The sequence below is a fragment of the Ignavibacteriales bacterium genome (assembly GCA_026390815.1).
In the GTDB taxonomy this organism is placed as follows: domain Bacteria; phylum Bacteroidota; class Ignavibacteria; order Ignavibacteriales; family SURF-24; genus JAPLFH01.
Window position 1 is genome coordinate 57,672 of sequence record JAPLFH010000041.1, and the last position, 57,671, is coordinate 115,342.

At 33.5% G+C, this 57,671-nt stretch carries 42 protein-coding genes and 1 tRNA gene (2 of these 43 cut by a window edge); 26 read left to right on the plus strand and 17 right to left on the minus strand.

Annotated features, from left to right (window positions below):
• From NTX22_12955 to NTX22_12980, 6 genes are all read right to left on the minus strand, one after another.
• A protein-coding gene (locus NTX22_12955; GenBank protein MCX6151433.1) for an RES family NAD+ phosphorylase crosses the window boundary here: on the minus strand, window positions 1–213 show its 5' end (the start). The gene continues 378 nt to the left of window position 1, outside the view; the window shows 213 of its 591 coding nt (coding positions 1–213); it begins with the start codon at window positions 211–213; the stop codon falls past the left edge of the window.
• 413 nt (window positions 214–626) lie between these two features.
• Window positions 627–1,097 carry a M23 family metallopeptidase gene (locus tag NTX22_12960; GenBank protein MCX6151434.1) on the minus strand — a complete coding sequence of 157 codons (471 nt, stop codon included), beginning with the start codon at window positions 1,095–1,097 and terminating at the stop codon, window positions 627–629.
• A gap of 599 nt (window positions 1,098–1,696) precedes the next feature.
• The gene (locus NTX22_12965) at window positions 1,697–3,721 is read right to left on the minus strand and encodes a glycosyl hydrolase family 2 (protein MCX6151435.1); all 2,025 of its coding nucleotides are present in this window, start codon (window positions 3,719–3,721) and stop codon (window positions 1,697–1,699) included.
• Window positions 3,722–4,099: 378 nt separating this feature from the next.
• Window positions 4,100–6,667 (minus strand): hypothetical protein, encoded by a 2,568-nt coding sequence (locus NTX22_12970; GenBank protein MCX6151436.1) that lies wholly within the window; start codon window positions 6,665–6,667, stop codon window positions 4,100–4,102.
• 750 nt (window positions 6,668–7,417) lie between these two features.
• A tRNA-Asp gene (locus NTX22_12975) sits at window positions 7,418–7,491 on the minus strand.
• 247 nt (window positions 7,492–7,738) lie between these two features.
• Complete coding sequence (locus NTX22_12980; GenBank protein MCX6151437.1) at window positions 7,739–8,845, minus strand: ATP-dependent 6-phosphofructokinase; 1,107 nt, start codon at window positions 8,843–8,845, stop codon at window positions 7,739–7,741.
• A 194-nt stretch (window positions 8,846–9,039) separates the two neighbouring features.
• Between NTX22_12980 and secD the strand changes: the two genes are divergently transcribed.
• Together secD and secF are read left to right on the plus strand one after the other, a co-directional pair.
• A complete protein-coding gene (secD, locus tag NTX22_12985; protein MCX6151438.1) occupies window positions 9,040–10,980 on the plus strand; it encodes a protein translocase subunit SecD in 1,941 nt (646 codons plus the stop codon).
• 32 nt (window positions 10,981–11,012) lie between these two features.
• Window positions 11,013–12,152, plus strand: a complete 1,140-nt coding sequence (secF, locus tag NTX22_12990; protein MCX6151439.1) for a protein translocase subunit SecF — start codon at window positions 11,013–11,015, stop codon at window positions 12,150–12,152.
• Window positions 12,153–12,233: 81 nt separating this feature from the next.
• On the opposite strand, the gene NTX22_12995 is transcribed toward secF, so the two are convergent.
• A complete protein-coding gene (locus tag NTX22_12995) occupies window positions 12,234–13,394 on the minus strand; it encodes a tetratricopeptide repeat protein (protein ID MCX6151440.1) in 1,161 nt (386 codons plus the stop codon).
• Between the two features lie 886 nt (window positions 13,395–14,280).
• Here NTX22_12995 and NTX22_13000 point away from each other — a divergent pair.
• The 6 genes from NTX22_13000 (at window position 14,281) to NTX22_13025 (ending at window position 21,887) form a co-directional block, all read left to right on the plus strand.
• Complete coding sequence (locus NTX22_13000; protein MCX6151441.1) at window positions 14,281–16,002, plus strand: ABC transporter substrate-binding protein; 1,722 nt, start codon at window positions 14,281–14,283, stop codon at window positions 16,000–16,002.
• Window positions 15,986–17,824 (plus strand): ATP-binding protein, encoded by a 1,839-nt coding sequence (locus tag NTX22_13005; GenBank protein ID MCX6151442.1) that lies wholly within the window; start codon window positions 15,986–15,988, stop codon window positions 17,822–17,824. The genes NTX22_13000 and NTX22_13005 overlap by 17 nt, the downstream gene beginning before the upstream one ends.
• Before the next feature lie 57 nt (window positions 17,825–17,881).
• Window positions 17,882–19,279, plus strand: a complete 1,398-nt coding sequence (locus NTX22_13010; protein MCX6151443.1) for a sigma-54 dependent transcriptional regulator — start codon at window positions 17,882–17,884, stop codon at window positions 19,277–19,279.
• A gap of 258 nt (window positions 19,280–19,537) precedes the next feature.
• Window positions 19,538–19,945, plus strand: coding sequence for a response regulator (locus tag NTX22_13015; GenBank protein ID MCX6151444.1), 408 nt, complete (start codon window positions 19,538–19,540; stop codon window positions 19,943–19,945).
• An 8-nt stretch (window positions 19,946–19,953) separates the two neighbouring features.
• Window positions 19,954–20,598 carry a hypothetical protein gene (locus NTX22_13020; GenBank protein ID MCX6151445.1) on the plus strand — a complete coding sequence of 215 codons (645 nt, stop codon included), beginning with the start codon at window positions 19,954–19,956 and terminating at the stop codon, window positions 20,596–20,598.
• 41 nt (window positions 20,599–20,639) lie between these two features.
• The gene (locus tag NTX22_13025) at window positions 20,640–21,887 is read left to right on the plus strand and encodes a T9SS type A sorting domain-containing protein (protein ID MCX6151446.1); all 1,248 of its coding nucleotides are present in this window, start codon (window positions 20,640–20,642) and stop codon (window positions 21,885–21,887) included.
• Between the two features lie 107 nt (window positions 21,888–21,994).
• Here the strand turns inward: NTX22_13025 and NTX22_13030 are convergent, their stop codons facing one another.
• The 7 genes from NTX22_13030 to NTX22_13060 all read right to left on the minus strand — a co-directional run bounded on the left by NTX22_13030 (window position 21,995) and on the right by NTX22_13060 (window position 31,302).
• The gene (locus tag NTX22_13030; protein MCX6151447.1) at window positions 21,995–24,547 is read right to left on the minus strand and encodes a SpoIIE family protein phosphatase; all 2,553 of its coding nucleotides are present in this window, start codon (window positions 24,545–24,547) and stop codon (window positions 21,995–21,997) included.
• 3 nt (window positions 24,548–24,550) lie between these two features.
• Window positions 24,551–26,233: a SpoIIE family protein phosphatase gene (locus NTX22_13035; protein MCX6151448.1), complete on the minus strand. Its 1,683-nt coding sequence runs from the start codon at window positions 26,231–26,233 to the stop codon at window positions 24,551–24,553.
• Between the two features lie 9 nt (window positions 26,234–26,242).
• Window positions 26,243–26,677, minus strand: a complete 435-nt coding sequence (locus NTX22_13040; GenBank protein MCX6151449.1) for an ATP-binding protein — start codon at window positions 26,675–26,677, stop codon at window positions 26,243–26,245.
• Window positions 26,678–26,679: 2 nt separating this feature from the next.
• A complete protein-coding gene (locus tag NTX22_13045) occupies window positions 26,680–27,033 on the minus strand; it encodes an STAS domain-containing protein (protein ID MCX6151450.1) in 354 nt (117 codons plus the stop codon).
• A complete protein-coding gene (locus NTX22_13050; protein ID MCX6151451.1) occupies window positions 27,033–29,105 on the minus strand; it encodes a SpoIIE family protein phosphatase in 2,073 nt (690 codons plus the stop codon). Before NTX22_13050 ends, NTX22_13045 begins: the two co-directional genes overlap by 1 nt.
• Window positions 29,106–29,143: 38 nt before the next feature.
• On the minus strand, window positions 29,144–30,430 hold the full coding sequence (locus NTX22_13055; GenBank protein ID MCX6151452.1) for a hypothetical protein: 1,287 nt from the start codon (window positions 30,428–30,430) through the stop codon (window positions 29,144–29,146).
• A gap of 272 nt (window positions 30,431–30,702) precedes the next feature.
• Window positions 30,703–31,302, minus strand: coding sequence for a sigma-70 family RNA polymerase sigma factor (locus tag NTX22_13060; protein MCX6151453.1), 600 nt, complete (start codon window positions 31,300–31,302; stop codon window positions 30,703–30,705).
• Window positions 31,303–31,538: 236 nt separating this feature from the next.
• Here NTX22_13060 and NTX22_13065 point away from each other — a divergent pair, with 236 nt between their 5' ends.
• From NTX22_13065 to NTX22_13075, 3 genes are all read left to right on the plus strand, one after another.
• Window positions 31,539–31,877, plus strand: a complete 339-nt coding sequence (locus tag NTX22_13065; GenBank protein MCX6151454.1) for an STAS domain-containing protein — start codon at window positions 31,539–31,541, stop codon at window positions 31,875–31,877.
• A gap of 120 nt (window positions 31,878–31,997) precedes the next feature.
• A complete protein-coding gene (locus NTX22_13070; protein ID MCX6151455.1) occupies window positions 31,998–33,269 on the plus strand; it encodes an adenylosuccinate synthase in 1,272 nt (423 codons plus the stop codon).
• A 171-nt stretch (window positions 33,270–33,440) separates the two neighbouring features.
• Entirely contained in the window at window positions 33,441–34,646 is a 1,206-nt protein-coding gene (locus NTX22_13075; GenBank protein ID MCX6151456.1) for a HAMP domain-containing sensor histidine kinase, read from the plus strand.
• A 63-nt stretch (window positions 34,647–34,709) separates the two neighbouring features.
• Here the strand turns inward: NTX22_13075 and nadA are convergent, their stop codons facing one another.
• The 3 genes from nadA to NTX22_13090 all read right to left on the minus strand — a co-directional run bounded on the left by nadA (window position 34,710) and on the right by NTX22_13090 (window position 39,966).
• The gene (gene nadA, locus NTX22_13080; GenBank protein ID MCX6151457.1) at window positions 34,710–35,654 is read right to left on the minus strand and encodes a quinolinate synthase NadA; all 945 of its coding nucleotides are present in this window, start codon (window positions 35,652–35,654) and stop codon (window positions 34,710–34,712) included.
• A gap of 339 nt (window positions 35,655–35,993) precedes the next feature.
• On the minus strand, window positions 35,994–38,009 hold the full coding sequence (locus NTX22_13085) for a T9SS type A sorting domain-containing protein (protein ID MCX6151458.1): 2,016 nt from the start codon (window positions 38,007–38,009) through the stop codon (window positions 35,994–35,996).
• A gap of 304 nt (window positions 38,010–38,313) precedes the next feature.
• Window positions 38,314–39,966: an amidohydrolase gene (locus tag NTX22_13090; protein ID MCX6151459.1), complete on the minus strand. Its 1,653-nt coding sequence runs from the start codon at window positions 39,964–39,966 to the stop codon at window positions 38,314–38,316.
• A 269-nt stretch (window positions 39,967–40,235) separates the two neighbouring features.
• On the opposite strand from NTX22_13090, the gene NTX22_13095 reads away from it, so the two are divergent.
• From NTX22_13095 to ppdK, 15 genes are all read left to right on the plus strand, one after another.
• The gene (locus NTX22_13095; GenBank protein MCX6151460.1) at window positions 40,236–40,739 is read left to right on the plus strand and encodes a deaminase; all 504 of its coding nucleotides are present in this window, start codon (window positions 40,236–40,238) and stop codon (window positions 40,737–40,739) included.
• A 145-nt stretch (window positions 40,740–40,884) separates the two neighbouring features.
• Entirely contained in the window at window positions 40,885–43,011 is a 2,127-nt protein-coding gene (gene ppk1 / locus NTX22_13100; protein ID MCX6151461.1) for a polyphosphate kinase 1, read from the plus strand.
• Between the two features lie 100 nt (window positions 43,012–43,111).
• The gene (apbC, locus tag NTX22_13105) at window positions 43,112–44,218 is read left to right on the plus strand and encodes an iron-sulfur cluster carrier protein ApbC (GenBank protein MCX6151462.1); all 1,107 of its coding nucleotides are present in this window, start codon (window positions 43,112–43,114) and stop codon (window positions 44,216–44,218) included.
• Between the two features lie 24 nt (window positions 44,219–44,242).
• On the plus strand, window positions 44,243–44,470 hold the full coding sequence (locus NTX22_13110) for a NifU family protein (protein ID MCX6151463.1): 228 nt from the start codon (window positions 44,243–44,245) through the stop codon (window positions 44,468–44,470).
• A 161-nt stretch (window positions 44,471–44,631) separates the two neighbouring features.
• Window positions 44,632–45,387 (plus strand): triose-phosphate isomerase, encoded by a 756-nt coding sequence (tpiA, locus tag NTX22_13115; protein ID MCX6151464.1) that lies wholly within the window; start codon window positions 44,632–44,634, stop codon window positions 45,385–45,387.
• 132 nt (window positions 45,388–45,519) lie between these two features.
• Window positions 45,520–48,102 carry a hypothetical protein gene (locus tag NTX22_13120; GenBank protein ID MCX6151465.1) on the plus strand — a complete coding sequence of 861 codons (2,583 nt, stop codon included), beginning with the start codon at window positions 45,520–45,522 and terminating at the stop codon, window positions 48,100–48,102.
• A 13-nt stretch (window positions 48,103–48,115) separates the two neighbouring features.
• Window positions 48,116–48,259 (plus strand): hypothetical protein, encoded by a 144-nt coding sequence (locus NTX22_13125; GenBank protein MCX6151466.1) that lies wholly within the window; start codon window positions 48,116–48,118, stop codon window positions 48,257–48,259.
• Window positions 48,260–48,261: 2 nt separating this feature from the next.
• Window positions 48,262–51,855 (plus strand): chromosome segregation protein SMC, encoded by a 3,594-nt coding sequence (gene smc / locus NTX22_13130; protein ID MCX6151467.1) that lies wholly within the window; start codon window positions 48,262–48,264, stop codon window positions 51,853–51,855.
• Window positions 51,842–52,405: a T9SS type A sorting domain-containing protein gene (locus NTX22_13135; GenBank protein MCX6151468.1), complete on the plus strand. Its 564-nt coding sequence runs from the start codon at window positions 51,842–51,844 to the stop codon at window positions 52,403–52,405. Before smc ends, NTX22_13135 begins: the two co-directional genes overlap by 14 nt.
• The gene (locus tag NTX22_13140) at window positions 52,386–53,105 is read left to right on the plus strand and encodes an MtnX-like HAD-IB family phosphatase (protein MCX6151469.1); all 720 of its coding nucleotides are present in this window, start codon (window positions 52,386–52,388) and stop codon (window positions 53,103–53,105) included. The genes NTX22_13135 and NTX22_13140 overlap by 20 nt, the downstream gene beginning before the upstream one ends.
• Window positions 53,106–53,157: 52 nt before the next feature.
• Window positions 53,158–53,745 (plus strand): isoprenylcysteine carboxylmethyltransferase family protein, encoded by a 588-nt coding sequence (locus NTX22_13145; protein ID MCX6151470.1) that lies wholly within the window; start codon window positions 53,158–53,160, stop codon window positions 53,743–53,745.
• Window positions 53,742–54,881 carry a lipid-A-disaccharide synthase gene (gene lpxB / locus NTX22_13150; GenBank protein MCX6151471.1) on the plus strand — a complete coding sequence of 380 codons (1,140 nt, stop codon included), beginning with the start codon at window positions 53,742–53,744 and terminating at the stop codon, window positions 54,879–54,881. Before NTX22_13145 ends, lpxB begins: the two co-directional genes overlap by 4 nt.
• A 7-nt stretch (window positions 54,882–54,888) precedes the next feature.
• A complete protein-coding gene (locus NTX22_13155; GenBank protein MCX6151472.1) occupies window positions 54,889–55,545 on the plus strand; it encodes a lysophospholipid acyltransferase family protein in 657 nt (218 codons plus the stop codon).
• Entirely contained in the window at window positions 55,545–56,606 is a 1,062-nt protein-coding gene (gene lpxK / locus NTX22_13160; protein MCX6151473.1) for a tetraacyldisaccharide 4'-kinase, read from the plus strand. The genes NTX22_13155 and lpxK overlap by 1 nt, the downstream gene beginning before the upstream one ends.
• Before the next feature lie 75 nt (window positions 56,607–56,681).
• On the plus strand, window positions 56,682–57,671 hold the beginning of the coding sequence (gene ppdK / locus NTX22_13165) for a pyruvate, phosphate dikinase (protein ID MCX6151474.1). 1,797 nt of this gene lie beyond the right edge of the window; only the first 990 of its 2,787 coding nucleotides appear in the window; it begins with the start codon at window positions 56,682–56,684; its stop codon lies off the right edge, out of view.

Here is a 57,671-nt window from a genome sequence, read left to right on the forward strand (position 1 = left end):
CTTGATGCAAGTATTTACATCCGATGATAAATACAAATATGATATTCCATCAGGATTAGCTCGACCTCTCACGGCTTCCTCTGGCTTTGGATTAAACATTTTATCACTTTGGAACGGAAAATCTTTGTTGTCCTCGTATTTATGTATTCTAGCTCTATAAAAAACACTCCCTTTTATTTTTGTGGTTGAATTTAATTTTATAGCAGCTTTCATTGACTCTACAAATTTTGTATCAACAAAAAATCTATTCTTATATTTAATCTCATCTTCAAACTTGTGATAGTCTTGAAATGCTAAATCATCTATCATTTTACCTACCGTATAACGCCGTGTTTAGTTAAAATACAACACCGTCGAAAAATTTATTTAAAGATCTCCTCTTAATCTTACTTTTGTAAAATTAAAAAATTAATTCAAACTAATTTCTGCAACAACTATAATTACGAATATCTTATCCTCTAATAATCGGGTTATCTCCAGGTATTTTATCCTTCACCTCGTTTTTGATGCAACTTAAAATTTTAATTTACCTTTGTCAAACAAAAATATTTTTCTCTTTTGACTTCTCCGTATTATTGACTTTTTCCTTTTTTAAGCAGTTAGCTGGTGGCTCACTTTGCCAAGATTCAATATGGAAACGCTTTGTATGATACACCTTCTGTTAATCCTATCGGATGCTGTATCGTGTTCTTAAAATCAAAGGGAATCGTCTGGTCGCTTCTGCCGTTGTTGCTATTCGTAACATCAAAATGTAAATGTGGTGGACCTCCGCTCCCTGAATTGCCACTCAAACCGATAGTGTCGCCCAGCATTACTGTCTGACCTATCTTTACAAGAGCTCCATCTGTTGTTAGATGAACATAACGCGCATAAGTCGAGTCCTCATGAATAACTATCACTACGTTTTCATTACCTGCAGTCTGGTCATAATCCGAATAACTCTCAAGAATATATACAACATGACCGTTTCGGGCGGCAGTAATAAGTGTTCCAATTGGCATGGCAAAATCCACAGCATAGCGGAATGTACCATTGTGTGAATATGGGTTGTTGAATCCCAGCAAGCATATATATTCCCGCCCGATTGGATAGGGCAAAACATACTTAGCCTCTACCGACAGGGCTTCATTGATTGCAGGAGACTGATGCTTGCATGATAGAAAAAGAAAAAAAAGCATACAGAACGTAACAATGGATTTCATAGTGTTTTCTCTTTATTAGTTGTTGAATCTGGATCAGTACTAATTACAAGCCTTCCGTGTTTAACATTGTATTAAAGGGAATATGCAATTCACTTACTTGGAGCCAACTACTAACGCCATTGCCGATAAACAGCGCCCAACAGGGAAGCTATGTAAAAAGCAACTTTCCATTATAGATTATCACTATCAACCGACTAAAATTTAATTTTGTAAAAAATAATAAAAATATTCAAACAAAATCTATCATAGTTAAAAATGTATCTCCATTAAATTATGCCGGAAATTAACTTGGCATCAAGGTGTCGCGCTTCTTCTTTATATACGCTCTTTCCACATTTCTTAATAACTCATAAACATCTAATAAGCTTATTAGATGTTTCCGTACCAATGTTGCTACTGTTGAAAATGCTTTCTTTACATTTGCCATTTTCTGTAATACGGTCAATAGTAATTGTGCTATTAGAGTACACCAGACTTGGGTTCTGATCGCATTTTCATTCCTTCCAGTTATCTGTTCTAAATGATGATGCCGGCAAATTCTTCTTATTGAAAAGAGTTGCTTCATCAGTGTTGCTCCATGCGTACCTTGCAGCTAATGGCTTTTTTATTTCTGCTGAACTCAGAATTATTTTATTTCCAACTATTTTAACATTTGCTTTTTTAAATTCCATATTTTCACCGGCAATAAGAAAATTGGAATCACCATTTTTTTCCTTTAACTTTAATCCACCGTCTGCAAAATCGAACGACAAGATTATTTTGTCTTTATTTATTTTAAACGATTTATATAAAGGACCGGAATAAAAAACCTTTTTATAATAATCCTTTGCAAGTGCCCACATAGCAAGCCTTTTCCCTACTTCTTCTTTGTTTCCGGGGTGTACATTTTCAGGGTTACCAATATCCAGGGTTACAACCATTCCAGAATTCTTTGTCGTTTGAGAAAAGAGCTGCGCTTCTCTTAACCTTTGCGATTGTGTCTTATCATCATACTTATATGGTGCAATTTGCACATAGTAAAATGGAAAATTCACCTCCTTCCAATCATCCCTCCAGTTTTTAATCATCTTTGGGAAAAGAACTTTATACATATCTGGCTTATTAGTATTCGATTCCCCCTGGTACCATATTGCACCTTTAATTGAATACGGAATAATCGGTGCAATCATTGCATTGTATAAACTTGTTGGAGTGTAAGCTGAAAGATCAACATCAAGTTTTGGACGAGAAAAATATTTTTCTCCTTTAGCACCAAACACATAAAATTTCATGCTACTGTACTCAGCTACGGGTAAATATTTCCAATTGCCGGCAATTGATATTTCTTTGTCGCCTCCCTTTAAAAATATTTTCATTTTTTCTTTATCACCATAAAATCCACCACCACCTTGATTATCAACTACTCTTACAGCAATTGTAACAATTGTGTCTTTTACTAATTCTTTTGGAATAGTATAAATCCTTTCTGTCTGCCATTGCCCATCTGTTTCATATCCTCCAACCCTCACACCATTTACAAAAGTTACATCCATATCATCAATAGGTCCAAGCCCAATATTTAAATCCTGATTCACAAAGGAATGAGGTATTTCAATTTTCTTTCTGAACCAGACGGCACCATCAAAATTTCCAATCTCGGTTGCTTCCCAACCAACGGGCAAATTCATGTCTTTCCAATTATTATCATCAAATGATGGCAACGAACAAGAATCATCTTTAAAGTCAAGATTCTCCCATTTATGAAGATCATCTTTTGTACTAATATCAATCACCGGATACTGTTCCTGCCATTTACGAAGCTCAATTAATTCTGATTCACTTTCATCTAATTTGCTAAGAAAAGATTTGTATTCTTCAACCTGTCCTAAATATTTTTTACTCATCCACGATTCTACCGCAGTTCCTCCCCAGCTTGCATTAATTAAACCGATAGGAATTTTTAGCTCATTAGCCAACTTTTTACCAAAGAAAAATGCAGTAGCGCTAAACTTTGCTACAACTTCCGGGGAAGATGGCAACCATTCGCCGGTACAATTAAATTCAGGTTGACTTGAATAAGCTCTTACAACAGTAAAAAAATGAATGTTAAGATTTTGTGCATTCTTAATTTCATTTTGCGCTCCAATTATTGTATCTCGAGGGGGCCAGCCTTCCATCGGCATTTCCATATTGGATTGCCCTGAACATAACCAAACTTCGCCAATCAAAACATTTTTAAATACAAAACTTGAATCACCAATTTGAATTTTTATTTTGTATGGACCGCCGGCTTTAGGTGTTTGTATTTTTGCGTTCCAAAAACTATCCGCTTGAACTTTTGTTTTTACAATTTGTCCCCAGCTTGCCTGGATTAAAATATTTTGGTTGGGTGTAGCTTTTCCCCAAAATGGAGCTTTTGATTTTTGCTGAAGAACCATGTTATTAGAAAAAATAGCTGGCATTTCCAAAAACAATTTGTTATCAGTTCCCTTGATATTAATTGCTGAAATTAAAACTAAAGTTAGGATAAGCATTTTCATAATAATTACCTTAGATTTTTGTAAATCATTTTAGTTAGAATAAGTAAGGTCGACTATTCCAATCTTAATTCATTAAATTAAAAAATTTTTAGAAACCCTTCTCCCTTAAGCAGATTATTGAAATAGACACTTACTATTGGATAAAAACAATATTCATTCTACCCGAAAATAAAAACCATCTGTTCGGTTTTCAGTTCTGTTAAATTCTCATAACTATCGCCAACCAACACCTGAATTATACTGCTATCTTTTGCTTGTAGCAAATAAATTTTAATTTCTGTAGTAACCGCCGGCAATGAATCATTGTTGCCCAAAATTAAAAGTAATGTCTAAAAATCTTTAGAAAAAAGTTGGTTTGGACAGAAGCCGTTAAAACAATTAATAACTATCAATCAAACTTATTATTTTTATTTTGCTTTCAAGATTATTAATTACTATTGGCGTTTTTACTTCAATTTTTTTAGGCACACCCGGGAGCAGATCAAAATAATTATCTGTAAAGAATACATCTTCATCATCAACACTCAAATAAACATCCTTTGCAAATTTGTTAGAAGTAACCTCAACTTCATAGCCATTATCTGACTTATCAACTTTAAGTTTTATATCAGCTTTTTCTAATGACAAATCCTTTGGTTGAGTAAAGTATAATAAATTCTCAGCAAGAATTTTAATATCAGATTTGACTGACGTGAAAACTATTGTTCTTGATTCATCATTCTTTCCCAACAATTCTTTCTTGTTAATTTTAAGATAGGATTTACTGTTATTTGCTTCTAAAGTCAAAGGAAAAGTTTTATTGAAAATTTCTATTCCGGAAAAATCCAAAACTTTCACTTGCAGTTCCGCTTGAACTGGTTCAAGTTTATCTGAAACAATATAAAAATCAACCACATCATCCTTAAGGACAGGAGCCACAATAATTTGTTCATAAGCTTTCTTAGAAATATAATGCATTGCCTTCCAGCGTTTGTAATAATCCATACTGCTCCAGGATGCAACAGGCCAACAGTCATCAATCTGCCAGAATAGCGTTCCCATACAATAAGGTCGGCTTCTGCGGTGTGCTTCAATAGCTTGCTTTGTTCCATATGCCTGGAGAACTTGTCCAACATATAAGAATGATTGAAAATCTTTCGGCGTTTTGTAATACATATTCAGGTAATCACGAATTCTCAAATTGCCAATCCCGCTCCGTTGATGCGACGTCATTACGTCTGATTCGATATCCCAGTCTTCCGGTAACGTGTAAGCTTTAATAGTATTAAATTCCGGGAATGACTGGAATCCATATTCACTTACAAACCTTCCAATCTTAAATTGGAAATTCTCAAAGGGTTCTTTTCCATGCCATACACCCCAGTAATGCAAGTCGCCGGATTCCTGTTTGGATGCTCTGCCATAATCAGAGCTTGGTGAAGAAGGCCAGTAGAATCTTGTTCCGTCATATTCTTTTGTAACAGATGGAATGATGTTGAAGAAAAGTTCTTTATAGGTGTCATAGATTTCCTTCTGCTGTTTTTCTGTAAACAGAGGTCTCCATCCCCAATTTGCCCAGGCATCTTCTATTTCATTATTACCAACCCAAAGAGCAATCGATGGATGGTTTCTCAACCTCTTCACATTGTCAATTGCTTCCTGTTTTACATTTTCCAAAAACATTTCATCGCCTGGATACATACTGCACGCAAACATAAAATCCTGCCAGAGTAGAATTCCATATTTGTCGCAAAGATCGTAAAAGATATCATTTTCATAAATGCCGCCTCCCCAAACACGAAGCATATTCATGTTTGCATCAACGGCTGACTTTATAATCTTTTCATATTCAACAGGTGTTACTCGGTTTAGAAAAATATCACTTGGAATGTAATTGGCTCCTTTCATAAAAATTGGGATACCGTTTACCTTAAAGTAGAAACTTCTGCCAATTGAATCCTGATCCTGAACAACTTGAATAGTTCTCAATCCAAATTTTGTATTCATCTCATCAATTGGTTTATCATTTTTTGATAATGAAGTATTGAATTCATAAATGTAGTGTTCGCCCAAACCATTCGGCCACCAGAATTTTGGATTTTCAATTTCGAAGGAAGCAGAAATTTTGTTAATTCCTTTTTTCAGAATTATTGATTTATGAACAAGTTCATTATTATTATTCAAAATTTTTAAGTCAAAGTAATCATCAACATCAGAATTGATTTCCAGGTACGCTGTTAAAGCAGCAACATCTTTAGTTAAACTTTTTTGAACTAACTGAATATCTTTTAAAGAAGCTGAACTCCAAGCCTTTAAAAAGATTGAGCGCCAGATTCCTGATGTAACAAATCTTGGTCCCCAGTCCCAGCCATAATGATACGGCGCCTTGCGAGCGAAAACACTTATTCGCTTACTTCCTAATCCTCCAATTTCACTCTGATCATTAGCCGCAGGTAAATCATAGCCTAATTTTTCAAGCTTAGGCAAATCTCTTTTAATAGGTGAATGAAAATAAATCCTCAACTTATTTTCACCTTCTTTAAGATTTCTTTTACAATCAACTTTCCATTCGCGAAACATATTGTCGGCAATCAGAATTCTTTCTCCATTTAGGAAAACATCGGCATAAGTATCAAGTCCATAAAATTCCAGTACCACATTTTCCTGCTGAATAATATTTTTCCCAAGTTTAAATGTAGACTCATATTCCCAATCGGTTTTATCAATCCATTGCAAATCTTTTTCATTAGTACGGTAGAAAGGATCTTTAATTAAAGAATTGTCGAGCAGATCGGTATGAACACATCCAGGTACCTTTGCGGGATACCATTCATCTTTTCCAACCTGGTGAAATTTCCAATTTTGATTAAGTTCGCGTGTGATTGGTTGAGGTAATAAATTTGTAAAACTGATTACCAACAAAATAAATGCTGAAATAAAAATTTGTTTTATCTTTAAACAGTTCATCTACCCACCGTTAATTTTTCTAAAGAAACATAGCAAACTATTTTTCCAAAATCATTTTTTTTGTTTGAAAAAAATCGCCATATCTTAACTGATAAAAATAGATTCCACTTTATAATTGATAATTGAAAATGAAAAATTATAAAAACCCGGGGCTTTTTCCTCCTTCACTAAAGTAGCTGCTTTACAACCAAGTACATTATAAATTCTTGGGAAACATGGCTGGCATTAGAAAGCTGATAATTGATCATTGTATTTGGATTATCTGATACTGATTTTTTCGACAGCTAATCCTTTACGATAATTTTTTGTAAATGGACCATCCCAGAAAAGAACTGTTTTATTAATTCACTTATGGACTATACGGATGAGGAATTGGTTGTGTGTTATTTCGCGGTTTTCAATTACTTTTAAAGAGAAGTAATGCCTGTCCTCTGTACTCAAATACCAAATACACAAAATATCTTGCTGATTCCATATTTCTATATTATTTCTTTGTTTACATTATACTATGGCACAATGCGATGTAATAATACTTGTGCTTAGAATTCTTAGCGATTTGGGTCTTAATCATACTAATGTAAAATTGGGAACCTGTTACAGGATAATAAAAACCACCAACGCAATCACGTTTTAATCGTATTCTTTATTCGGGAAAATTGTAATATTTTTTCTACTTCAGTTTCTACTTCAGTCAATTTTCTTTAAAATATTAAAGCCTTGTAAATTTTTAAATTACAAGGCTTTAAGAAGCGGGGTCGACGAGACTCGAACTCGCGACCTCCTGCGTGACAGGCAGGCGTTCTAACCAACTGAACTACGACCCCAATTTTTTTATGAACAATTTCTTTCTTCCGAACTCGCGATCTTCCCGTCAAAACGGGACGTTCTAACCAACTGAACTACGACCCCAATTTTTATGAACAATTTCTTTCTTCAGAACTCACGATCTTCCCGCCAATACGGGACGTTCTAACCAACTGAACTACGACCCCAATTTTTATGAACAATTTCTAAAATTCATACGTAAATAACGGAAATATTTTCCTATTTAGCAAGACTCCTTTTGATCTTTCAAAATCCTTCTGTACCAAAACTAACTCCGACTGCTTTAGCTGATAGCAGTGCCTGTGTAGTTGTAGTAACTAATTTCTGTTTTGAAATTGCATCTTCTATTTTCACGCTGGTAACTTCATTTCCCTTCAAAGCAACCATCCTGCCAAATTTTCCTTTGGCTACTAATTCTATTGCGTATGTTCCGAATTTAGTGGAAAGAATTCTATCAAATGGAGTAGGACTTCCGCCTCTTTGAAGATGACCAAGAACCGTTACCCTGGATTCAAGATTTGTATTTTCAGAAATCATCTTTGTAACCAACTCGCCAATGCCACCAAGTTGAATTGGATCAGTTCTTTTAACATCCGTGGCTTTAACAACCATCTGTCCATTTTTTGGTTTTGCTCCTTCAGCAACACAAATAATACTGAATCTTTTCCCCATCATATTTCTTTGAATAACTTTTTGATATACAATATTCCAGGAGAAAGGGAATTCCGGAAGAAGTATTATATCAGCACCACCGGCTAAACCTCCGTTCAATGCAATCCACCCGGCATATCTACCCATTACTTCAACAACAATAACTCTGTGGTGTGAAGAAGCTGTTGTATGTAATCTATCCAACGCTTCAGAAACAACAAATATTGCTGAATCGTGTCCGAAAGTTTGATCGGTAGCTTCAAGATCATTATCAATTGTTTTGGGAACGCCAACTATATTCATTCCCATTGCACTCATTTTATTACAAATGTGCATGGTACCATCACCACCAATAGCCACAAGTGCATCCAAATTCCATCCATGATAAAACTTCAATGCATAATTTGATCGATCAACTATTTTTATTTTTCCATCAACTTCCTCTGGCCAATGAAACGGATCACCTTTATTGGATGAACCTAATATTGTTCCGCCTAAAGATAATATTCCGGAAACATCTTTATTATAAAGTAATCTGGCTCTCCCTTGTACCAATCCTTCAAAACCGTCTTCAATTCCCATAACCTCCATTCCATAATCGTGGGCCGGTTTAGACACACCTCTAATAACAGCATTTAAACCTGGGCAATCTCCACCACCAGTTAAAATTCCAATTCTTTTAATTTTTGTCTTTGTATGCATCACTTCCTCGTAAAAAAAATTTGTTTAAATATAGATTTTTTTGTTATTAAAGTGAACATGTTTATATAAATATGCACGGCATTATTTTAGTCTAAGTATATGGCAGTCATTTTAATTGATTTTCTATACTTAACCGCCTATATTTAGTGACTTAAAAATTGAAAATAACTCATTTATTAACATTTAGAAGTGATATGAAAAAATTCAGATTCAGAATAATAATAATTCTTGGTGCAATTGCGCTAAGTGTTTACCTTCTGCATTACACATATGCAGATTATAGAAACTCCAAATACCTTGAAGAAATAAGACAAAAAACTAAAAAAGAAGTTCTGCAAAAAGATCCGTCAATTGAAAGAAAAAAACTTGATAAACTTGTTGAAGGAAAAATTGACAGCATCCGGATGAGCGATAAATCCTATATTAAGGATAGAGAAAAAAGAATAAAACTTGGGCTCGATTTGCAGGGTGGAATGTACATGGTTATGGAAGTGAACACAGTAAAACTACTGGAAAAATTAGCCCGTGATCCTGATGAAGTTTTTAAACAAGTATTGAAACAAGCGGAGAATGAATCAAAATTAACTGATGCGGATGTTGTATCTCTGTTCACTCAAAAATTAAAGCAAAAAGGAATTCGTCTTAGCCGTTACTTTGGAACTATTAGAGATGATGACGATAAAATTGTTTCTAAGTTGAAAGAACAATCTGAAGACGCTGTAAAACGTGCTCAGGAAATTATTAGAAACAGAGTTGACCAGTATGGTGTTTCCGAGCCGGGCATTACAAGACAAGGATCAAGAAGAATAATTATTGAATTACCGGGTATTGCAAAGGAAGAGGAAGCCAGGCAGTTATTGCAGGGCAGTGCGCTTCTTGAATTCAAACTTGTTAAAGAACCAGAATTCGCAATTTCTATAATGCAAAAAGTTGATGAAGTGCTTGCTGGTAATGTAACTTCTGATTCACTCGCAGCTGATTCGAGCAAATTGGCGAAGGACAAAAAAAATCTTGCTGCAGAAAACTCTAAAGCTAAAACAGATACTTCAAAAAAAGAGTTGTCAAAAGAAGAATTTGCAAAGAAGCATCCTTTCTTTGCAATTGCAATGATAAATCCGCAGGCAAGAACTGCCGAAGCTTATGTAAAAGATGAAGAGCGAGTAAAGCTTGATATGATGTTGAACCGTCCTGAAGTGCTAAAGGTAATGCCGAATAACGTTGAGTTCTTGTATTCTGCAAAACCAATACTCGCTCAAGATGGCTCAAAAATGTATACACTTTTTATGGTAAACAAAACTCCTGAATTAACTGGTGGAGTAATTACAGACGCTCAGGCAAATATCGACCCCCAAACTTCATCACCGATTGTAACGATGCAAATGAATTCTGAAGGTGCAAGAGACTGGGCAAGAATAACCGGTTCAAATATTGGAAAACGAATTGCCATAGTTCTTGATAACGGAGTTTATTCCGCTCCAACAGTTCAGGGTAAAATCCCAAGTGGAAATTCTCAAATTAGCGGTATGCCAAATCTGGAAGAAGCTAAATTAATTGAAATCGTACTTAAAGCAGGCGCTCTTCCCGCACCTGTAAATATTATTGAAGAGCGTACAGTTGGACCATCCTTAGGTGAAGATTCCATTTCTCAGGGATTTAATTCTGCTGTTATTGGTTTCTTAATGGTTGCTTTATTTATGTTTATAATTTACACGAGGGTTGGAATAATAGCTGACATTGCACTTTTCTTTGCAATACTTTTCATCTTCGGATTCCTTGCAGGGTTTAATGCAACTTTAACTTTGCCTGGTATTGCTGGTATTGTATTAACTATGGGTATGGCAGTAGATGCAAACGTATTGATTTATGAAAGAATAAGAGAAGAGCTGGCAGTAGGTAAAACTATGAAAGCCGCCATCGATAGCGGATTTAAGTTTTCATTTGCTACAGTAATCGATTCGCACGTTACAACATTGATTACGGGTATTATCCTTTATCAATTTGGAACCGGACCTGTTCAAGGATTTGCACTCACTCTTATCATTGGAATTTTTACAAGTCTTTTTGGCGCTCTGGTAATTTCCAGAGTTATATTAGATTTTATGGTTGAAAAAGGTTATAAAATAAGTTTAGGATAAATAACACTTTCTTTTAAGGAGAAATTACTTAAATGCGAATATTTGAAGATTTACATGTTGATTTTTTAGGAAAAAGAAAATTTTTCTATATGCTTTCCGGCGGCTTACTTTTGCTGGGATTAATTAATATTATATTCCGTGGTCTTAGCTTCGGCATCGATTTTAAGGGCGGAACTGAAATAGCACTACAATTTGAAAAACCGGTAGACATCAGCCAGTTGCGTAATTTAATTGATAAATTGGAATTGGGTGAGGTTGAAATAAAATCTTTTGGAAGCGATAGAGGAATATTAATTAGAACCGAACTACAGGAAATTCCTAAAAACATATATCCAAAGATTTTAAATAATTTGGAAAGAGTTGTTGACCAAAAATATCCTGGTCTGCCAAGAAAAATAGTTGATTCAACTATTAATTCAATTGTGTATCAGTTTCCTGGCAAGGATACTACTACTGCAATAATAGATGAATTATTTAAAGCTGGATTTCAAACCGGTAAAGTGTCTGAAGATATTACTGGTACTCATATGATTGTCCGTTTTGGTATTTCTGATTGGATTAAAGTGAACCTGAAAGAAAAGTTACCTGATAATTCTTTCCAGGTTCTTAAAGAAGACAAAGTGGGACCAAAAGTTGGAAAGGAATTGAAAACGAATTCTGTAATTGCAGTATTTTTATCTTTACTTGGAATACTTGTTTATCTTGCATTCAGGTTTAAATTCATATTCGCCTTTGGAGCTGTTGTTGCACTTTTCCATGACGTTCTTCTAACTTTAGGTTTATATGCAATATTGTATGGTTTAATTCCCGGACTTAACCTTGATATTACCATAACTGTTATTTCTGCTTTTCTTACTTTGATCGGTTACTCAGTTATGGATACAGTAGTTGTATTTGATAGAGTAAGAGAGTATTTAAAGATCTATAAAACACTTCCTATGGAAGAAGCAATGAACAGGGCAGTAAATAGAACAATGAGCCGTACAATTTTAACTGGCGGAACAACGTTAGTTTCTTGTATTGTACTTTTAATTTTTGGTGGTGAAGTTCTTAGAGCTTTCGCCTTCACTCTAACCTTTGGTATTATTACAGGAACTTATTCTTCGGTATTTGTTGCAAGTGCAATAGTATTGGATTACACAAGAAAGACTGGAAGAAAAATAGAATTTTAATCTTAAAGAATTCAATAAAAAAGCCGTGGCATAAAAATGCTCGCGGCTTTTTTTATATGAGGGAGTAAAGTAAATAAAATATTATTTTGGTTTTGCACCCTTTTCTTTTGCTTTAATAAAATCTATTTGAGATTGGCAAGCTTTTTTGTAGGTAGCATCAGTTAAACCTGCAGTAAAAAATTCCACAGCTTTCTTGTTATCACCCTTATTAAAATAAATCAAGCCCTTATAATAATTTATTGCTCCATCAGTAATCATTTTTTTATAAACAACAACACTGTCTAATGATTTCAACGCATTTTCATATTGTTTCTTTTCAATAAAAGATTTGGCTAATCCCAGATACGCACTTTCTGAACTTCCGTTAGCAATTGATTTATTAAAGTCTTCAATTGATTTATCATATTTCTTCGCTTTATAATCAGCGTTTCCAACCACAATATAAGTTCTTCCAATACCTTCTTTAGCGGCAGCTTTTAAATTTTCATTTTTAGAAACTTCAATTACTTTTTCATAACTTTTAACTGCATTATCATAAGCACCTTTTTTAGTTTGAAGACCAGCAAGAGCAATGTAAGCAAGGTCGAATGAATTATCTGTTTCAGTTGCTTTCTTTAGTACGCTTTCTGCTTCATCTTCTTTATTCATCTTTGATAAAGTTAAACCTTTTTGATAATATGTTCTTGCGTCCTTATCGTTAATTGAAAGAGCCATATTATAATTTTTTATTGCTTCATCAAATTTATTTTCTTTGGATAGTTCGTTTCCTTTATTGAAAAATTCAATCGCTTTAGTATTCTTAACAAAGGCTATTGATTCCTGTGCCTTTTTTTTCATCTCTGCGTTTTGAGACATCTGTAAAACTTTTTCGTAAGTAGCAATTGCATCATCATATTCTTTTAATAATAACTGAGAATTTGCAAGTCTATTATAAGCAGCTTCATTTTTGTTTAACATCAGGCTTGCATTAAAAGCGTCCTTTGCTTCAGCATATTTATTAAGTTTAATCAATGCATCACCTTTTAACATGTAGGTTTTGTAATCTTTAGCAATCTGAAGACTGGAATCAGCATAGGCAACAACTACTTCATATTTTTGATTTTGCAAATTCTGCACGGCATTATTAAAATATGTGGCAGCCTTAGGATCCATTGTTGGAGTGTTTGAAGTATCTTGCTGTGCTATTACAGATGTAATCAGAATCAGCAGAAAAATATTGGCTGTTAAAATTAACTTTTTCATATATTCCTTTTATTATTAGTTGAATAAATTTCTATTGTTAAAATCAAAACTTAGGATTCTATCTTCTAAACGATTTTATTTTTTAGTTAAAAGAATATCCTCCCTCTAAAACTATACTACGAAAGAAATAAAATCAACATTTAAATTGTAGTGATAGTAAAAATTTTATATTTGAATGACTTTAAGAAAATCCCAAAAATCATCAAAATATTTCATTTCCATTCCTTGATGGAAATTTTTAGAAAATAACTCACATTAATTTCCAAAGTCTTCTGAATACTTGTGATTAACCACCGCTCCGAATTATATATTTTTGACTTGTCTTACTTACAGATGAACCTTCATTGCTTTGCTGTGACAAACTCATAAAAATTTCGCTTGTGGCATTATAGTGATGTTTAATCATTTCACCATATTTCATCAAATTCAACTGCTATTTGAATTTTTCAGTTCCTGTATTCTACCTTTAACTCAATATTGCAATAATTGGTTCCACCTGCGGTAGTTTCTTGCTATCAATCAATCTACACTTGCAATTCTTTTATAAATTATCATTCATGTTCTTACTTAATCCTCAGCTAATAGGAAATAATCTAAACATTGTTGTTTCTTGCCCTTCTCGAATTATCAGAAATTTTATACCAATTAACGAGTGCAGGTTCGATAATTAAATCCCAGAAAACATTATTGCCATCAGGCAAACAATATTTTAGCTGCTAACAATCAATAAATTATGGTATGAATTTATTGGGTCATAATTCTATTAAATTTTCTTCAAATAGAAATAAAACGCTCCCAAACTATTCTAAAGGCAAAAGAGATAATTTTGTTTTAATATTCAAATAATTATATTACAAACAAAAATTGATCTACGTGGAGTAATTACTTGAGAATTTTAATTGAATATAGAGTTATTGCCGCTAAATTAAATTTACAGAATTATTCACCGATTCACTCCCCAACCAACTTTCCTTACATCACTTTTCTCTTAGCATTATTTTTTTCATTAGTTATGATGGCTTGCAAGAGCAACCAAAATGAAACTAAAACACTTTTACATTCAGGTGGTACATTTAAGCTATTGTTAAGCGATCCGGTAGAAAGATTGGACCCAATTAACATAATGTATGATTCCGATTGGCATATCTCTGCATTGATTTATGAAGGATTGGTGACATATGGAGAAAAATCAGGTGATATAAAACCGTTGATCGCAGAATCGTGGCAGATATTAAATGAAGGTAAAAGATATATATTTAAAATCCGAAGTGGCATCAAATTTCACAACGATCCATGTTTTATAAATGGAAAAGGAAGAGAATTAAAAATTGAAGATATCATTAAAAATTTTGAGAGGATAGCAGACCCAAAATCTGATAACATTAGCTGGGCACTTTTCCGGGGAAAAATCGAAGGCATCAATGATTTCCATTTAGCTAAAACCAAAACCATAAGTGGAATAAAAATTATTGATGGGGAAAATCTTGAAATAAATTTGACAAAACCTTACGTATCATTTTTATTATGCCTCGCGTCCCCTTCTGCATTTATAGTACCACCAGAAGCAATTGAATATTATGGAAGCGACTTTGAAAAACATCCGGTTGGAACTGGACCTTTCCGGTTAGCATTATGGAAACCGCTTGAAGAAATGCTCTTGGTAAAAAATGAAATTTACTGGGATAAATCAAAAGATGGTCAGCAACTTCCTTTACTTGATGAAATATACGTAAGGTTTTTAGCTAATTCATCAATTGCTCTATCTGATTTTCTTAAGGAAGAAAACTTTTTATACTTAGTGAATGAGAATGTTTTTCAAAAACTAAAATCAGAAAAATATTTTTTTGACAAGTACAATTATGAAAAAATAGATTATGGTTTTAGTCTTCGTTTTTTTGGTTTCTCTCTGGATAAAGGCTCACCACTGGTAAAGGATGTTAACTTTAGAAGAGCATTAGCTGTAAATATTAAATTAGAATCGATAACTATTGATTCGCTAAATAATTTTGTAATAGCCAGAAGCCTGGTTCCTCCAAAAATGTTTGGTGATTCAACTCTTACTTTTGGAAAACACAACTTCAAGTCTTTGGAAGATAGCTCAATTTTTATAGATCAAATTAAAAAATATAAAATAGATATTTTGAGTACAATTTATTCAAAAGAAATTAAATGCCTTGAAAATTCACTTGCTGAATTAGGAGTAAAATATTCAACCAACATTCAAACTTTGAAATATTACGAACAGATTGAAAAAGATCGACCTGATATTTTTCGTGTAGGCATGCTTCCATCTTACCCGGACCCGGAAGAGTACTACAATTTATTTCACTCAAAAAACATCAACAGTGTTAACTTAACGCATTATAATAATCCTGAATATGATAGAGTACTTGAAAAGGCAATGTTCGAACAAAACAAAACAGTAAGGCTGAAATATTTTTTACAATTAGAAGAAATTCTTAAAGAAGATGTTCCTGCTATTTATATATCACACGAAGGACCAAGATATTATCTTTATCCAAAATTTGTTCGCGGATTAAAAATCCAGTATATGATCCCAAATTACAAATGTGTGTGGCTGGAAAGAAAGGATGCCAAAACAAACTAAATTAAAGCACAAAATAATTCTTCTTTTTACAGTTTTTACTTTTACTATTCTTAGTATTGTAATAATTTATTTTTATTTCACAAATAAAAAATACATTCAAGAACAATCCCAATTTGAAATCAAGTCATATTCGAACCAATGTTTTGATGCTATTCAAAAAGAAATTGAATATTCACAATTTGAATTAAACGATTTAACATCACAATTAGAATTTATTGTTAGCGAATCCGGAGGGTTATATAATGATGAAGTTACCAATGTTTTCCAAAAGTTTATTGATTCTTTTCCCTTCAAATATTCTAAGGTTATAGTCTTCAACCAAAATCGTAAGGAATGTATAATTGGGATTCCTACAAGGGTTTTCAGCGGAGAAATTTTAGCGGACATCTCTCAGGCAGATAGTTCTTTTCAAAGAAAAGAATTGCTAAACCTGAAGGAAATAATGGAGAACAATAAAAGCAAGAATATGGTGTTTAATATTGATAATAAAGAATTGAATTTTTTATTAAAAGATTCACATAAAAACAATTTTGTTCTTCTGGCAAAATCCAATATTGATAATTTTATAGAACAAGCTTTAAGTAAAATTAACTTTCCCAACTCAATTTCTGTATTTCTTGCTTCGTATGATGGAGTAGTACTTTTTGCTACTGATAAAAAACTACAGAACCAGCAGGTAAATAATATTATCCCGAATGGGCAATATTCCATAAATAAGTTTACCGCCAATAATGAAAACTATTTCATTGATAATAACAATAGCACTATTAATTGGAAGAATTTTAAGGCGTTGAACTTATTCCTTCAAATCCAAAATGATTACAGCAATGAGATTAACAATCTGAATACTATTTTATTGCGGGTGGTTGGATTCACCATATTTTTTATAGCTATTGTATTAATAGTAATAAGCTATCTTAGCAACCGTTTATCAAATTCATTAAACAGAGTAACAAATGTAGCCAACCTTGTTGCTGCAGGCGACTTTTCACACAAAATAGAAATTGTAAGAAATGATGAAATAGGAATTCTAATTAATTCTTTTAATGAGATGGTAAATAAACTGAAAATAAGCTATTCAGAATTAAATGAACTTAACATTGAACTGGAAAATAAAATTAACGAACTCATTCAGACAAAAGCCGAACTATCCCAAAAACAAAGATTGGCGTTGGTTGGTGAAACTATTTCGAAAATCTCACACGAAATTCAAAATAAAATTAGCGGGATAAACATTTGGGTCCAGAATCTGGAATTCCAATTAAAGAATGACGAGACTTCAATAATTTATTTGAATGAAATAAAAGAAGCCTTAAAATCTTTTCAGGAAAAACTTGTTAACTTTAAAAAATTCTATAGACAGCCGCAACTTAATAAACAGAAGATTGATTTAAATCCATTTGTAGATAATATTTTAGATGGATATTCGCTGGAAATTTCTTCTAAAGAATTAACCATAAAGAAATGTTTTTGCGAAATGATTCCTTTTATATGCGGAGATAAAGAACAACTTGAAGAAGTATTTATCAATCTACTATTAAATGCCTTGTACTTTTCTCCGCAAAAAGGAATTATAGAAATACAAACATTTAAAAATGAAAAGAACATAAGCGTTTCTATTTCCGATAATGGACCTGGAATTAAACAGGACGACCTTGATAAAATCCTTCAACCTTTTTATACAACAAAATTAAGTGGAAGCGGACTTGGACTTACCATTGCCAATAATATAATTACCGCACATAACGGCGCTCTTAAATTTTTCAACAAAGAAAATGGTGGCGCTTGTTTTGAAATAATTCTTCCTTTTACTGATGAGTAATTAAATATTATGATGATGTATAAAGCAAAATTGTCTTTAGTTATAAGAGGTAGTTAAATGAAAATTCTATTAGTTGATGATGACCGATCAATAAGAAAAGGTATAGAAACATTTTTAATTTCAGAAAACCATGTTGTTTCTTGTTATGAAAATGGAAAAGACGCTCTTGAAAAATGTAAACAGGAAAAGTTTGATTTAATTGTTTCAGACATGATGATGCCTGAAATGACTGGTCTCGATTTTCTTATTAACTTAAAGAATGAATCTGACGAAACACCTTTTATTTTAATAACTGCATATGCATCAATTGAGGATGCTGTAACAGCAATGAAGATTGGGGCTGAGGATTATCTTACCAAACCATTAAACCTGCTTGAGTTAAAACTGAAGATTGATAAAATTAAAAGTAAAAGAATTCTGGTTGAAGAAAATATAGAATTAAAAGAAAAGCTGAAAAAGATGGAATTCCCGGATTTAATTGGAAACAGCAAAACTATGATTGATGTGAAAAATAAAATAATAAAAATTGCGGCTGATCCGGATGTGTCTGTTATGATTTATGGTGAAAGCGGAACCGGGAAAGAAATAGTTGCAAGAAATATTCATTATAAAAGCAAAAGAGTTGATAAACCATTTATGGCAATAAATTGTGCTGCTCTTTCAGATGAAATTTTGGAAAGTGAATTATTTGGACACGTTAAAGGTTCTTTTACAAATGCAATAAAAGATAAGATCGGACTTTTTCAAGCTGCTGATAAGGGAACACTGTTTCTTGATGAGGTTAGTCAAATGAGTCCACGACTACAGGCAAAGCTACTACGAGTTTTGCAGGAAAGGAATTTTCAACAAGTTGGAAGCACTCAAACGATAAGCGTTGATGTGAGAATAATCGGCGCTTCAAACAAGGATTTGAAAAAATTGATTGAAGAAGAAAAATTCAGAGAGGACCTATATTACAGATTAAATGTAATTGAAATCTGCCTTCCGACTTTAAGTGAACGAAGCGATGATATACCTTTGTTAATCAATCATTTTCTACAGAAAGAAAATATTCGTATGCAAAAGCAAATTTTCTTTTCACCAGAATCTGTAGAATTATTACAAAAGTATTCCTGGAAAGGAAATGTGAGGGAATTGGAAAATTTTATCAGGATGATGTTTGTTACAACCGAAAAGCAAACGATTGAACCAACTGATTTACCGGAATCCATTTTTTCTGAAGTGCTAATCTCCTCTTTGAAATGGAAAAATCTTTGGCGGCAAAATAATTTTCAAACTGCATTAAATAGCGCCATTGAAAATTTTGAAAGAGAGTTCCTGACTTATCACATAAAAAATAATTGTGGAAATATCTCCAAGACTGCTGAAGCAATTGGATTATCAAGAGTATCTTTGCATAAAAAAATAAGCCAGTACAAACTTATATCTGATGAGAAAAATGGAGCTAACTTCTAATTCAAAACAATTTTTAAAATATCACTGCTGTAAACTAATTCCCATTTTGTAAATATTAGTTTACACTAATTCGTTTATTCATTTTACTCCCAAATTAAGTCAATCAATCTTTCCAATAAACTTGTCGTAAACTTCAATTAACAATCAGGATATTTTCCATACAGAATTTCCTGCCAAATCAATTCAAATAACAAAAAAATTTGCCTTATGGATTTTGGCAGGACGATTGTATGATAATATTAAATTCATTTAATAATTATGACAACAAATTATTTCAACTCTTCCATAACAAAAGATAAACTTGATTCCCTTTTGATAATTGAAAAGGATGAAATTCAGCGAAAAGGATTAATTGTTGCAATGATGGATTCATTTACTGAAATCCGATTAACCAATAATCCGCACGAGGCGATAGCGATTGCAAAGAAACGCAAATTTTCTGTGATAATTTCCGAAGCTGGATTTGATGTGATAAGCGGAAGTGAACTTATAAAAAACTTGTACGCCTGTAATCCGGATTCACTTATAATTGTTATATCCTCATACTTAAATGAAGAAATAAAAACTGAACTTCAAAATGCTGGTGCGCAGTTAGTATTTGACAAACCTATTGACATTCAAACTTTACTCAAAGAAATATTCATCTTCAAGAATAAAATCAAATAGGAGAAAAAATGAAAAGATCAAAACTATTTTTTTTACTGATTATTTTATTACCTCTTACAATTTTTATAACATTAGAAACAGGTTGCAAAAAAGATGAAAGCAATCCTGCTAATTCAACTAACAACGGTAATAATCAAACTGATGCTAATCAGGTAAGAGGTGAGAATTGGCTGCTTGGAACCTGGGAAGGTATTACGCCGGGTGATGCAACTCCACCACTTAACAATAAAAAAGTAAGGATTATTTTTACTGCCGTTAAATTATCAAGTGAAAATAATCCGCAGAGAACGCAAACAAACAGAATTTATGCTTACACTGGAACGATTACCTGGGATGCCGATGGAAATGGACAGTGGACTATGGCAATTAATGCTAATGATTTTCCAGCTGAAACCGGCGGAGGTACAGTTATTTGGGAATGCACCACCTTTAAACCTTCAAATCAATTTACAGAACATATTTCTCTTGGGGCACACGATACTGCAAACACAGCCATAAGACATGGTGTTAGTTTAAACTGGGGTCCAATGATTTCGACTACATCGGCAAGCTATACTTATCTGGATTTTTATGGAGACATTGAAGTGGACAGTGGTTCGAATGAACGAATAGAATTTTCACCTGACAAAATGCTGCGACTAACTAAAAAGTGAAATTAAATAAAACCAATTAAAATTATTAAGGAGAATTGAAAATGAAAAAGTTTTCTGTGATAATAGCTGTTTTAATAATAACTATTTTCCTGCCGGCTCAACAAAAATTTTCTTCAGATTACTTAAAGCATAAGTTGAATCTGAAACATCAGGAAAATATATTGAGAGAAAACTATAATCCATTTGAAATTAAATTAGATTCCTGGATTCCAACAGATCTGCTATCTCAAATGTGGGATAACAATGATTGGCAGAATATGGCTTATACACAATTCTTTTATGATGCAAATGGAAAATTAACCAGCGATTTGAGTCAAAGTTGGGCAGATGGTGCATGGGTTAATAACTCTCGGACCACCTATACTTACGAGGGTAATCTACAATCAATTATGGAATCTGATAATTGGGAGAATGAAACATGGGTTCCTGCCTACAAAACTCAATGGACCTACAATGAAAACAGGAGAGTAACAAACATTTATAACCAGACATGGGTAAATAGTGAATGGGTAACTAATAGTCAGGATACTTATACTTACGACGGTGACAATTGTACTCAATTATTGATGGAAAATTGGGTAAATGGTGCTTGGGAAACTTCTCATAAAACGACTTATGAATATGATGCTGAGGGAAATAATACTGTTTCCATTTCTGAGACTTGGATATTTGGTTTTACAATCACGGGAAAAGAGATTAACACCTTCGATCAGGGTTTACGAATTACATCTCTTCGTCAAAATCTGGCTGGGACAGATTGGATGGATGCTGGTCGAACAACTTATTCATACAACACAAACAGGCAGCAAACACAATTTGTAGGTGAACAGTGGACAGGCTCTGAATGGGTAAATACAATGAATGGTCTATTTACTTATGATGCAAATGGGAATAATACGGAATCATTAACACAGAACTGGGAGAATGGTGCCTGGGTAAACTTTATGAAATTGACATATAATTATCAGCCGTCAACTGATGTAGAGAATAAAGAAATATCAATTAAAGATTTTAGACTATTAAACAATTATCCAAATCCGTTTAATCCTTCAACCAAAATTGGATTTCTAATTCCTGCCAGTCCGGCAGGTGGGTCGGAATTCGGATTTGTTTCATTAAAAGTATTCGATGTTCTTGGAAATGAAATAACCACATTGGTAAATGAAGTAAAACCATCGGGAAAATATCAGGTGGAATTTAACGCTGCAGATTTGCCAAGCGGTATCTATTTCTATAAACTTCAAGCTGGTAATTTTGTTGAAACTAAAAAAATGTTGATGCTTAAATGACATGGTCATTTAAACTGAAATCCCGATTCTGATCGGGGTTACTCCACAAAAAAAAATTTCATATGTCCTTCAGGGTTCGGGGGGAACCTTGAAGGTACTTTTAATAGCTATAACATCTTCATTAAAACAATGGTTATATCATCATTCTGTTCTCTTCGCCCACGGAATTTTTCTATTGACAACATAACTTCATTCATAATTTCTTTTACAGGTTTCGCTTTGTTCATTTTTATTACTTCAGCAAATTCATCCATTCCATAAAGATCGTTATGCTCATTCATCGCTTCGCTAATTCCATCTGAAAAGAAAGTATAAATTTCATTCGGTTGATATTTTAATTCGATTTGCTCAAGAGATTCTTCAAATATTATCCCTTCCTCCAAGCCCAATCCAATACCTTTTGATTGATAAATTTTAACCGCTCCATTAATTACCAACAATGGCGAATGCCCCGCCCGGCAGAATTTAATTGTTTTAGTTTCAGCATCTATTAAAGCAAGGTTAACAGTAATAAACCAATTTCTTTCAATGCTGTCATAAATTCTCTTATTAATTTCCACCAAAACTTCTTTTGGTGAAATATTGTTTTGACAGTACAATTGCACCATCGTTTGTAGTTTGCTCATATAAAGGGATGCGGATAATCCTTTGCCAGAAACATCACCAACAATTACAAAAAGTTTTGTTGGAGATATTTGAATCAGGTCGTAATAATCTCCGCCAACCTGCATTGCAGGAATCATTTTACCGCATAAATCAATCCCGGTAATTTGAGGAATCTGCTTAGGCAGCAATCCTTCCTGAATTTTTCTGGCATTATCCAAATCTCTTTCCATCGTTAACTTTTTAGCTTCAGATTCATATAGCCGTGCATTCTCCAGAGACAAACCGGCTTGATTTGCAGCAGCACAAAGTAGTTCCAAATCCTTTCCCGCAAATTGAGAACCCGATAGTTTTAAACCGAACAACAATAGACCGATCACTTTGGATTTAATAACCATCGGTACAATTGTGTAAATATTTTCCTGGATTAATTGCTCGTAATTATCCGGAAAAATTTCCCTGAATTGAGATTGCTCAATGTAAGTTCGTCCATTAATTTCCAATTTTTCCTGAATAAAATTTGCAAGCTGATTATTTAAATCAGAAATAGTAAGTTCATTTATTGACAAACCAAGATTTCTTCTCAATTCATATTTCAAAGAATTATTTTCTTTAAGCAAAATACCGAAGCGATTAATTCTAAGTGCGCTAATAAATGTTTCCGTCATAGAATCAAGAATATTTTCCAAACCAACAATGCTAACAACATCATTGCTAAATTTTAGAATAACTCTTTGATATGTAAATTGCTCCGGGTAGAATCTTCGAGTTAAAAGATTTTGAAATTTATCCTTGGTTGATTGAAAGATAAACGCAAATATCACAAACGTGAAAACTGCTATTGCGCTTTGATAAGGTGTTCCGATTGCTGAACCGATACCTTGTCCCAATCCATAAGTAACTAAATAGTAAATGACTGCTATAGTTGCTGTGGCGGTTCCATATACAATTGTATTTTTTACAACTACGCTAACATCCATCAATTGATACTTAAAAATTGAGTAACCAAAGGAGATTGGAATTATAGCAACTAAAACAATCGGCATAAAGTACTCCGGAGAGTTAAAGATTGTATCTGCAATAATATTTGCAACCATAGTTGAATATATTAAAGCTACAACTCCAAGAGTATATGCAGCAAGAATTACAATTAAAGGTTTTTTCTCTTCTTTTGTTTTTAATCTATAAAAATTAATGAATAATGAAATCAATCCAATTAAAAGTCCAAGTCCAAGTAATATATTGGTAATTCGTATTACATAGGCATAAAGTAATTGGTCATTCGGAATAAAGACAAAGAACCATCGATATAAATAAGATAAAAGAAACAGAGTAGCGGATGAAATTATGAATGCCTTTTTTAGCCATTTCTTTTCAACAATCTTAAATGGTTTGGGAAAACTCCAGAAAAAATATACGATCATAAATGGTAAAGCAAACCCTGCCATAGACCAGATAATATCAACTGTAAGAACTATCGGCAGATAGCGTACAATTGGATTATCTCCCCAGGGATTTGTTATAAGAACAATTGACATATAAAGAACAAATCCACAACCAATCCGATAAAACAATCTTTGAACTTTACCATCGGGTTTTGCCATAACAACTATAAATCCAACAACCAGCCAAATAAAACCGAGTAGTCCAATTCCAAGATTTCCAAAATTTATTAATTTTTTAATATAGACTTTAGTTTCTATGATCTTTCCATTTTTCTTTATAGTATAATTAGCATACTCACCTTCTTTATGTTTATTTAAAGTAACCTGAGCGACTAAAGCGTTAGGTAATTTTACATTGTCTATTTTTAAAAGTATATCTCCGTTCCTTACACCAGCATTCCAGGTTACGCCGTTAACTTTAACACTATTAAAGAAAATCGTAATGCTATCCTTAGCCATTTTTTTTGGAATCCACAAGCATTCATCATTAGAAACAACTGTAACAACAAAAACAAAATAAAGATTTGCCAGAGCTACAAAAGCCACAAGCGCAGCTAAAAATATTGTAATGGTTTGCCTGTATTTTAATAATATCGTTTTAAGTTTCTTCATAAGTTATTTTACTTTAATGATCATAAGAGTTATATCATCTGACTGTATTGCACCTTCAGTATGTGTTTGAACATCATTCCTGATTTCTAAAAGAATTTTTGCGGCTTCTTCCTGATAAATTTGTTTGCTTAATTTTTCCAGGCGTTCATCCGTAAACTCTTCCATCATTTTATTCATTGCTTCTGTTACACCATCCGTAAAAAGAATTATTGCATCCCCCGATTGCAAACTAATTGTTTCCATTGCATAAGGCTTAAGAGTTTTTAAAATTCCAAGAATCATTCCCCCTTTTGTAAATTTTGAAATATTTCCATTTCTAATTAAAAGTGGTGGATTGTGTCCGGCGTTTACATATGTTAAAGTTATAGCTTCATCATTAAGAATTCCCCAAAAAAATGTAATAAAATTTTCTCCCATCGTATTTTCAGAAACAAGATCGTTGATCAAGCCGGTTGCATCGCTTAGTTCCATTCCGTGTTTGGCAATTATTTTTAAAAAAGCCTGCAGGTTTGCCATAAGCAGTGAAGCAGGTACCCCTTTACCGGAAACATCAGCAATTGCAAACAGAATATTATTATCATCAAGTCTTAGGACATCATAATAATCTCCGCCAACCTGTTTTGATGAAACATTTACAGCCTGTATTTCAAAGTTCTGTAATTTAGGAAGTGATTTGGGAAAAAGATTTTTCTGAATATTTCGGGCAATCTCAAGATCCTTTTCCATTTTTTGTTTTTCAAGAGTTTCTTTAAATAGACGCGCATTCTCAATCGAAATCATAGCAAGGCTGCCGATGGAATAAATATATTCTGAATCAGATTCTGAATATTCAATGTTGTTAATTCTTTTTCCAAGTAAAATTAATCCTTTAGTCTCGCGCTGGATCTGCATTGGAATTAAAAGCTCTACACCAATATTAACTAATTCGCCATATTCTTCTTTCAATTTTTCTTTTCTTAAAGGAGTAATTATTTCGGCTGGATTACAATTTTGAAGTATCGCAGAAAGTAACGGTTGTGGGAATTTGGAATCCAGTATTGTCATACCGTTAGGTTCGCAAACAATAACAGCATAGTTAGAAATTAATAACTGACCTATAATTGAATAGATAAGAAGTTTTACAACCCGCTGTGTTTCCAGTACACCGCTAAACTCTTTGCTAAGTTCAAACAAGGACGAGAGCATGGATACTTTTGAATCCAGGCTGCGATTAGCGGTTTTCAGTTTCTCAAAAATTATTGAATTCTCAATTGCTGTTGCGGCAATATTAATAATCAGGTCTATAAATTCTTTATCATCAGGTGTGTATTCTTTCTTGCTAAGTTTATCACCAAGAAAAATAATTCCCAAAGTTCCCTGTGATGATTTAATGTGTTGGCAAAACTGTAAATTATATTTTTCTTTGAAGTTTGTTAAAACAGGTTTATTGTTTTCAATATCTTCACGATTGATTGAAGGAAATTGTTTAATAACTTCTGCTGTTAATCCTTTAAATGATTTTACCTTCAACTCACCATAATCATCAAATAAAGCAATTACACCTTTTGTTGTATGAAATTTTCCAAAACAGGTTAGCAAAAGATTATTGAGATTGGATTTAAGATCTAAGCTGGAGTTAATAAATTTACCAAAATCTACAAGAGCAGATAAATTTCTTTGTGCACCATCGGTATCAAATAAACTCATAATACACTTTTATGAAAGATATTTTACCAGAACAACTTGATTTTTATTACCTGTGTTCGGATTATACCGGACTTCATCCATCAGCTTCTTCATCAGGTAAATTCCTAATCCGCCAACTTTATGCTGCTGATAATATTTTTTTATATCTGGAACGGGAATTATGCTGGGATTGAAATCTAAACCATAATCAGTTATAGAAACAATCATTTTATTTTCAGCAACTTTAATATTAATAAGAATATCACCTTCAGGTGAGAATTTATAAGCATGTTTAATGATGTTTGTACAGGCTTCATCAACAGCTAAAGCAATTTTATCAACAACCTCTTCAGTAAAACCGGTTTGAGATGCAATTGACTTTGTAAAGTCTCTAATCATTCCAAGGTTATCTGTTGTGCTTTTAACCTTAATTTCTTTTTCAATTGATTTAATATTGTTATTCAAGACTAACTCTTCTCGCTGAACTTTTGAACTGCTTCCTTTTCGTCGTTATAAAATTCATAAAGTAATGGAAAACCAAGCAGATCAAAGATGTTATAAACTTTTGGTGTCATATTGGTAAATTTAATATCGCCTTTATTATCCCGCATTGTTTCTACGTAAGCCATAAAAACACCTAAACCAGCGCTGCTTATATAATTTAAACTTTCAAAATTTACAACTACTCTGTACTTCTGGCTATCAATTAGTTTAGTGAATATATTCTCCAGCTCTGGTGCTGTGTGTGCATCAAGATAGCCTTGTAAGTTGATTATACTTACCTGATCATCTTCGTGCATTTGCACATTAAAGTCTGCCATTAAATCTCTCCCGAGTTTTTATTTTTTAATTTCCATTTGAAAATAACTAAAGTAATATCATCATGCTGCGGACTTCCTTGCGAAAATGTAGTTACTTCCCTCATAATCTGATTTGCAAGTTCATCCAAACTTACTTTACCATTAGTTAGAATTATTTTTTCAAAACGTTCATCACCAAAATCCTCCAGAGATGCATTCTTGGATTCTGTAATACCGTCTGTGAACAATACTAATATATCATTTTCTTTTAATTTAATCTCAACTTCTTCAATTGTATTAACAAAATTTGAAGTGTGGTCGAGCCCTAAACCCATCCCACCCGGTTTATAATGTACAATTTTACTATCCCGCGATAAAAGTAACGGCATATGACCAGCACGGGCAAAAAACATTTTGGAATTTATTAAATCAAAAACACCATAGATTACAGTAATAAAACTTTTTTTCTCAAGGCTAAATCTTAAAATTTCATTTGCTTTAATTAAAACTTCGCGCGGGCTTTCTATCAGTTTAGAAAGTGATTCAAAAATTCCTTTAATCTCTGCCATAATAAATGCGGCAGTAATTCCTTTACCGGATACATCTGCAATAACAAATCCTAATTTATTATCCGGTAGATGAAAGAAATCATAATAGTCACCACCGACTTCAAAAGCCGGAATAAATACGGCGGAAATATCCAGGCAATCAATTTGCGGAGTTTTATCAGGAAGAATTTTATACTGAATTTCCCTTGCAACATCAAGTTCCTTTTCCAAGCGTTCTTTTTCTAATGATTCTTCTAACAATCTTGAGTTCTCAATAGCCAGGGCAGCATATTCTGCAAATGCTCCAATCGATTTCTGGTCATCCTCATCAAACTGATCTTCCGATTTTCTGGCAGCAATAAGGTAACCATCAATTTTATTATGAACTTTTAAGGGAGCAATTGCTAAACATTTAATTGTCGCATTATTATCCGCGGTTTCTTCACCTCTTAAATTGCTTAGTCTAACCGTTTTAACATTTTTTATATTTCTTAAATCATAGTTTGAGGAAAGCTTGCTTACTATTTTATCCGCTTCAACATAACCTATATTTTTTACAGCGCTAACTGTTAACACTCCTTCTGTTTCTGATACCAACCAGGCTGAGTTTGAATTGCACACTTGAATTGTTATATCAGTTACAGTATCAGCTAATTCCTTAAAATCAAAAACCTGGGTAATTAATTTGCTAAGATTTATTAATGATGATGCTTCCTGAGCTTTTCTATCGAATGCTGACGCTGTTGGGAGGTGGAACAAGGTTGTAAAGAAAATTATTCCAAAGAAGATGGTTCCATAAATCATTAAAAGAATTGTAAACTGATGAAGTGATGGCGAAAACTCCAATAATAATTGATTTGAAACATTGCTGGAAGATGCGAGCGCAATATTAACTCCGAAAAGAATTGAAAGTACAGTTGAAATTATTAATAAATAAATTTTCTCCTTCTTAGTAAGGAAAGCAATCCATGGAATTCGGATAGAGTTAATTGATATAAGAAGAATTGTAACTACCATTAGCGCAGGTTGGATATAATCCATGTCTTTTTTTAGAAGAGCAATATTATTAGAAAGCGAAGTAGCTAATAAAAAAATTGCAAGTGTGTTAAAATAAAATTTTGGACTTTTCTTTTGACGAAGGAAAAACAAAGTTTTAAATACTGAGTATATATATGCCAGCGCAGCAATAAATATGAATGAATAAAATGTTGATCCGATAGAGAACATAAAATTTTCGCGGGTCAACCCATCAAAAATTCCCGAAAGAACCGGAGCGAGGACGGACAGCACAAAAAATATTACTGCATTCAGGATTCCTGCATTTAGTATTATAGAAAGCGGCGTGTACTTTTTTGTGTTAATAAATTCAAGCGAATAAATTGATACAAAATAGAAAGTTAAAATAACAAGCGCTTCATTTGGAATTACCCAAAGTACTGAGTTACTATATGGAAAAATTAGTTTGAATAAAAAAAGTACGACAGAAAGTACCAGAGCATTTTCCAGCTTGTAGGTTCTATCGAATTGGAAGAGTTTAAAATTCATTAATACTTTAATTTTTGTTTTAGATTATGCAGGTAAATTTAATTCACTTTATTTTGCTTTTTCGCTTGTTTCAATTCTTTTTTCAATTGCTCCATTTGTTTCTTAAATGCTTTTTTATCAAAATATTTAGATGAAGAATCCCCCACTTCTGCATGAATTGAATTAACAATTGAATCTATTACTTCTGCTGGAATATTGACATTTTTTAATGCTTCCAGCCCAATGGACATGCTTTGTTGAACAATTTCATTCAAATCTGGTAAATCAATATTCAATTCAAAATCCTGAGGTACTTCAGGTGGATTCACTTCAGTAGACGATTCTGGTTCTGTTATCCTCATATTTTTTGTATGCATTTTGAAGTTAAGTTTTTTTAATTCATTTGTAACTTCATTTAAATCAGCAATAGCCAAGGGTAAATCCGGAATTTTAATTTCCGGTATTTCTACATTTGGAACTTGAATTCTGCAAAAATTAGGATCGATTTGCATTGTAAAGTTTTGTTTGTTTTTTTCGTTCTGTAATTTCATCATTTCTTTTTGGAAAGCGATGCGGACTTTAAAGTCATCCTTCATATCTTTCAATGCATTCTTCTTGTCTGCAATTTCTCTTTTTATATTTTCCTCATCCATTTTATAGACTGAACTGAATATGGAATCCGGCGTAACGAAAAAATAATTGCTATCCCGTGCATCCCTGGCTTCGGAAACAAATTTGTTTAATCCAGGATTGTTATAAAAGTTATGGTATAATGGAACTAACTGATTGAATTTTGCACTGTTTGCTTGTGAAGCAAACATAAAAATATCTGCACGGATTGCCTTGTTGAGATTCCAGAGATTAGAATTAATCGCAATTGTATTCTTATCATTTATTAATACTTGTTTCCTGATTTCGTCCTGGTAAGATTCAAGTAATGAATCCAATTTTTGCTTTTGTACATTATTAAATTCGAATGATTTTACAAATTGGTTAAGATTATTCTTTCGTTCTCCATCGGAATTCTTAACAAATTCAAAATATTTATTGCCTTCGGATTCATCCCCAAGTTTTAAATATTGTTTATTGTTTTTATCAAGTGGCAATTCATTATTCATTGCAAAGTTAAAAACGTCGTCGTTCGTAATTGAAGTTCCAACAAAAAGAGGTTTTAGGTTTTGAGAATAGAATTCAACTAAATTATGCTTCTGTTCATCAACAATTTGACTGATATTTTTATTTTTGAAAAAGAATATTAAGGCAATGGTTAAAATGATTAACCCAGCAACAGGAACCCATTGCTTTGCACTTAGGTTCCATCCTGATTTTGTTTTTTCATTTCCCATTATTTACCCTTTCAGTTTCATTACATTCTATTAAACAACTCCCGAACACTTACAAACACAGATAGGAGAGGCACTTCGTTTTGCTAAATTATTAAATCATTAAGTCACCTTACGCAGCATTTTGAACTCTACCCCAAATCCCCTTCTCTTTGAAAGAGAAGGGGACTAAGGAGATGAGTTTTTTGGCTCAAATATCTAAACGATGCGTAACGTGACTCATTAACACTAAAGTGTTAGCAGGAGGTGCAAAGAACATTTTTTGGAATTAAAGTTTAAGTAAACAATTCCCCTTCAAATGGTTGAAGCAGAATTTTAATTGTTTCTCTTGCTCTAAATATCCTGGACTTAATTGTTCCTACTTCACAAAGAAGTTGATCTGCAATTTCTTTATAACTTAATCCATCCATTTCACGCATAACCAGGGGAATTCTAAGTTTTTCCGGTAACTTTTCAATTGCCGCCTGAACTACTTCTTTAATATCAACAGTATCGCTTGGTTTACTATAAACGCCATAATCTTCATCAGAATCTTTTATAGGAACAAAAATGCTTCTTATTTTTATTTTACGCAGATGATCTTTGCACTTATTAACTGTAATTCTATACAGCCAGGTTGTAAACTGAGATTCAAAACGAAAAAGACTCATCTTACTAAAAACGCTAATAAAAACTTCCTGAGAAATATCATCAACAAGTTCTCGGTTACCAACAGTTAAAAAAACCAGGTTTCTAACTTTATCTTTATGTTTCATAACTAAAGTTCTAAACGTAGTTTCATCACCATCCATAAACCGTCTTATCAAATCAAAATCTTCATCAGTACTTGGTGATTGTTGAGGAATTATTTCGTTTCCGTTTTTATTTATAACCATTTGATTAGACGATAAATTGGATTCTTAGTTCCGTTTATTAAATAGATTGTAGAATTTTTAACCGGATACTGGACAATTAGGTCATTTCTAATATTTTATTGGAATAAAAACATTAAAACTGCTACCGAATTAAAAATATATTTTAACCACTCATAAATTAACAATAAATTCTTTTAATTTGCTTGCAAAAAATGACTCATCTAATTAAATTGCAGTAGAAAAATAAAGGAGCATTCATGAAAGTTAAAACTGAAGAGCACTACAATGCTGTTGTAATTGAGCTTAAAGGCAACGTAATGGGAGGCCCAGAAGCTACTGAGCTTAATGAGTTATTGCACAAACTTATTGATGACAACAAAAAAAATCTTATTATCGACCTGGCAGAAGTAAAATTTATGAACAGCTCTGGATTAGGTATGTTAATCAGCGCTTTCACAACAATGAAGAGCGGCGGCGGTAATCTAAAATTAGCAAACGCTACTGATAAGATTCAAAGCCTTCTTTTAATTACAAAGCTTGTAACAATTTTTGAAAACTTTGATTCTGTTGAACAGGCTGTTAAAAGTTACGCTTAATAACTTTAAGAAAAATTTAGCAAAATATTCTTTATAACTCCGAGTAGTTTACTCGGAGTTTTTTATTTTTACCATCCTTTGGAATTGCAATAATTATATTATACAGGAGAATTAAACAAAATGAGTGTGTCAATATTAGTCGGTAGCCAATGGGGCGACGAAGGAAAAGGGAAAGTTGTTGATATCCTTAGTGAAAAATATGAGATTGTTGCCAGGTACCAGGGTGGCGCAAATGCCGGACACACTGTTCAAATTGGTGATAAGCAATATATTCTTCATTTAATTCCCTCTGGTATTTTACGGGAAAATGTTGTTTGTGTAATTGGTAATGGCGTTGTTATAGATCCCAAAGCATTGCTAGAGGAAATTCATCTTCTGGAAAGTAACGGTATAAAAATCCTTGGCAGGTTGTTTATCAGTCACAATGCACATCTTATTATGCCCTACCATAAACTGCTTGATTTAATAAGCGAAAGCGGAACGAATAAAATAGGTACAACAGGAAGAGGAATTGGTCCCTGCTATATTGATAAGTATGCACGAAAAGGAATTAGGATTGTTGATTTGCTGAATAAGCAAGTGCTGGAACAAAAGATAAGAGAAAATTTGAACGAGAAAAATAATCTCCTTAAAAAAGTTTATGAAAAAGAAGGACTTGATGTTGAGGAAATTATAAAAGAATATACTGAGTTTGATAGAATAATTGATCAATATATTAAGGACGTTCCTGTTTTTCTAAACAATTCAATTTCGGAAGGTAAATCGATTTTGCTTGAAGGCGCCCAGGGTGCTTTACTTGATGTTGATCATGGTACATATCCATTTGTAACTTCTTCCAGTCCGACTTCCGGCGGTGCTTGCACTGGAACCGGCATACCACCAAATAAAATAGATGATGTTATTGGAATTGTAAAAGCTTATACCACACGCGTTGGCAATGGTCCCTTCCCTGCCGAACTATTAGACGCTGAAGGAGAAAAACTACGTAAGCTTGGTGCAGAGTACGGCGCAACTACCGGACGCCCAAGGCGCTGCGGTTGGTTCGATGCCTTCCTGGTAAAATATTCTTGTATGATAAATGGAATTGACACCGTTGCAATTACCAAACTTGATGTATTGGGCAGCTTTGATAAAATTAAAGTTTGTATTGGATATGAACTTGATGGAAAAACTTTAAAATCATTCCCAACTGATGTTAGTCAACTTGAAAAAGTTAATCCAATTTATGAAATACTTAATGGCTGGAATACGGATATTTCAAATGCAAGATCTTTAGATGAATTACCTTCCACAACTAAAGACTACCTTAAATTTATGAGTACTGAATGCGGATTTAAAATCAGGATTATTTCCGTTGGACCGAAACGAGACCAGACAATTATACTTGATTAAAAATTGCAGGGTTTTTCAGAATAGTTATTTCCATATTTGGTTAGTGCATCAGCTAATACTAAACCAAGCTAAAAATGAAAATGAGATTAATTACAATTCGGAATTGCATTTACTTATTTTCGCCAGAATCTTTTTATACCTAAAGATTTCATTTAACAAAGGATATTATAAATGAAAATGTTTGGTGGACCAACTTCAATAAATTTGAAAATACTTTTACTCTTCCTGGCTTTTGGAATTGCCATTGGAACATTCTTTTACACTAATTCTTTGGTTGAAAAACTACAAAAAAAAGACAAGCAAATTGTTGAGCTATATGCAAAAGGATTAGAGTACTTAATTAACGCAGAAGATAATTCTTCTAACCTTACATTTGTTTTTGAAAATGTAATTAAGCCAATTGATTTCCCTATCATTTTAACTGATCGTAAAGATGAAATAAACTTGAAGGATAAAACGAGCTACCGGAATTTAGTTATTGACTCAACTTTGTCACCCCCCGAACAATTAAAAATTTTAAAGACAAAAATTAATGAAATGAACGAGATCAATTCACCGATAGTTGTTTCATACAAAGATTCCATCATCTTTGGTAAAATACATTATGGCGACTCTGACCTGATAAAACAACTGCGCAACTATCCATACCTTCAAATTTTTGCAGCGGCAATGTTCATTTTGGCTGGCTATATAAGTTTTAGCAGCATAAAGAAACGGGAGCAAAGTAATATTTGGGTTGGAATGGCAAAGGAAACTGCTCATCAACTTGGTACTCCAATTTCCAGCTTAATGGGCTGGTCCGAGATTTTAAGCTTGAATTATAAAAATCCCGATAAAGTTTTAGATATAACTGAAGAAATAAAAAACGATTTGATCCGCTTAAATAAAATTGCGCAAAGATTTTCTAAGATCGGCTCTAATCCTGAACTGAAAGAAACAAATCTGCAAGAACAGATAAATAAAACGATTAAATATTTCGAACGAAGACTTCCGCAGATTGGTAAGAATGTTTCTCTAACAATTGAAGGATCCGGGAATGTTTATGTCAAATTAAATCCTGAATTGTTTGAATGGGTATTAGAAAATTTAATTAAGAATGCGCTTGATGCAATTGAAGGGAAAAAAGGAGCAATTACTTTTCAAATATTTGAAAAGAACAGAACAATAGAAATAGAAGTTACAGACACGGGAAAAGGAATCGAATTAAAAAGAAGAAAAGATGTCTTTCGTCCGGGATACAGTACAAAGAGAAGAGGCTGGGGATTGGGACTTAGTTTATCTAAAAGAATAATTGAAGGATATCATAAAGGAAAAATTTTCGTTAAGACTTCATCTCCGGAAGGAACAACCTTCAAAATTGTTTTGAAAAAAGTTTAACAACTGAAGTTTGATTTCTGTAAAAATATTTTGTTAAAAATTTTCAATTTCAACAATCTGGTTTCAACTCATTTCCAGCATTCGTGTAATTGGTGTTAAAGCTTTCACCCAGACAGATTCTTCCATTTCAATTTGTGGATTTTTATTTTTCATGCACAAATAAAGTTTTTCAAGTGTGTTCTTTTTCATAAATGGACAATTATTACATGAACAATTTTTTTCCGGTGGAGCAGGAATAAATGTTTTTCCTTTAGTATGGTTTTCCATTTGATGAATTATTCCAGGCTCAGTTGCAACAATATAAGCGGATGATGAATCAGTCTGGACATAATTCAATAACATACTTGTTGAACCGATAAAATCAGCGTATTTTAGGACGGCTTCTTCACACTCCGGATGTGCAATTATTTTAGCTTGTGGATTTTTTATTTTAAGTGATATAATTTTCTTCTCGCTAAAAGTTTCGTGAACTATGCAAGTTCCATCCCATAATGTCATCTCTCTCCCAGTTTTCTTTTTCAAAAATCCACCAAGATTTCTATCCGGTGAAAATAATATTGGTTTATCTGGAGGAATCTGGTTTATTATTTTTTCTGCATTACTGGATGTGCAAATGATGTCACTCAAGGCTTTAACTGCGGCAGTGCAGTTTATATAAGTTATTGCAACATGATCAGGATGTTTTTCTCTAAAGGATTTGAATAGCGGAGCTGGGCAACTATCTGCTAACGAACAACCAGCTTCTAAATCCGGCAGTAATACTAATTTATTCGGATTTAAAATCTTTGCTGTTTCTGCCATAAAATGAACACCTGCAAAAACAATTACATCAGCATTTGTTGCTTTCGCCTTTCTAGCAAGGTCCAGACTATCTCCAATAAAATCAGCAATATCTTGTATTTCAGATTCCTGGTAATAATGTGCAAGAATTACTGCATTCAATTCTTTTTTAAGCGCAAGTATTTCCCTGGTATAATCTATTTCATTATTCATTATAAAATTAGCCATATAAAAATTCTATGTTTACTACTGTATAAATTTAATCAATAATAAGTCTGGGTTTCAAGGGGAAAAATCGTTTAGTTGCTTTTCCTATCTTTTAGAAAAACTTTTATTCTTTTCTCAAAAACAAAATTTTAATTTTTCTTTACATTGATTCCTGCGGAAATAAAAAGAATTTCTATGGCATTTTGTTTGAGTACGTAGTTCCGCTGCTGTGAAGCAGTTGAAAAACATAGTTTCTCATCCCTCCTTTAAATGACAAACTATCTGCCGTGGTTGTGCCCTCTTCCACGGCAGTTTTATTTTTAAATCATAAAGGAAATAATAGGAGAGATTCAATAATTTTTATTTTGAAAGAATCATCTTTAGAATTTTTAATTTTGATCCAGCTTTCGAATTGAATTCCAATTTGCAGAAATATATACCACTTGGATAATTTTGAGCATTCCATTCAATATTATAATGCCCGGGTTCTTCAATTTGTTCCTTCAATAGAGTTACCTGTTCACCTAGAATATTGAAAATTCCTATTTTCACAATTCCGGTTTCGGATAAATTATATTCAATGTTAGTGGTTGGATTAAACGGATTTGGATAATTTTGTTCTAATATAAAACCATTTGGAAAATTGTTACCAGTAACTTCAACTTGGCTGCTGTATTTATATTTACCGTCATTATCAATTTGTTTTAAGCGATAAATATAATTTCCGCTTGAAACTGTTCTATCAATATAAGAATATTCTTTAGGCGAGTTGCTGTTTCCATTTCCATTTATAAAACCCAAAGTACTCCACTCTTCACTCTTCATTCTTCGTTCTACATTAAACCCATAGTTGTTCACTTCAGTTGCTGTTTTCCAACTCAGTTTTACTTCTTTACCAATTAGGTTTGCTGTAAAGGAAGTAAGCTCAACAGGAAGTAAAGAACCGTCTGATTTTAAATTAGTTGCATAAATATCGTAGGTAGCAATGTTTCTATAATCATTCCAGCAAATAATAGCACCTTCACTTCCATTGCTTATTAAAACCTGATCTGATTGTGATCTAATTGCCCCACATATTAATTTTCCATTTGAAGTCCAACCGGAATGAACAGAACCACCAGCATCCATACGTTGGGCATAAATATCCTGGTCTGAACCACGTTGATCGAGCCAGGAAATAATTGCACCACCAATTCCGTCACTAATTATTTCAGGATTATTTTGGTGCACTAAGGCATTACATACTACATTACCACCTGTTGACCAACCGCTTGGAAAAGTACCGCTTCCGTTAATACGCTGCGCATAAATATCATTATTACTTTCACCCTGAAACCATGTTACAAAAACTCCGCCGCTCCCATCACTTGCAATTTTGGGTAGACACAAATCTTGTATCATTGAAACTGATATTCCTTTAGGCCATCCAGTAACTACTGCACCGCTTCCATCAAAATGCGTAGCAGAAACTGAAACATAACTAACATATGACGAATTTTCCCACGTAAAAAAAGCGCCTCCGCTTCCGTCACTTATTAATTGTGGATGTCTTTCGTTAAATCCATCCGCATCATTACACACAGCAACACCATCGGTTGTCCATAATGTACTGCCGGTTGAATTTATACGCTGTGCATAAACATCATGCTTGGTGCCAGATCTATAATCCTCCCAGCAAATAATAGCGCCTCCGTAACCATCGCTGGTTATTTTGGGATAGATTTGATCTCTAGAAGCTCCGCATATTTGAATGCCAACATTTACACCTAAAGTTAACCATTGGGGAACTCCAGCCCCATCAATTCTTTGAGCATAGATATTGTTAGTCGAAGATTCATCCCGTGAATCATACCATGTTATAATAGCGCCATGATTTCCATCTGTCGTTATAACGGGAGACCAATGTGAACCGATATCACCTACAAAAACTATATTACCGCCTGCTGTCCATTTAATAATTCCATTGGCATCTATCCTTTGCGCATAAATGTCTGTATAACTTCCTCTTCGAAAATCTACCCATGTTACTATTGCGCCACCACTGCCATCACTTACAACAGCAGCCTGAGTTTGAACACCTGTTGCAGTGCAAACAGCAATTCCATTTAATGCCCATTTTACAACACCGCTTGCATCAATTCGTTGTGCATAAATATCCCGTCCAGTAGTGCTTGTATTACGTTCATCAAACCAAACAATAATAACTCCTCCGCTGCCATCGCTGCAAATACAAGGAGGATATCCATTATCTTTACCCCAAGCTCCAACACAAACCGGATTATTTACTAAAGGATCCGGTGACCATTGAGAATAAGTGATAGATAAGAAAGGAATTGATAAAATAAGGAAGACGAACAATATTAGTAGTTTTTTCATAACCGCCTCTGAAGTAACTTATAGAAAAAGAAAAATATATTAAAAAGATATTGTTCGTAATAAAAAGGATATTAAACGGATGTAATTTTATATAAATCGGAGAGTAATGTCAATAATTAAATCGATAGTTTTTAATGCTTGTGATTATCAATACCAGATTGGTTTGGGATTTAAATTTAGGATTATTGTATTCTGTAAAACACTCAGTATTAAGTCCTAAATTTCACATACCTAATTACTAATTTCAAAATTGATAATTGGCATTTGGAAATTGTTTATTATCTGTCCTTTGTATTTTGGAATTTCAATTAAAGATTATTTCTCCATCAAAAACTGTCATTTCAACTTTCACAGTTTTTATCATAACCGGATCGATTGTTAGAATATCTTTATTAAGAATTACGAAATCTGCCAGTTTACCAACTTCAATACTGCCTTTAATTTTTTCTTCGAATGACGCATAAGCATTGTTTATTGTATAGCATTTAATTGCATCTTCAATAGAAATTTTTTGCTCAGGTATCCATCCACCGGGATTTTTATCATCCAAAGTTCTTCTGGTAACGGCAGCATAAATTCCAAGTATTGCATTAAGCGGCGCAACTGACCAATCACTGCCAAAACATAATTTTACTCCGGCATTAAGAAAGGATTTAAACGGATAAATATCTTTCAATCTTTCTTTGCCAATTCTTTTTTCTGCCCAGCAGCCATCATCTATTGCATGGTAAGGTTGAACCGAAGCGATTACCCCAAGTTTTGCAAACCGATCAACATCAGTCCGTATTACATGCTGAGCATGCTCAATTCTAAATCTTCTATCCCAAACTGGATTAATCTTTTCAATTTCTTCAAACATATCAAGCATCAACGAGTTTGCGCTATCACCAATTGCATGAATACAAAGCTGAAGTTTATTCTTATCAGCATTTATGGACCATTTTTTTAAGCTGCCATCTGTAACAATTTCCATCGCTAAACCATTCGTGGTTTTATCCTGAACATATGGCTCAAAAAATAAAGCTGTGCTGGAACCAAGCGAACCATCTGCAAAAGCTTTAAGCGAACCTAATTTTAATTTGTTGCTGCCAAATCCATATTGTATTCCAAGGTTGCTAAGATTTTCATTATCATAAACAGGAAGCCGGGTATAGATGCGGCAGGTTAGTTTGTTTTCACGTTCAAACTTTTGATAAGTTCTCAGATCATTTTGATAAGTAATATCCTGTACCGAAGTGAATCCATTTTTCTTTGCTTCATCAAGCGCTGCAGTTAAAGCTGCTTCGTATTCCTTTTCTGAAGGGGTCGGAACCAAACCATAAACCAGGTTCATTGCATTATCTTTCAGCATACCAGTTGGCTCACCCGTTTTTAAATCTTTTACAATCACTCCACCATCAGGATTCGGAGTATCTTTTGTAATTCCAGCAAGTTTAAGTGCACAGGAATTTGCTAATCCCATATGTCCGTCAAATCGGTTTACAAAGATTGGTGTAGTGGGAGAAAAATCATCAATCCATTCTTTTGCAGGAAGTTCTTTTACTTCCCAGGCTTCGTGGTCCCAATCGCCTCCGGTTATCCATTTGGATTTATTTTTAGAAACGTAATCTTTAAGAATAGCTTTAAACTCTTTTGTTGATTTTGCTTTCCGTAAATCAATCCCCAACAATTGAAATCCACCGCTTAGAAAGTGAACATGGTTATCAATAAAACCCGGAAGCATTAATCTTCCATTAAGATCAGTTACCTGTGTATGTTTATCAATCAGAGTTTTAGCTTCTGCATTGCTGCCAACAAAAATTATTTTATTGCCATCCGTTACAACTGCTTCAGCAATCGGTTGTTGATTATTAACCGTATAAATTTTTCCATTGATGAATGCTTTTTTTGTGGTTTGCGAAGTTAGATTTGTATTCATAACTATTCCAATCAATATTATGATGATTAATGATTTCATTTTTATTCCTGTGGAAATTCTTTTCCGCAAAATACGAAAAGAAATAATTTCTAGTGAGGTGTTTTTCAAAAAGATTTCTAAATCTTTATCTTTGAATCGGAAAAGTAAAGTGTTTTGATCGCTTAATAGGTAATTGAAAATTTGAGGGAAATGAATTGTTTGATTGTTTAATTGCTAAATTACTGTAAAAATTTAACCATAAAACAATTTTTCAGATTCATTAACTATTTTGAAATTGCTTGATTATTAAACAAAGGAATTAAACATAAATGACAAAAGTAAAAGTGCATCGTCCATCGTGGGATAATTATTTTTTAAAACTTGCTATGTTAGTTTCAGAACGTTCAACCTGCCCGCGTATGCACTGCGGTTGCGTGCTTGTAAGAGACAAACAAATTTTATCAACTGGTTACAATGGCTCAATCCCAGGTGATGTTCATTGTGAAGATGAAGGTTGTCTAATCGTTGATAATCACTGTGTTAGAACTATCCACGCAGAAATGAATGCAATCCTTCAATGTTCCACTAATGGAACAAGTACAATTGGTGCAACCGCATACATAACAAATATGCCTTGTACTAATTGCTCTAAAGCTTTAATTGGTGCACAGGTTAGAGAGATAGTGATTTTTTCCGACTATCACGATACCATGGCAGAAGATTTTTTCAGGAAAGCAGGCGTTGCAATTAAACGACTTGAAATGCCTTCAATTACAATAAATTACGATTTGAAAAGTTATTCATCTGCAAAGAAAACGGTTAGGAGTAAGTAGGAAAGTAGAAATGGGAAGGGGAAAGGAGCAAGGTTAGGCAGATTAGGGTTAAAATAAATCCAAAAACAGGATTCTGAATACATTCTTATGGCTCCTTTCTTCTTTTAAAAAGAAAAGTTTTATATTTGTAAAAAAAGTTAGCATAATGCCGTATAAAGAATTATTAAAAAAGTACAATAATCCAAAAAATTTCTTTAACCGGGACCTTAGCTGGTTGGAATTTAACAGAAGAGTTTTGGAAGAAGCGCTTAACCCAGAATTGCCGCTTCTTGATAAGATAAAATTTCTTTCAATCTTTAGCTCCAACCTGGATGAATTTTATATGATCAGAGTTTCTGGTTTAAAAGATCAGGTTGCTGCAAAAGTTAGCGAACCAACTATCGATGGACTTACTCCAAAGGAGTTGCTCAAAAAGATTGAAAAGGAAGTTCAGGAAATGCTTAAAACAGTAATGGACTTCTGGAAGGATGAAATTTTACCTGCCCTTAAAAGGAATAATATTCTTATAGTTGAAGCAGATGAACTTTTAGAAAATGAATTAACTTTATTAGATGAGTATTTTAAGAAAGAAATTTATCCGGTATTAACTCCCTTAGCGTTCGATCCAGGCAGACCATTCCCATATATATCGAACCTTAGTTTAAGTCTTGCAGTATTAGTTAAAAAACCAACAGGTGAAAAACATTTTGCCCGCGTTAAAGTTCCAAGCATATTGCCAAGGTTGATGCCAGTAAATGATATCGTTAATCCCAATAAAAAGAAAAGCAATGGGAATGAAGCAATAAGATTAATTTGGTTGGGAAGCGTGATAAAAAGAAATCTTAACCTGCTTTTTCCGGGAATGGAAATTCTTGAAGCACATCGATTTAGAATTACACGAGATACTGACCTTGAATTGCAGGAAGATGAAGCCGATGATTTATTGCAGGTGATTGAAGAAACAATTAAACAACGCCGGTTCGGTTCTGTCGTTCGTCTTGAAGTTGAAAACGCCATGCCTGAGTTTATGATCGATACTTTGATTGAAAACATGCAAATTACCCGCGATGATGTTGATATTGTTGATGGACCCATTGGGTTAAGTTATGTTTTGATGCTTTATGACCTTCCCTTTCACGATCTTAAAGAAAAAGTACATTACCCAGTTATCCCCCACATTTTTGAGGAAGCAGAAAATATTTTTAGTTTGATTCGTCAACGGGATATTCTTATTCATCATCCGTATCATTCATTTAATCCCGTAATTGATTTTATTAAAGCAGCAACCAAAGATCCTGATGTTATAGCAATTAAACAGACTTTGTATAGAGTTGGATCAAATTCCCCAATTATCGAATCCCTGATTGAAGCAGCAGAATTAGGAAAGCAGGTTGCGGTACTTGTGGAATTGAAAGCAAGATTCGATGAAGAAAATAATATTTATTGGGCAAGAGAACTTGAAAAAGTTGGTGTTCATGTAGTTTATGGTTTACTTGGGTTAAAAACACATGCCAAAATGACTCTGGTAGTTCGCAAGGAATTTGACGGGCTTAAAAGATATGTTCATCTTGGTACAGGAAATTATAACTCTTCAACTGCAAAGATTTATACAGATTTAGGTTTGTTTACAGATGATGAAGATATCTGCTCGGATGTTTCTGAAATTTTCAACTTCCTAACTGGTTATTCCGGACAAAAAGATTTTAAGAAATTAATTGTTGCTCCTATAAATATGAAAGAGAGATTTCTGAAATTAATTTATCGAGAAATTGAAAATGTAAAAGCTGGGGGCAAGGGTCACCTTATATTTAAAATGAATTCACTTGTTGATCCAGAATTAATCTCCGCCATATACGAGGCATCGAATAGTGGTGTTAAAATAGAAATGATTGTTAGAGGAATTTGTTGTTTAATCCCCGGAGTTGAAGGACTAAGTGAAAACATACAAGTGATAAGTATTGTTGGCAGATATTTGGAACACAGCCGCGTTTATTACTTTTACAATAATGGAAGTGAAGATATTTATTTAAGCAGTGCTGATTTAATGCAGCGCAATCTTGAAAGAAGAGTTGAAATTTGTTTCCCGATAGAAGATGAGCATATAAAACATACTATCATCCGTACGTTGTTGAATGCTTCATTTAAAGATAATGTTAAAGCACGTATACTGCTCCCGAATGGAAAGTATGTTCATAAAATTCCTGAGAATGGAGCAAAGAAAATTAACTCTCAGGAGTGGTTGATGAATTATGCGATAAAGGAGAACAGTAAAAAACTAAAACAAAATATTTAGAACCGCAAAATATTGATGTTAAATTTTGTGAACCTCTCTAATTAAATCAATGTTATAAAATCAAATTCAAGTTTTTAGAAATGAAGTTTTTGGAGGAACGATGCCTGAATTGTCAAATGAAAATATTTTGAATTCATTAAGAAAAGTAGATGACCCGGATCTTCGCAAAGATCTGGTAACACTTGGAATGATCAAAGATATTAAAATTAATGGAAATGATGTTTCCTTAACGGTAGAACTTACAACCCCAGCCTGTCCACTTAAAGATAAAATAAAGAGTGATTGCATTGAAGCAATTAAAAATGATATCCCAACCGTTGGCAATATTTCTATTGAAATGTCATCAAATGTGGGAACACACAATGACGATAGAAAATCTGTTATTCTGCCCAATGTTAAAAATACAATTGCTATTGCAAGCGGTAAAGGTGGAGTTGGAAAAAGCACAGTTGCAGTTAATCTTGCCGTAGCACTTGCAAAAGATGGCGCTAAAGTTGGCTTACTGGATGCAGATATTTATGGTCCAAGTATTCCAATAATGCTTGGGATAAATGAAAGACCCAAAGTAATCCAGGAAAATGGAGGTGTTAGAATAATTCCTCTTGAAAAATATGGTTTAAAAATCATGTCAATCGGCTTTCTGATTGATGAGCAAACCCCGGTAATTTGGCGCGGTCCAATGGCAAGTGGCGCAGTAAAACAATTTATGTCCGATGTAGATTGGGGCGAACTTGATTACCTTATTTTCGATTTGCCTCCAGGTACCGGCGATATACAACTTACACTGGTTCAAACTATTCCACTAACCGGTGCAGTTATAGTAACCACACCGCAGGAAGTATCCCTGGTAGATGCACGAAAAGGACTGTTAATGTTCGGAAGAGTTAATGTTCCTGTGTTTGGTATTGTGGAAAATATGAGTTATTTTTTAGCGCCTGATACTGGAATTCGGTATGATATTTTTGGCACCGGTGGCGGTTCAAAACTTGCACTTGAGAATAAAATTGAATTCCTTGGTGGAATTCCAATAGATCCGAGAATTAGAATCGGTGGTGATAAAGGTGTTCCAATTGTATATGATTTACCCGATACTGAGTATTCGCAGATAATTCAAAAAATTTCCAGGGATTTGGCAGCCCAAATTAGTATTAATTTAATCTCACGGGCTTCAAAAAAAGTAGAGATTTTACTTGGTGAAGAGAAATAAGCATTAAATTATCGAGAATCCTTTATGGAAGAAAAAGTATTAAAGGCTTTGGAATCAATACGTCCTTATTTGCAGGCTGATGGCGGAGATGTTGAATTAATCAGAGTAACACCGGAAGGAATAGTTGAAGTTAAATTAACAGGTGCATGCGGGCATTGCCCAATGTCTCAAATGACATTACGGGCTGGAGTTGAACGAGCATTGATCCGCGAAGTGCCTGGTATAAGACGCGTTGAAGCTGTGAACGGTTAGTAATGTTTTCTATTGCAAAATAAGCAATTTAAGTGATGATTTTGTTTGTTTATTATTCAAGAGTTTTACTCTTCATAAATTAAGATCCAGATAAAAACCCACAGCTTAAATTTAGAAAAGAATCAAACAACCTGTAATTATAAATTTTTTAGGTGAACAGAATGCGAAAAAAAATAATCGCCGGAAATTGGAAGATGAACAATGATATTTCGGCAACAAAAAATCTTATTAATGAATTAAAAACAAAATTGCAAAATGAAAATTTACAAACCGGTATAATTATTTGTCCTCCATTCACTTCACTTGAAACAGCAAGTACTTTGGTATATGGCACAAAAATACTGCTTGGTGCGCAAAATATGCACTTTGAAGACAGTGGTGCATTTACTGGTGAGATTTCCGCTAATATGCTAAAAAACGCTGGCTGTACATTTGTAATTCTTGGGCACTCAGAACGCCGTACTATATTTAATGAATCCGATGAACTTATAAATAAGAAAATGAAGAAAGCTTTATCCGCAACATTAAAACCTATATTTTGTGTTGGAGAAACATTACAGCAAAGAGAAGAAGGAATTACCGAAACAATTATAAAAACACAAATTGTTGAAGGTTTGAAAGATATAAAAGAAAATGAATTAGAAAATATTATTATCGCATATGAACCGGTTTGGGCAATTGGAACAGGCAGAAACGCAACTCCACAACAAGCTCAGGAAGTTCATCTTTTCATCAGAACTTTAATAAGCAAACTTTACTCTGATAGTGCTGCTCAAAACATGGTTATCCAATACGGTGGAAGTGTTAAGCCAGATAATGCAAAAGAACTTCTTTCTCAACAGGATGTGGACGGTGCATTAGTAGGTGGAGCTTGTTTAAAAGCCGACTCATTTATTTCTATTATCAAATCCGCATAAATCATTCGTTTTAAGCCTTTTCTTTTTTTTTGAAAAGGCTTAAAAATGCTTTATTTTCCCGCTTTTTATATTGATTTGCCTCCTCAAAAGTAGTATCTTTAGTGTCCTTTTTTTTAACGTTAAACACTAATAATGAAATCAAAATTTATTGTATACATTCTAATCACATTTCTTGCATTAGCCAACCTTAACCTGGGACAAGTTGTAATAAAAGAACTTGGAAGAAAAGACGTTGAGAACATCGATAGCGTTTCTTTTGGTGGCTCCAAACTAAGAAAAACAATCGATCTTAATGGAAGGTGGGATGTATATCTTCCAAATGAATTTGAAAAGAGAAAATCTGTTACAGTTCCATCAAGCTTTACTGGTGAAGAAGTTCTGGTTTACGAGAAAAATTTGAATCTTGACCCCGTAACAATATCAGAAAATCATTTCAGACTTGTTTTCAATGGAATTAATTATTCCGCAGAAATTATGCTGAATTATTTTGTAATCTACAAACATTCTGGCGGAGATTACCCAATCAAAATAGATTTGCCTAAAGACATTTTGAAAACTAAAGGAAAGAATATACTAACGGTTAAAGTATTTCATCAAATTAATTCTGATGAAAGTATACCGGTTGAACAACGTTTACTTTTCCCGGAAAATTTTGGGGGAATTGCACGAAACGTTTTTCTTGAAGTAATGCCAAAAGTATTTTTATCCGGTTGGGAACATTCTTACAATGTTTCCGGCACATCAAGAGCTAACCTAAATATCAATGCAAAATTTATAAATAATAATGGAATTAATAAGAGCGATACTCTTTCCAATTCAAATTCCTTTTCTTGCAGGTTACGGCTCGTTTCACCAACTGGGGAAGAAGTTATTTCCAATTATGTTCAAAGCTTTATCCTTTTGCCAAGAAAGGAAAAAAATCTTTCGATGTCATTCGATTTGAATAATCTTCAACTTTGGTCTCCACAAAATCCAAGGATTTATAAGCTTACAATTCAACTTGTACGGAACGATGTAGTAATTGATGAAATAATAAAACCAATTTCTTTTTATTCACTTCAGGCTCATAAAGATTCCTTAACATTAAACGGACACAGTTTTACATTAAATGGCGTAACTTATTATGCCTCATATGTAAATAATGGTAACCTGGCTTCTTACCAGCAAATGAAAGAAGATGTAAAAATCATTAAGTCTATTGGTTTTAATGCAATCAGGTTTGCAAAGGGAACGCCCGACCCGGTAATGCTAAATCTTTGTGAGGAATTTGGTTTGCTTGCACTGATAGAATTACCGTTGAATAGTATTCCTACCCAGATATGCTGGAATGCAAATTTTAAGGAGCGCGTTAAAAGTTTTTTAATTCCTTTTATTAACAGCTATAAAGAATATGGCGCTGTAGCTGCTGTTGGATTAGGTAGTTCATATGTTTCAAATTCTTTTGAACAGGCAGAATTTTTAAAAGAACTTGGTGCTATTACTAAAATGTATTTTAACAAACTAACATTTGCTTCATTTGTTGGATACAACATTACGCAAATTGAAAATGTAGATTTCTATGGTATCGAGATTGTTAATAAACAATTGGATGATTTCAAATTAAAACTGGAAAATGTTGAACATGATTTAGGAAAAGGTAAAGTATTTATAAGTGAAGCAACTTATGCTTCATATTCGGGCAGCACTAATGGTTATCTTAATCCGTTTTCGTATGAAGCTCAGGCAAAATTTTATTCTGATCTTTTGGATTTTTGTATAGACAATAATCGTTCTGGTTATTTTATCAATTCCATTTTTGATTTCAGGGGAGATTATTCTTCCTTAATATCTGGTTTCAATCAAAATAACATTTACCGTATTGGAATCCTTGGAGAGGACCGGGAACTAAACCGCATAAGTCAGAAGGTTATTTATTCAAAACTTCATTCAACGGAAAAAGTAACCATTCCAATTGGCAGTAAAAAAGATGATGCGCCGATGGTTTTCATTCTATTCGGAATGGCATTGGCACTTCTTTTAGGTTTCCTTATAAATTCAAAACGGAAATTTCGCGAAGATGCTTCCAGGGCTTTGCTAAGACCATATAACTTCTTTTCAGATGTTCGGGATCAACGGATTCTTTCCGGTTTTCATTCTAACTTTTTAATGTTAATGTTATCCGGAACATCAGCATTGCTGCTTTCCAATTTACTCTTTTATTTCAGAGGGAATATCTTACTGGAAAAAATTGTACTTGCTTTTGGAATGCCATCTCTTATTAAAGCAGTTTCTTATTTAGCATGGAATCCTCTTTATGCTATAATCTGGTTAACTGTAATTTCAATTTTCTTTTTAATAATTACAACATTGTTAGTTAAGATAGCTTCGTTCTTTGTAAGGAATCAGGTCTTCTTTTCAAGTGTTTACTTTACTGTAACGTGGTCTTTTTTGCCTTTACTTTTATTGCTTCCTTTAGGTCTTATACTTTATAAAGTTTTAAATGCGGAATTTGTGACAGTTTACCTTCTTATTGCTTTAGTTGTTTTTACAGTTTGGATTTATTATCGTTTGATGAAAGGTATATATGTGATTTTTGATGTGAGTTCCGGAACGGTATATTTTTACAGCATCATTTTTATCGTGGTTACTATTGTAGGTGTTCTCTTGTATTTTCAAATCAGCAACTCGACTGTTTATTATTTGCTGAATTCATTCAAACAGTATAGCGTGATGTAACGATGGGAAAAAAATGATTAGATATTCAAGTGATGGAAAGCAGGAATATTGGAATGATGATTTTATGAATGATTATAATCGTTCTTCATTCCAATATTCCATCTTTCCATTCTTAATGCGTGTATTTGTGGTAAGTTTAACAATGTTTCAGGTTTAGAATTGTATCTATCAAAGTTAGAGATATTCGGATTTAAGTCGTTTGCCCATAAAACCATTATAGATTTTAATAAAGGTGTAACAGCAATTGTTGGTCCTAATGGTTGCGGAAAAACAAACATAGTGGATGCAATCCGATGGGCATTGGGCGAGCAACGCACTACTACTCTGCGTAGCGACAAAATGGAAAATGTAATCTTCAACGGAACACAGAATAGAAAACCGATGGGGATGGCTGAGGTTTCATTAACTATTATAAATGATCTGGGAATTTTACCAACCGAGTATACAGAAGTAACTATCACCCGCAGAATTTTCCGCTCGGGTGAAAGCGAATATCTGCTTAACAGAAACATTTGCCGGCTTAAGGATATCACCAATCTTTTTATGGATACCGGAATGGGAACAAACGCTTATTCCGTTATTGAGTTAAAGATGGTTGAAACGATACTTAGTAACAAAGCTGATGAGCGGCGAACTATGTTTGAAGAAGCTGCCGGAGTAAACAAATATAAACTACGCAGAAGATTATCTTTAAAAAAACTTGAAGACATCCGCCGCGATTTAACAAGAGTTAATGACATCGTCACAGAAGTTGAAAAGCAAGTTAACTCCCTGGAAAGACAGGCTAAGAAAGCGGACAAATATAATCGTGTTTCTACTATTCTAAGAGAACTTGAACTTGATTTATCAGAAAGAGAATTTTCTCTTTGGAATAAAAAAAGAACTTCGTTCAAAGATGAAAAAGAAGTTTTCTTCAATCAGAAAATTCAGATTGAATCCGAATTGAGAAATTTGGAAGATGAATTAAATCTACTACGCGAAAAGATTTCCGGAATTGAGAGTACTTTAAATGAAAAGCGGAAAGAAATTTCAGGTCAAAACGAAAAGATCCACCGCATTCAAAATGCTCTTTCTGTAGCAGCCGAAAGAAAAAAATCACTTGAAAAAAATCTTGGAAGATATAGGCAGGAACTTGAAGAACTTCATTTTCAGGATGAAGAATCTAATGATTTTATAACAACTACTCATAAAAAAATAGAAGAATTAATCTTTTCAATTTCCGAAAAAGCCAAGTACATTGAAAATGAAGAAGTTCAGCTTGATGAAAAAAGGAATCAGCTTGATGAAAAGAAAATTGTACTAAAGAAACAAAACGATGAAGTACAGGAAAAATCCATTGCACTTACGCGAAAGGAAAATCAACTTGCTAATCTTCAAAAAACTTTAGATGAAACTAATTCTGCAATTGATAAGCTGAATGATAAGATTCTTTCAATCACTAACCACATTGCCAAGACAGTTGGCTATCTTGAAGAACTTGAACAGGAAAAAACTGAGACTGAGAAAAAACTTAGTGAATGGGACAAACTCTTCCTTCAAAAGCAAAGTGAAAAAGCTGCGCTGGAAAAAAAATTGACCGATTTGAAAGGTAAAGAGATTGAGGAACGAAGCGTAATAAGAGCAGTTACTGATAAAATAGATTTTCTGCAAAGTTTAATAAACAACCTGGAAGGTGTTTCTAAAGGAGCAAAAGTTTTAATCGAAAGTGACGGTTGGACTGAAAAGGAAAAAACTTTGCTTGCTGATGTTGGCGAATCTGAAGATAAATTCAGGTTTGCAATTGAAGCCGCACTTAAAAATGTTCTGAACAATCTTCTTGTGGATACTTTCGATGATCTGCAAAGGGCAATAGATTATTTACAGAAGAATGATCTGGGCAAAGCTTCATTCCTTGTTCTTGGAATGGATGATAACATTAAAAAAACTTTATTAGATAAATTTCAAAACTTTTCACTCAACCGAAAAGCAAAGCTGATCCAGAAAGAAAAAGGATTTACCGGGTGGGCAAACGCTTTTGTTCAATCGGATGACAGGTGGAAACCATTCTTTAACAAAATATTAATGCGTACTGCAATTGCTGAAGATCTGGAATCTGCATTTGTACTTAGCAAAAAGTATCGTGGATTTAATTTTACAACTTTGAATGGTGATTTTATTCACGAGAGCGGTTTGATTGAAGCTGGCTCGCTTCCAAAGCTTGATGAAACTCTTTTTGGTAGAAAGAAACTTCTTCAGAATTTACGGAATGAATTCCCAAAATATGAAGCAAATCTTGAAAAAATAAAAGCGCAGATTAGGGAAACGGAAGAGAAGATTGAAGAAATTAATTTAAAAGAATTATCAGATCAGAACAGAATTCTTTTAAACGATCTTGCCAACATCGAAAAACAAATTGCCCAGTTTGAATTTGAGAAGAAAAAATCTTCTGATGAAATAGAAAAGCTCAGAACCGAAATTCAGGATCTTGCAAGTAAATCGAATCGTACGGATAACGAAGTTATTTCTCTTACAGAAATATTAAAGGATGAAACTGCTGAAAAGGAAAGTGTTGAAAAAGTTTTAGTGTCAATCGGTGATGATGTTAAATCTGCTGAAGAAGATTTTAATTCAACATTCACTTTGTATAACCAGGCTAAACTGGAATTAGAAAGATTGATTGGTGAAAAGAAAAATCTTGAAAATGCAATCGACCGGTCGAAGCAAACCAAAGAGAATATTAAAAAGTCGATTAGTAAAAGAGAGATTGATATTTCCAGTACAGAAGAAGAGTTAATTGCACTTCAATCAATTGCCGAAGACAACCAATTGGAATTGGATGATCTTGAAGAAACAAAAAGAAAGCTAACTGCGGTTGAAAGTGAGATATTCGAAAATCTAAAAGCAAATAAACTCCTGGCGAGCGAACTGGAAAAGAAACTTTCTGAACTTAGAAAAGAACGCGATAAACTGCTTGAAGAAATTCATTCCCTGGATATTAGGTTGAATGAAATAAATCTGAAGATTGATAATCTTATTGAACATATAAAAGAAAATTATTCACTTGCACTTGAATTAAAAGAATTTGAAGACCTTGATGCTTTTAACTTTGAAGAAAGAACTAACGAAGTTCATAATTACAAACAACAGATTAAAAATTTGGGACCAATCAATCTTCTTGCATACTCCGAATATGAAGAAGAAAAGCAACGGTTGGAATTTTTGCACAAACAAAGAAATGATCTGGTCGATTCTGAAAAAGATCTGATCAAAACCATTGAAGAGATTAATATCAATGCACAAAATCTTTTCCTGGAAACTTTTGAAAAGATTAAGGAAAATTTTACCAAGATTTTCCGTTCGCTTTTTAATCCTGGCGATGAAGCCGATCTGAATTTAGAGGAAAACGTAGACCCGCTTGAAGCAAAGATTGAGATTATAGCTAAGCCAAAAGGTAAACGCCCAACTTCAATCGAGCTGCTTTCCGGAGGAGAAAAAACGCTAACGGCTATTGCACTTTTATTCTCCATCTATTTAGTTAAACCAAGCCCCTTCTGCATTCTGGATGAAGTTGATGCTCCGCTTGATGACGCAAACGTTGATAGATTCACAAAAATTATACAAGAGTTTAGTGCAAGCACACAGTTTATTATGGTTACCCACAATAAGCGCACTATGGAAGCTGCTGAAACTATGTACGGAGTTACAATGCAGGATGAAGGTATTTCCAGATTAGTAAGTGTTCAATTTAATGAGGATTTAAATGTTGTTACTTAATGAAAATATAATTGGGACAGTTTCGAATTTAACCGAAGACTCTCATGTTCAATTCGTAGTTCAGTTAATGTTAGTTGTTATGTGCGTTTTGTTTTTATTTACAAATGCGGAAGCTCATTCAAAAAAGAAAGCTAAAGTAAAACGGCATCACAAGGTTCATACTAAAGTTATCAATCATAAAAAAATCAGTCTTGGTCAAATAAATTTTAAGGAATTTGATACTATAAAACCGGAAAATTTTAATTTTTCATTAGAACAAAATTCTCCAAATCCTTTCAGAGATTCCACATTGATTAAATACCACGTTGCAAGTAAATGCAATGTTACATTGGAAATTTATAATGATAAAATTGAAAGAGTAGCCGAGCTTGTTAATAATGTTGAAGAAAACGGTGACTATGCTATTCCATTCAAAACTGAAACTACTAATGGCAGGCTACCAAATGGTATTTATTTTTACCGGTTGCGCGCTGGCGAATTTGTAGAAGTTAAAAAGATGATAATTATGAATGAAGGATTGGCTTTCTTAGATGAACGAAAAGAACTTTAAAATATTTGTCGATTTTGATGGAACGATCACTAAAATTGATGTTGGTGAAGCATTCGTTAATTCTTTTGGTAATTCGGAAAGGAATAGCGAGATAATCCAGCTATGGATTGAAAATAAAATTACTTCTCCGGAAAGTTGGTTCCTAATGTTCGAACATGTTCGGTTTGATGAAAATGCTTTTGATAAGTTCTTGGATAAAATTGAAATTGATAAAAGTTTTTCCGGTTTCGTTGCTTATTGCCACCTGAATAGTTTTGAAGTAAGAGTTTTAAGTGATGGCTTTGATCTTTACATAGATAAAATTTTGAAAAGAGAAACGCTTTCTGATCTGGAAGTGTTTTGTAATAAAGCTAAAATAAATGCAGAAGAACAAATCATTCCAACATTTCCTTATGGTGATGAGGAATGTAAACATTGTGGCAACTGCAAACGGAATCACATCCTCTCCAATTGCGGTGATGAAGATTATATAATTTACATAGGCGATGGTTACTCTGATAAATGCCCCATTGAATTTTGTGATTATGTGTTTGCGAAAGATTCTCTTTTGAAATTTTGTGAAATAAACCGCATTACTTATTTCCCGTTTCAAAACTTTGATGATGTTATCAAAAAGTTAGAAGAGTTAAAAAGCAAAAAAAGGTTGAAGAAAAAATTTCAAGCTGAAGTAAAACGCAAAAATGTTTTTATGCAAGGCTAATTTACAGGTTATTAGATTTAGTATTTATAAATATTTAAAAACATAAAAAAGAATGAGCAATTTTCAATCAAAAATATTTAAATATAGAAGCTATACACCAATCCCGTTCCTTTTGCTGATGTTCCTTTATCAATGGGTAAATGTCTGGAGTTTTATCTTCGGCTTTATAATTGCATTAGCTGGTGAATGGATGCGACTGTGGGGTGTTAGCTATGCTGGCAGCGAAACCCGAACAACCGGAAGCGTTGGTGGTACATATTTAGTAATAAGCGGTCCATTCGCACATGTTAGAAATCCGCTTTACGTTGGCAATATGTTAATGTACCTGGGGATGGGTGTTATGTCTTTTGCGATTTTTCCATATCTGCAAATTTTGGCTTTGCTGTTCTTCTATTTTCAATATCGATTCATCATCAAAGAAGAAGAAGAATATTTAAAGAAAGCTTTCGGTAAAGATTATCAAGAGTATTTTAAAAATGTTCCAAGGTTTTTTCCCAGAGCATCCGCATATAAGAATCCAGGAATTCCTCAACCTAAATTTAATTTTAAGGCAGGTATAAAATCGGAAAGAAGAACTTTGCAGGCATTTGCATTTGTAACAATAACTTTGTTGTTAATAAGAATCATTAGAGGAATTTGAACAAGAACCTGTTAATAATTGCAGGGGAATCTTCTGGCGATTTGCACGGAGCATCTCTTGTAAAAGAATTGAAAAAGATGGACAAAAACATTTCTATTGTTGGCATTGGCGGTAACAAAATGAAAGCTGAAGGAATGGAACTGCTCTACCATATTAACCAAATGTCATTTCTGGGACTTGTGGAAATTCTAAAGCATATTCCATTTATGAAAAGAGCCCAGGCAAATTTGATTGATGAAGTTAAGAAAAGAAATATTAAAACCGCTGTGCTTATAGATTATCCTGGGTTTAACTTAAATATTGCCTCACGCTTAAAAGCACTGGATGTAAAGCTGATCTATTTTATTTCCCCACAGGTTTGGGCTTGGGGCGCTGGAAGAATAAAAAAAATAAAAAGATTAATTGATAAGATGCTCGTTATTCTTCCATTTGAAGAATTGCTGTTTAAGCGCGAAGGAATTGATGCTGAATTTATTGGTCATCCTTTACTTGAGCAGATTGAGAATTATAAATTTTTAAGTCGGGATGAGTTGTTTGAAAAATGCGGATTGAATAAAAATCAAGAAATGCTTTTAGTGCTTCCGGGCAGCCGGGTTCAGGAAGTAAAGAAAATTTTCCCGCAAGCAATTTTAGCAGCAAATAAATTAGCCGAGGAATTTAATCTCCAGGTTGTTGTTGCTTGTTCGGATGATATTGAAGAAAAGATTTTTGCTGAAATATCACCAGTGGAAAATTTTAAGGTAGTTAAAGGATATACTTACGATTTGTATAAACAATCCCAAATTGGAATTATAAAATCCGGCACTTCAACACTGGAAGCAGGTTTGTTTGGGCTGCCAATGGTTATTGTATATTCAACCAATCCTTTAACTTTCTTTATTGGTAAAAAAATAGTCAAGATTGATAGAATTGGTCTGGTAAATATTGTAGCAGAAGAAATGGTTGCACCGGAATTACTTCAGCAGGATGCAAACTCTAAAAAGATTTACGAAACAGTAAAATCAATTTTAATTGACAAGAATAGATATGATTCAATCAAACAAAAATTAAGTTTGTTGAAGCATAAGTTGGGAACAGCCGGTGCCGCCAAACGTGCAGCAGAAGTTGTTTACACTTTTTTAAGTAATTCTGATTGAAGAAAAGATGAGTTTCAAAAAACACAAACAGAATTTTTTGCGGTTTATCGGCAACCATCTTCTTTTCAGGTTAACGATGCTGCTTTGCAAAACATTAAAGATAAATATTAGAAATAGTGAAGCGATAAATAAATTTTATAATGAAAAGCAAAACTTTGTACTGGCGTTCTGGCATGGAACAATGTTAGTTCCCTGGTTCATTCATCGTAATAAAAACTTTGCGGCAATTGTAAGCAAAAGTAAAGATGGCGGCTTATTGGAAAGAGTGCTTAAACCACTCAACTATACCGTCGTGCGGGGCTCTAGCCATACAGGTGGAAGCATTGCTCTTGGAATTTTAGTGGATTACGCAAAGAATGAAAAATCCATTGCAATTACCCCGGATGGACCGAAAGGTCCTCCAAGAAAATTGAAAGCCGGAGCAGTTATTGCAGCTAAGAGAGCAAAAATTCCATTGGTATTACTTGGTGCCGGTTATCAGAAAAAAAGAGAACTAAGTAGCTGGGATAAATTTCAGGTTCCAATATTTTTCAGTAAGGTAAACCTTATTTATTCAGATCCGATTTATATTGATAACGAATTATCATATGAAAAAACTTCTGAAGTAATTGAAGATTGTAATAAGAAATTAAATGAAATTCAGAAAGAGGCAGAAACTTTTTAATGCTTTTTTTAAGAATCATATCGTTTCCACTTATTCCAGTTTATAAATGGATTATTTTATTTAGAAATATTTTTTTCGAAAAAGAAATATTTACATCGCACAAGGTAGAAGCAAAAGTTATTTCAGTTGGCAATATTGTTGTCGGTGGTTCCGGCAAAACACCGGCAGTAATTTACATTACAAATCTGCTTAAGATTGCTGGAATTAAAGTTGGAGTTCTAAGCCGTGGATATGGTAGAAAATCAAAAGGCTTTCAACTTGTTTCCGATGGTAAAGATATTTTATGTGATGTTACAACTTGCGGAGATGAGTTGATTCTTACGGCTATGGAATGTAAAGTGCCGGCAGCCGCTTGTGAAAGTAGAGTTGAAGGCGCACAGAAATTAATAAAACAAACTGGTGTAAATACTATCATACTTGATGATGCATTTCAGCATAGATGGATAAAGCGGGATTTGGATATTCTTATTTTCGATCAAATGTTTTTAAGTAAACCCGGTGGAATGGATCAGAACCTTCTTCCAACTGGATTAATGCGGGAACCTTTCTCTTCTATCAAACGTGCGGATGCAATTATTATAAATAGAAAATTTTCTGATTACTTCCCTATTCCTTCGGTACTTATTCCAGTATTTGGCGGAAAGAAAATTTTCAATGCATACTATAAAACAACCGGCATTGTTGATGTAAAAAATCATCAGTTTTATAAAGCAGAGGAATTCCATGGACAAAAAAGTTTGGTTGTAAGTGGTATCGCCCGTCCATCCTCTTTCTTAAATGCGTTAAAACAATATAATATTGATGTTACAAATCAACTTATTTTCCAGGATCATAAACATTATGCAGAAAAAGAAATTCAGTTGATAAGAAAAAAGTTTTATTCAACTAACGCAAATTCAGTTATAACAACTGCCAAAGATGCTGTAAAACTAACTGAGTTTAGCAAAGAGCTTGACGATATTGATATATATTACTTGAAAATTGAACTTGAGATTGACAACAAAGAAGAATTTGAAAAATTGATTTTAGAAAATATTAACAACTTTACTTCTTCGCAGTAAAGAAAAATTACTGCCGGGAATATATAATGAACGAAGAAATTTTATTTTTATTCACTAAATAATTGGAGAAAAAATATGGCTGACAAAAAACCAAAATATGTTTATTCTTTTCTGCCAGGTAAGGCAGATGGAAAAGCAGAAATGAAAAATCTACTCGGTGGTAAAGGTGCAAATCTTGCAGAAATGGCAAATATCGGATTGCCCGTTCCGGCAGGTTTTACAATTACAACTGAAGTTTGTACTTATTATATGAAATATGGAAAGAAACATCCTAAAGAATTAGAAGCACAGCTAAAAGATGCTCTTTCCAAAGTTGAAAAAGTAATGGGTGCAAAGTTTGGCGATCCAAATAATCCTTTATTAGTTTCTGTTCGTAGCGGTGCGCGTGCATCAATGCCGGGAATGATGGAAACTATTCTTAATGTTGGATTGAATGATGTAACACGTGAAGGATTAATTAAGAGAACCAATAACCCACGTTTCGTTTACGATTCACAACGCCGGTTAATTCAAATGTATTCTGATGTTGTTATGGAAAAAGCTTCTGGTGTAGAAGTAGTGGAAGGTATGGGGGTTCGTGCGCAACTTGAAAGAGAATTGGAAAAGATGAAACAATCTCGCGGAGCTCACAACGATACTGATTTAAGCGCTGATGATTTGAAAGAACTGATCGATATCTACAGAGCAAAAATAAAAGAAGTTCTTGGAAAAACATTTCCTGAAGATCCAATGCAACAGTTATGGGGTGCAATCAATGCTGTATTCCAAAGTTGGAATGGAAAACGTGCTATCTCTTACAGAAGAATAGAAGGAATTCCTGATGAGTGGGGAACCGCAGTAAACGTTCAATCAATGGTATTTGGCAATATGGGCGATTCATCTGCAACTGGTGTTGCATTCACAAGAAATCCTGCCACTGGTGAGAATTATTTTTATGGTGAGTGGCTGGCAAATGCACAGGGTGAAGATGTTGTAGCTGGAATAAGAACTCCAAATCCAATAAACGAAATTGGAAAGAGTGAACATACAGAACATCTTTCTTCGCTGGAAACTGCAATGCCAGCA

Bases quoted from the DNA above. Each gene is read 5' to 3' on its own strand.
- NTX22_12965 (MCX6151435.1), bottom strand. From the start codon at position 3,721: ATGAAAATGCTTATCCTAACTTTAGTTTTAATTTCAGCAATTAATATC.
- NTX22_12970 (MCX6151436.1), bottom strand. From the start codon at position 6,667: ATGAACTGTTTAAAGATAAAACAAATTTTTATTTCAGCATTTATTTTG.
- NTX22_12980 (MCX6151437.1), bottom strand. From the start codon at position 8,845: ATGCATACAAAGACAAAAATTAAAAGAATTGGAATTTTAACTGGTGGT.
- secD (MCX6151438.1), top strand. From the start codon at position 9,040: ATGAAAAAATTCAGATTCAGAATAATAATAATTCTTGGTGCAATTGCG.
- secF (MCX6151439.1), top strand. From the start codon at position 11,013: ATGCGAATATTTGAAGATTTACATGTTGATTTTTTAGGAAAAAGAAAA.
- NTX22_12995 (MCX6151440.1), bottom strand. From the start codon at position 13,394: ATGAAAAAGTTAATTTTAACAGCCAATATTTTTCTGCTGATTCTGATT.
- NTX22_13005 (MCX6151442.1), top strand. From the start codon at position 15,986: ATGCCAAAACAAACTAAATTAAAGCACAAAATAATTCTTCTTTTTACA.
- NTX22_13010 (MCX6151443.1), top strand. From the start codon at position 17,882: ATGAAAATTCTATTAGTTGATGATGACCGATCAATAAGAAAAGGTATA.
- NTX22_13015 (MCX6151444.1), top strand. From the start codon at position 19,538: ATGACAACAAATTATTTCAACTCTTCCATAACAAAAGATAAACTTGAT.
- NTX22_13020 (MCX6151445.1), top strand. From the start codon at position 19,954: ATGAAAAGATCAAAACTATTTTTTTTACTGATTATTTTATTACCTCTT.
- NTX22_13025 (MCX6151446.1), top strand. From the start codon at position 20,640: ATGAAAAAGTTTTCTGTGATAATAGCTGTTTTAATAATAACTATTTTC.
- NTX22_13030 (MCX6151447.1), bottom strand. From the start codon at position 24,547: ATGAAGAAACTTAAAACGATATTATTAAAATACAGGCAAACCATTACA.
- NTX22_13035 (MCX6151448.1), bottom strand. From the start codon at position 26,233: ATGAGTTTATTTGATACCGATGGTGCACAAAGAAATTTATCTGCTCTT.
- NTX22_13045 (MCX6151450.1), bottom strand. From the start codon at position 27,033: ATGGCAGACTTTAATGTGCAAATGCACGAAGATGATCAGGTAAGTATA.
- NTX22_13050 (MCX6151451.1), bottom strand. From the start codon at position 29,105: ATGAATTTTAAACTCTTCCAATTCGATAGAACCTACAAGCTGGAAAAT.
- NTX22_13055 (MCX6151452.1), bottom strand. From the start codon at position 30,430: ATGGGAAATGAAAAAACAAAATCAGGATGGAACCTAAGTGCAAAGCAA.
- NTX22_13060 (MCX6151453.1), bottom strand. From the start codon at position 31,302: ATGGTTATAAATAAAAACGGAAACGAAATAATTCCTCAACAATCACCA.
- NTX22_13065 (MCX6151454.1), top strand. From the start codon at position 31,539: ATGAAAGTTAAAACTGAAGAGCACTACAATGCTGTTGTAATTGAGCTT.
- NTX22_13070 (MCX6151455.1), top strand. From the start codon at position 31,998: ATGAGTGTGTCAATATTAGTCGGTAGCCAATGGGGCGACGAAGGAAAA.
- NTX22_13075 (MCX6151456.1), top strand. From the start codon at position 33,441: ATGAAAATGTTTGGTGGACCAACTTCAATAAATTTGAAAATACTTTTA.
- nadA (MCX6151457.1), bottom strand. From the start codon at position 35,654: ATGGCTAATTTTATAATGAATAATGAAATAGATTATACCAGGGAAATA.
- NTX22_13085 (MCX6151458.1), bottom strand. From the start codon at position 38,009: ATGAAAAAACTACTAATATTGTTCGTCTTCCTTATTTTATCAATTCCT.
- NTX22_13090 (MCX6151459.1), bottom strand. From the start codon at position 39,966: ATGAAATCATTAATCATCATAATATTGATTGGAATAGTTATGAATACA.
- NTX22_13095 (MCX6151460.1), top strand. From the start codon at position 40,236: ATGACAAAAGTAAAAGTGCATCGTCCATCGTGGGATAATTATTTTTTA.
- ppk1 (MCX6151461.1), top strand. From the start codon at position 40,885: ATGCCGTATAAAGAATTATTAAAAAAGTACAATAATCCAAAAAATTTC.
- apbC (MCX6151462.1), top strand. From the start codon at position 43,112: ATGCCTGAATTGTCAAATGAAAATATTTTGAATTCATTAAGAAAAGTA.
- NTX22_13110 (MCX6151463.1), top strand. From the start codon at position 44,243: ATGGAAGAAAAAGTATTAAAGGCTTTGGAATCAATACGTCCTTATTTG.
- tpiA (MCX6151464.1), top strand. From the start codon at position 44,632: ATGCGAAAAAAAATAATCGCCGGAAATTGGAAGATGAACAATGATATT.
- NTX22_13120 (MCX6151465.1), top strand. From the start codon at position 45,520: ATGAAATCAAAATTTATTGTATACATTCTAATCACATTTCTTGCATTA.
- NTX22_13125 (MCX6151466.1), top strand. From the start codon at position 48,116: ATGATTAGATATTCAAGTGATGGAAAGCAGGAATATTGGAATGATGAT.
- NTX22_13135 (MCX6151468.1), top strand. From the start codon at position 51,842: ATGTTGTTACTTAATGAAAATATAATTGGGACAGTTTCGAATTTAACC.
- NTX22_13140 (MCX6151469.1), top strand. From the start codon at position 52,386: ATGAACGAAAAGAACTTTAAAATATTTGTCGATTTTGATGGAACGATC.
- NTX22_13145 (MCX6151470.1), top strand. From the start codon at position 53,158: ATGAGCAATTTTCAATCAAAAATATTTAAATATAGAAGCTATACACCA.
- NTX22_13155 (MCX6151472.1), top strand. From the start codon at position 54,889: ATGAGTTTCAAAAAACACAAACAGAATTTTTTGCGGTTTATCGGCAAC.
- lpxK (MCX6151473.1), top strand. From the start codon at position 55,545: ATGCTTTTTTTAAGAATCATATCGTTTCCACTTATTCCAGTTTATAAA.